The 55,029-nt window shown below is 62.1% G+C and carries 53 protein-coding genes, 4 tRNA genes and 1 riboswitch (2 of these 58 only partly in view); of the genes, 38 read left to right on the top strand and 19 right to left on the bottom strand.

The window, feature by feature from the left end; translation table 11 throughout:
* The 3 genes in view from relA to A9971_RS21355 are tightly spaced (at most 26 nt apart) and all read left to right on the top strand, a layout consistent with a single transcriptional unit that may run on beyond the window.
* A protein-coding gene (gene relA / locus A9971_RS21365) for a GTP diphosphokinase (protein ID WP_065365418.1) crosses the window boundary here: on the top strand, nucleotides 1-2,128 show its 3' portion. The gene continues 116 nt to the left of window position 1, outside the view; 2,128 of the gene's 2,244 nt are visible here — the last part of the coding sequence; its start codon lies beyond the left edge, outside the window; it ends in the stop codon at nucleotides 2,126-2,128.
* Nucleotides 2,129-2,152: 24 nt separating this feature from the next.
* On the top strand, nucleotides 2,153-2,986 hold the full coding sequence (mazG, locus tag A9971_RS21360; RefSeq protein WP_182999973.1) for a nucleoside triphosphate pyrophosphohydrolase: 834 nt from the start codon (nucleotides 2,153-2,155) through the stop codon (nucleotides 2,984-2,986).
* A 26-nt stretch (nucleotides 2,987-3,012) separates the two neighbouring features.
* Nucleotides 3,013-3,552, top strand: coding sequence for a DUF2058 domain-containing protein (locus tag A9971_RS21355; protein ID WP_011062707.1), 540 nt, complete (start codon nucleotides 3,013-3,015; stop codon nucleotides 3,550-3,552).
* 101 nt (nucleotides 3,553-3,653) lie between these two features.
* On the opposite strand, the gene A9971_RS21350 is transcribed toward A9971_RS21355, so the two are convergent.
* The 4 genes from A9971_RS21350 to purM form a co-directional block, all read right to left on the bottom strand.
* Nucleotides 3,654-3,842 (bottom strand): hypothetical protein, encoded by a 189-nt coding sequence (locus tag A9971_RS21350; RefSeq protein WP_011062706.1) that lies wholly within the window; start codon nucleotides 3,840-3,842, stop codon nucleotides 3,654-3,656.
* Between the two features lie 284 nt (nucleotides 3,843-4,126).
* Nucleotides 4,127-4,840 carry a DUF3108 domain-containing protein gene (locus A9971_RS21345; protein ID WP_011062705.1) on the bottom strand — a complete coding sequence of 238 codons (714 nt, stop codon included), beginning with the start codon at nucleotides 4,838-4,840 and terminating at the stop codon, nucleotides 4,127-4,129.
* Between the two features lie 8 nt (nucleotides 4,841-4,848).
* Nucleotides 4,849-5,499: a phosphoribosylglycinamide formyltransferase gene (purN, locus tag A9971_RS21340; protein ID WP_015636646.1), complete on the bottom strand. Its 651-nt coding sequence runs from the start codon at nucleotides 5,497-5,499 to the stop codon at nucleotides 4,849-4,851.
* Between the two features lie 11 nt (nucleotides 5,500-5,510).
* Nucleotides 5,511-6,569 carry a phosphoribosylformylglycinamidine cyclo-ligase gene (gene purM / locus A9971_RS21335; protein WP_011062703.1) on the bottom strand — a complete coding sequence of 353 codons (1,059 nt, stop codon included), beginning with the start codon at nucleotides 6,567-6,569 and terminating at the stop codon, nucleotides 5,511-5,513.
* 370 nt (nucleotides 6,570-6,939) lie between these two features.
* Here purM and A9971_RS21330 point away from each other — a divergent pair, with 370 nt between their 5' ends.
* The 6 genes from A9971_RS21330 to A9971_RS21305 all read left to right on the top strand — a co-directional run bounded on the left by A9971_RS21330 (nucleotide 6,940) and on the right by A9971_RS21305 (nucleotide 12,229).
* Nucleotides 6,940-7,980, top strand: coding sequence for a DUF2066 domain-containing protein (locus A9971_RS21330; RefSeq protein WP_077934627.1), 1,041 nt, complete (start codon nucleotides 6,940-6,942; stop codon nucleotides 7,978-7,980).
* Nucleotides 7,981-8,017: 37 nt separating this feature from the next.
* Entirely contained in the window at nucleotides 8,018-9,091 is a 1,074-nt protein-coding gene (locus A9971_RS21325; RefSeq protein ID WP_011062701.1) for an AI-2E family transporter, read from the top strand.
* A gap of 207 nt (nucleotides 9,092-9,298) precedes the next feature.
* Complete coding sequence (gene hda / locus A9971_RS21320; RefSeq protein WP_007898944.1) at nucleotides 9,299-10,003, top strand: DnaA regulatory inactivator Hda; 705 nt, start codon at nucleotides 9,299-9,301, stop codon at nucleotides 10,001-10,003.
* Between the two features lie 223 nt (nucleotides 10,004-10,226).
* Nucleotides 10,227-10,847, top strand: a complete 621-nt coding sequence (locus A9971_RS21315) for a C40 family peptidase (RefSeq protein WP_015636644.1) — start codon at nucleotides 10,227-10,229, stop codon at nucleotides 10,845-10,847.
* Nucleotides 10,848-11,011: 164 nt separating this feature from the next.
* Nucleotides 11,012-11,545: a C40 family peptidase gene (locus A9971_RS21310; RefSeq protein WP_011062699.1), complete on the top strand. Its 534-nt coding sequence runs from the start codon at nucleotides 11,012-11,014 to the stop codon at nucleotides 11,543-11,545.
* Between the two features lie 21 nt (nucleotides 11,546-11,566).
* Nucleotides 11,567-12,229 carry a class I SAM-dependent methyltransferase gene (locus A9971_RS21305; protein WP_182999972.1) on the top strand — a complete coding sequence of 221 codons (663 nt, stop codon included), beginning with the start codon at nucleotides 11,567-11,569 and terminating at the stop codon, nucleotides 12,227-12,229.
* A 2-nt stretch (nucleotides 12,230-12,231) separates the two neighbouring features.
* On the opposite strand, the gene A9971_RS21300 is transcribed toward A9971_RS21305, so the two are convergent.
* The gene (locus A9971_RS21300) at nucleotides 12,232-13,551 is read right to left on the bottom strand and encodes a sorbosone dehydrogenase family protein (RefSeq protein WP_123472873.1); all 1,320 of its coding nucleotides are present in this window, start codon (nucleotides 13,549-13,551) and stop codon (nucleotides 12,232-12,234) included.
* A 70-nt stretch (nucleotides 13,552-13,621) separates the two neighbouring features.
* Nucleotides 13,622-14,203, bottom strand: coding sequence for a hypothetical protein (locus A9971_RS21295; protein WP_182999971.1), 582 nt, complete (start codon nucleotides 14,201-14,203; stop codon nucleotides 13,622-13,624).
* A gap of 171 nt (nucleotides 14,204-14,374) precedes the next feature.
* A riboswitch (cobalamin riboswitch) is annotated at nucleotides 14,375-14,608 on the top strand.
* An 80-nt stretch (nucleotides 14,609-14,688) separates the two neighbouring features.
* On the opposite strand from A9971_RS21295, the gene cobO reads away from it, so the two are divergent.
* The 14 genes from cobO to A9971_RS21230 all read left to right on the top strand — a co-directional run bounded on the left by cobO (nucleotide 14,689) and on the right by A9971_RS21230 (nucleotide 26,009).
* Nucleotides 14,689-15,300: a cob(I)yrinic acid a,c-diamide adenosyltransferase gene (cobO, locus tag A9971_RS21290; protein ID WP_182999970.1), complete on the top strand. Its 612-nt coding sequence runs from the start codon at nucleotides 14,689-14,691 to the stop codon at nucleotides 15,298-15,300.
* Nucleotides 15,301-15,310: 10 nt separating this feature from the next.
* Entirely contained in the window at nucleotides 15,311-16,651 is a 1,341-nt protein-coding gene (locus A9971_RS21285; RefSeq protein ID WP_011062694.1) for a cobyrinate a,c-diamide synthase, read from the top strand.
* Nucleotides 16,644-17,294 (top strand): 5,6-dimethylbenzimidazole synthase, encoded by a 651-nt coding sequence (gene bluB, locus A9971_RS21280; RefSeq protein ID WP_011062693.1) that lies wholly within the window; start codon nucleotides 16,644-16,646, stop codon nucleotides 17,292-17,294. Before A9971_RS21285 ends, bluB begins: the two co-directional genes overlap by 8 nt.
* Nucleotides 17,291-18,199, top strand: a complete 909-nt coding sequence (gene cbiB, locus A9971_RS21275; protein ID WP_015636637.1) for an adenosylcobinamide-phosphate synthase CbiB — start codon at nucleotides 17,291-17,293, stop codon at nucleotides 18,197-18,199. Before bluB ends, cbiB begins: the two co-directional genes overlap by 4 nt.
* Nucleotides 18,192-19,184 carry a threonine-phosphate decarboxylase CobD gene (cobD, locus tag A9971_RS21270; RefSeq protein ID WP_011062691.1) on the top strand — a complete coding sequence of 331 codons (993 nt, stop codon included), beginning with the start codon at nucleotides 18,192-18,194 and terminating at the stop codon, nucleotides 19,182-19,184. Before cbiB ends, cobD begins: the two co-directional genes overlap by 8 nt.
* Complete coding sequence (locus tag A9971_RS21265; RefSeq protein WP_053153254.1) at nucleotides 19,181-20,632, top strand: cobyric acid synthase; 1,452 nt, start codon at nucleotides 19,181-19,183, stop codon at nucleotides 20,630-20,632. The genes cobD and A9971_RS21265 overlap by 4 nt, the downstream gene beginning before the upstream one ends.
* 42 nt (nucleotides 20,633-20,674) lie before the next feature.
* Nucleotides 20,675-21,196: a bifunctional adenosylcobinamide kinase/adenosylcobinamide-phosphate guanylyltransferase gene (cobU, locus tag A9971_RS21260; protein ID WP_182999969.1), complete on the top strand. Its 522-nt coding sequence runs from the start codon at nucleotides 20,675-20,677 to the stop codon at nucleotides 21,194-21,196.
* Entirely contained in the window at nucleotides 21,193-22,248 is a 1,056-nt protein-coding gene (gene cobT, locus A9971_RS21255) for a nicotinate-nucleotide--dimethylbenzimidazole phosphoribosyltransferase (protein WP_182999968.1), read from the top strand. Before cobU ends, cobT begins: the two co-directional genes overlap by 4 nt.
* Nucleotides 22,245-22,820, top strand: a complete 576-nt coding sequence (gene cobC, locus A9971_RS21250; RefSeq protein WP_015636633.1) for an alpha-ribazole phosphatase family protein — start codon at nucleotides 22,245-22,247, stop codon at nucleotides 22,818-22,820. The genes cobT and cobC overlap by 4 nt, the downstream gene beginning before the upstream one ends.
* Nucleotide 22,821: 1 nt before the next feature.
* A complete protein-coding gene (locus A9971_RS21245) occupies nucleotides 22,822-23,553 on the top strand; it encodes an adenosylcobinamide-GDP ribazoletransferase (RefSeq protein ID WP_145712433.1) in 732 nt (243 codons plus the stop codon).
* 70 nt (nucleotides 23,554-23,623) lie between these two features.
* Entirely contained in the window at nucleotides 23,624-24,028 is a 405-nt protein-coding gene (locus A9971_RS21240) for a MarR family winged helix-turn-helix transcriptional regulator (protein ID WP_015636631.1), read from the top strand.
* Between the two features lie 52 nt (nucleotides 24,029-24,080).
* The gene (locus A9971_RS21235; protein WP_047337533.1) at nucleotides 24,081-25,283 is read left to right on the top strand and encodes an MFS transporter; all 1,203 of its coding nucleotides are present in this window, start codon (nucleotides 24,081-24,083) and stop codon (nucleotides 25,281-25,283) included.
* A complete protein-coding gene (locus A9971_RS32915) occupies nucleotides 25,280-25,402 on the top strand; it encodes a hypothetical protein (protein WP_015636629.1) in 123 nt (40 codons plus the stop codon). Before A9971_RS21235 ends, A9971_RS32915 begins: the two co-directional genes overlap by 4 nt.
* A 55-nt stretch (nucleotides 25,403-25,457) precedes the next feature.
* Entirely contained in the window at nucleotides 25,458-26,009 is a 552-nt protein-coding gene (locus A9971_RS21230; RefSeq protein WP_015636628.1) for a glutathione peroxidase, read from the top strand.
* A gap of 79 nt (nucleotides 26,010-26,088) precedes the next feature.
* Here A9971_RS21230 and A9971_RS21225 read toward each other — a convergent pair whose 3' ends face one another.
* The 3 genes from A9971_RS21225 to A9971_RS21215 form a co-directional block, all read right to left on the bottom strand.
* The gene (locus A9971_RS21225) at nucleotides 26,089-27,369 is read right to left on the bottom strand and encodes an OmpP1/FadL family transporter (protein WP_011062682.1); all 1,281 of its coding nucleotides are present in this window, start codon (nucleotides 27,367-27,369) and stop codon (nucleotides 26,089-26,091) included.
* Between the two features lie 144 nt (nucleotides 27,370-27,513).
* Entirely contained in the window at nucleotides 27,514-27,996 is a 483-nt protein-coding gene (locus A9971_RS21220) for a hypothetical protein (protein ID WP_015636627.1), read from the bottom strand.
* Nucleotides 27,997-28,268: 272 nt separating this feature from the next.
* Nucleotides 28,269-28,493: a hypothetical protein gene (locus A9971_RS21215; protein WP_011062680.1), complete on the bottom strand. Its 225-nt coding sequence runs from the start codon at nucleotides 28,491-28,493 to the stop codon at nucleotides 28,269-28,271.
* An 876-nt stretch (nucleotides 28,494-29,369) separates the two neighbouring features.
* On the opposite strand from A9971_RS21215, the gene A9971_RS21210 reads away from it, so the two are divergent.
* Complete coding sequence (locus A9971_RS21210; RefSeq protein ID WP_011062679.1) at nucleotides 29,370-29,693, top strand: sel1 repeat family protein; 324 nt, start codon at nucleotides 29,370-29,372, stop codon at nucleotides 29,691-29,693.
* 175 nt (nucleotides 29,694-29,868) lie between these two features.
* Nucleotides 29,869-31,236 carry a DNA recombination protein RmuC gene (gene rmuC, locus A9971_RS21205; RefSeq protein ID WP_162865008.1) on the top strand — a complete coding sequence of 456 codons (1,368 nt, stop codon included), beginning with the start codon at nucleotides 29,869-29,871 and terminating at the stop codon, nucleotides 31,234-31,236.
* A gap of 15 nt (nucleotides 31,237-31,251) precedes the next feature.
* Here rmuC and A9971_RS21200 read toward each other — a convergent pair whose 3' ends face one another.
* Together A9971_RS21200 and A9971_RS21195 are read right to left on the bottom strand one after the other, a co-directional pair.
* A complete protein-coding gene (locus tag A9971_RS21200; RefSeq protein ID WP_011062677.1) occupies nucleotides 31,252-34,725 on the bottom strand; it encodes a PAS domain-containing hybrid sensor histidine kinase/response regulator in 3,474 nt (1,157 codons plus the stop codon).
* Nucleotides 34,726-34,858: 133 nt separating this feature from the next.
* A complete protein-coding gene (locus tag A9971_RS21195; protein ID WP_015636625.1) occupies nucleotides 34,859-35,404 on the bottom strand; it encodes a TetR/AcrR family transcriptional regulator in 546 nt (181 codons plus the stop codon).
* A 92-nt stretch (nucleotides 35,405-35,496) separates the two neighbouring features.
* Here A9971_RS21195 and A9971_RS21190 point away from each other — a divergent pair, with 92 nt between their 5' ends.
* The 3 genes from A9971_RS21190 to A9971_RS21180 all read left to right on the top strand — a co-directional run bounded on the left by A9971_RS21190 (nucleotide 35,497) and on the right by A9971_RS21180 (nucleotide 40,050).
* Nucleotides 35,497-36,702: an MFS transporter gene (locus tag A9971_RS21190; protein ID WP_182999967.1), complete on the top strand. Its 1,206-nt coding sequence runs from the start codon at nucleotides 35,497-35,499 to the stop codon at nucleotides 36,700-36,702.
* Between the two features lie 238 nt (nucleotides 36,703-36,940).
* Entirely contained in the window at nucleotides 36,941-38,092 is a 1,152-nt protein-coding gene (locus A9971_RS21185; protein ID WP_015636623.1) for a TDT family transporter, read from the top strand.
* Between the two features lie 83 nt (nucleotides 38,093-38,175).
* A complete protein-coding gene (locus A9971_RS21180) occupies nucleotides 38,176-40,050 on the top strand; it encodes an MFS transporter (protein WP_011062673.1) in 1,875 nt (624 codons plus the stop codon).
* A 58-nt stretch (nucleotides 40,051-40,108) separates the two neighbouring features.
* Here A9971_RS21180 and sugE read toward each other — a convergent pair whose 3' ends face one another.
* From sugE to rdgC, 3 genes are all read right to left on the bottom strand, one after another.
* The gene (gene sugE, locus A9971_RS21175) at nucleotides 40,109-40,426 is read right to left on the bottom strand and encodes a quaternary ammonium compound efflux SMR transporter SugE (protein ID WP_011062672.1); all 318 of its coding nucleotides are present in this window, start codon (nucleotides 40,424-40,426) and stop codon (nucleotides 40,109-40,111) included.
* 117 nt (nucleotides 40,427-40,543) lie between these two features.
* Entirely contained in the window at nucleotides 40,544-41,509 is a 966-nt protein-coding gene (locus tag A9971_RS21170; RefSeq protein WP_011062671.1) for a bile acid:sodium symporter family protein, read from the bottom strand.
* Between the two features lie 75 nt (nucleotides 41,510-41,584).
* Nucleotides 41,585-42,505: a recombination-associated protein RdgC gene (gene rdgC, locus A9971_RS21165; RefSeq protein WP_011062670.1), complete on the bottom strand. Its 921-nt coding sequence runs from the start codon at nucleotides 42,503-42,505 to the stop codon at nucleotides 41,585-41,587.
* 160 nt (nucleotides 42,506-42,665) lie between these two features.
* On the opposite strand from rdgC, the gene A9971_RS21160 reads away from it, so the two are divergent.
* The 4 genes from A9971_RS21160 to A9971_RS21145 all read left to right on the top strand — a co-directional run bounded on the left by A9971_RS21160 (nucleotide 42,666) and on the right by A9971_RS21145 (nucleotide 43,196).
* Nucleotides 42,666-42,741: transfer RNA gene (locus A9971_RS21160), tRNA-Val, on the top strand.
* Between the two features lie 19 nt (nucleotides 42,742-42,760).
* Nucleotides 42,761-42,837, top strand: a tRNA-Asp gene (locus tag A9971_RS21155).
* A gap of 187 nt (nucleotides 42,838-43,024) precedes the next feature.
* Nucleotides 43,025-43,100 (top strand) — tRNA-Val (locus A9971_RS21150).
* A gap of 19 nt (nucleotides 43,101-43,119) precedes the next feature.
* A tRNA-Asp gene (locus A9971_RS21145) sits at nucleotides 43,120-43,196 on the top strand.
* 140 nt (nucleotides 43,197-43,336) lie between these two features.
* Here A9971_RS21145 and A9971_RS21140 read toward each other — a convergent pair.
* Both A9971_RS21140 and A9971_RS21135 read right to left on the bottom strand, forming a co-directional pair.
* Nucleotides 43,337-44,506: a catalase family protein gene (locus tag A9971_RS21140; RefSeq protein WP_182999966.1), complete on the bottom strand. Its 1,170-nt coding sequence runs from the start codon at nucleotides 44,504-44,506 to the stop codon at nucleotides 43,337-43,339.
* Nucleotides 44,503-46,311, bottom strand: a complete 1,809-nt coding sequence (locus tag A9971_RS21135; RefSeq protein ID WP_182999965.1) for a di-heme-cytochrome C peroxidase — start codon at nucleotides 46,309-46,311, stop codon at nucleotides 44,503-44,505. The genes A9971_RS21140 and A9971_RS21135 overlap by 4 nt, the downstream gene beginning before the upstream one ends.
* 269 nt (nucleotides 46,312-46,580) lie before the next feature.
* On the opposite strand from A9971_RS21135, the gene A9971_RS21130 reads away from it, so the two are divergent.
* From A9971_RS21130 to A9971_RS21110, 5 genes are all read left to right on the top strand, one after another.
* A complete protein-coding gene (locus tag A9971_RS21130) occupies nucleotides 46,581-47,294 on the top strand; it encodes an FKBP-type peptidyl-prolyl cis-trans isomerase (protein WP_011062667.1) in 714 nt (237 codons plus the stop codon).
* A 292-nt stretch (nucleotides 47,295-47,586) separates the two neighbouring features.
* Nucleotides 47,587-48,042: a YkvA family protein gene (locus A9971_RS21125; RefSeq protein WP_011062666.1), complete on the top strand. Its 456-nt coding sequence runs from the start codon at nucleotides 47,587-47,589 to the stop codon at nucleotides 48,040-48,042.
* A gap of 114 nt (nucleotides 48,043-48,156) precedes the next feature.
* Entirely contained in the window at nucleotides 48,157-48,498 is a 342-nt protein-coding gene (locus tag A9971_RS21120; protein ID WP_182999964.1) for a helix-turn-helix transcriptional regulator, read from the top strand.
* Nucleotides 48,495-48,866, top strand: a complete 372-nt coding sequence (locus tag A9971_RS21115; protein ID WP_182999963.1) for a hypothetical protein — start codon at nucleotides 48,495-48,497, stop codon at nucleotides 48,864-48,866. The genes A9971_RS21120 and A9971_RS21115 overlap by 4 nt, the downstream gene beginning before the upstream one ends.
* On the top strand, nucleotides 48,867-49,283 hold the full coding sequence (locus tag A9971_RS21110; RefSeq protein ID WP_011062665.1) for a hypothetical protein: 417 nt from the start codon (nucleotides 48,867-48,869) through the stop codon (nucleotides 49,281-49,283).
* Here the strand turns inward: A9971_RS21110 and A9971_RS21105 are convergent.
* Both A9971_RS21105 and A9971_RS21100 read right to left on the bottom strand, forming a co-directional pair.
* Nucleotides 49,234-51,060: a bifunctional diguanylate cyclase/phosphodiesterase gene (locus A9971_RS21105; RefSeq protein ID WP_182999962.1), complete on the bottom strand. Its 1,827-nt coding sequence runs from the start codon at nucleotides 51,058-51,060 to the stop codon at nucleotides 49,234-49,236. The two genes, A9971_RS21110 and A9971_RS21105, sit on opposite strands and share 50 nt — an antisense overlap.
* Before the next feature lie 134 nt (nucleotides 51,061-51,194).
* Nucleotides 51,195-53,279 carry a carboxy terminal-processing peptidase gene (locus tag A9971_RS21100; RefSeq protein ID WP_173476968.1) on the bottom strand — a complete coding sequence of 695 codons (2,085 nt, stop codon included), beginning with the start codon at nucleotides 53,277-53,279 and terminating at the stop codon, nucleotides 51,195-51,197.
* 138 nt (nucleotides 53,280-53,417) lie between these two features.
* Between A9971_RS21100 and A9971_RS21095 the strand changes: the two genes are divergently transcribed.
* Nucleotides 53,418-54,380 (top strand): NAD(P)H-quinone oxidoreductase, encoded by a 963-nt coding sequence (locus A9971_RS21095; protein ID WP_011062662.1) that lies wholly within the window; start codon nucleotides 53,418-53,420, stop codon nucleotides 54,378-54,380.
* Nucleotides 54,381-54,495: 115 nt separating this feature from the next.
* Here the strand turns inward: A9971_RS21095 and A9971_RS21090 are convergent, their stop codons facing one another.
* Nucleotides 54,496-55,029, bottom strand: partial view of an HAD family phosphatase gene (locus tag A9971_RS21090; RefSeq protein ID WP_011062661.1) — the 3' portion only. It continues 120 nt past the right edge of the window; the window shows 534 of its 654 coding nt (coding positions 121-654); its start codon lies beyond the right edge, outside the window; the stop codon is at nucleotides 54,496-54,498.

Here is a 55,029-nt window from a genome sequence, read left to right as displayed (position 1 = left end):
AGCCTGCGAGTTCGCCCGCGAGGCGGAACTGCAGCACATAGCAACGAAGAATCTCAGCCCCGAGGACGTGTCGAGTTTCAGCACGGGCCTGGAGATCGCCGAGATCCTCGCCGATCTCAAGCTGGATCAGGACTCCCTGGTTGCCGCGGTGCTCTACCGGGGTGTCCGCGAGGGCCAGATCCAGTTGCCGGCGGTCAGCCAGCGGTTTGGTCCGGTGGTCACCAAGCTGATCGATGGCGTGCTGCGCATGGCGGCCATTACCGCCAGCCTCAGCCCCCGCCAGTCCCTGGTGTTGGGCACCCAGGCCCAGGTGGAAAACCTGCGCAAGATGCTGGTGGCCATGGTGGATGACGTGCGGGTTGCACTGATCAAGCTGGCCGAGCGTACCTGTGCGATTCGAGCGGTAAAAGGCGCCGACGAAGAGAAGCGCAACCGGGTTGCCCGGGAAGTCTTCGACATCTACGCACCCCTGGCTCACCGCCTGGGTATCGGGCATATCAAGTGGGAGCTGGAAGACCTGTCCTTCCGTTACCTGGAGCCCGAGCAGTACAAGCAGATCGCCAAGCTGCTGCATGAGCGGCGCCTGGATCGCGAGCGTTTCATCAGCGACGTGATGAACCAGCTGCAGAACGAACTGAAGGCCACCGGGGTCAACGCCGACATCAGTGGGCGGGCCAAGCACATCTATTCCATCTGGCGCAAAATGCAGCGCAAGGGCCTGGAGTTCAGCCAGATCTACGACGTGCGCGCGGTGCGGGTGCTGGTGCCGGAAATGCGTGATTGCTACACCGCGCTGGGCATCGTGCATACCCTGTGGCGGCACATCCCCAAAGAGTTCGACGACTACATCGCCAACCCCAAGGAGAACGGCTACCGCTCGTTGCACACGGCGGTGATCGGCCCTGAGGGCAAGGTGCTGGAAGTGCAGATCCGTACCCACGCCATGCACGAAGAGGCGGAGCTGGGGGTTTGCGCGCACTGGAAGTACAAGGGCACCGACGTCAAGTCCGGCTCCAACCATTACGAAGAGAAAATCTCCTGGTTGCGCCAGGTGCTCGAATGGCACGAGGAACTGGGGGATATCGGCGGTCTGGCCGAACAGCTGCGGGTGGATATCGAACCGGACCGGGTGTACATCTTCACCCCCGACGGTCACGCCATCGACCTGCCCAAGGGCGCCACGCCGCTGGATTTCGCCTACCGGGTGCACACCGAGATCGGCCACAACTGCCGGGGCGCGAAGATCAACGGGCGCATCGTGCCGCTCAACTACAGCCTGCAGACCGGCGAGCAGGTGGAGATCATCACCAGCAAGCACGGCACGCCGAGTCGCGACTGGCTGAACCCGAACCTGGGCTATGTCACCACGTCCCGGGCGCGGGCGAAGATCGTCCACTGGTTCAAGCTCCAGGCCCGCGATCAGAACGTCGCCGCCGGCAAGACCCTGCTGGAACGCGAACTGAGCCGACTCGGCCTGCCACAGGTGGATTTCGACAAGCTGGCCGAGAAGGCCAACATGAAGATCGCCGAGGACATGTTCGCCGCCCTGGGCGCGGGGGACCTGCGCCTGGCGCAACTGGTCAACCTGGCCCAGCAATTGGTGGAGCCGGAGCGGGGCAACGAGCAACTGGAGTTGATTCCGCGCAAGGCTGCCGGCTACAAGCCGGGCAAGCGTGGCGACATCCAGATCCAGGGCGTGGGCAACCTGATGACCCAGATGGCCGGCTGCTGCCAGCCATTGCCGGGGGATGCGATCGTCGGCTACATCACCCAGGGCCGCGGCGTGAGCATTCACCGCCAGGACTGCGCCTCGGTGCTGCAACTGGCAGGGCGCGAGCCGGAGCGGATCATCCAGGTCAGCTGGGGGCCGGTGCCGGTGCTGACCTATCCGGTGGATATCATCATCCGTGCCTACGACCGTTCCGGCCTGCTGCGTGATGTGTCCCAGGTGCTGCTCAACGAGCGGATCAACGTACTAGCGGTCAACACCCGCTCGAACAAGGAGGACAACACCGCGTTGATGTCCCTGACTATCGAGATCCCGGGGCTGGACGCGTTGGGTCGCCTGTTGGGGCGGATTTCCCAGTTGCCTAACATCATCGAGACCCGGCGCAACCGGACCCCCTGATGCCTGTATGAAATGGATGAACTGATGTACAGCCTTGAAGACCTGCTCCACCTCATGGCGCGCCTGCGTGACCCGCAGTACGGCTGCCCGTGGGACATCAAGCAGAACTACGCCAGCATCGTCCCCCATACCCTGGAAGAGGCCTATGAAGTGGTCGACGCCATCGAGCGCGGCGACTTCGACCACTTGCAGGGCGAACTGGGGGACCTGCTGTTCCAGGTGGTGTACTACAGCCAGCTGGCCCGGGAGGAGGGGCGTTTCGAGTTCGACGCGGTGGTGGACGGCATCACGCGCAAGCTGATCCGCCGGCATCCCCATGTATTTCCCACCGGGGACCTGTACGCGCCGCTGGACATCCCGCGGCTCGATGAAGACCAGGTCAAGGAGCGTTGGGAGCAGATCAAGGCCGAGGAGCGCGCGGAGAAGTCCGAGGCTCCCCAGCAGTTGTCCCTGCTCGATGATGTGCCGGTGGCCTTGCCGGCCTTGTCCCGCGCCGCCAAGTTGCAAAAGCGTGCGGCCCAGGTCGGTTTCGACTGGCCCGAAGCCCTGCCGGTGGTGGACAAGGTTCGTGAAGAACTGGATGAAGTGCTGGAAGCCATGGCCGACAACGATGCGGCGGCGATCACCGATGAAATCGGCGATTTGCTGTTTGTCGTGGTCAACCTGGCCCGGCACCTCAAGGTCGACCCGGAAACCGCCCTGCGCGGTGCCAACGCCAAGTTCGACCGACGCTTCCGATTTATCGAGCAGGCATTGCGCGACACTGCCCGTCCCATGGAAGATTGCACCCTCGAAGAGTTGGATGCCCTGTGGGGCGAAGCCAAACGTCAGGAAAAGAATTTGCCCAGCTGCGGCTGAGGCCGTTGCCTAAGTGAGTAAGCACCATGAGCCTTTCCCTTCGCGACCAGTTGCTCAAAGCAGGGCTGGTCAACCAAAAGCAGGCCAAGCAGGTCAGCAAAGACAAGCAGAAGCAGCAGCGCCTGGCCCACAAAGGCCAGATCGAACTCGATGACTCCCAGCAGCGTGCGGCCCAGGAAGCCATGGCCGAGAAGGTCAAGCGCGACCAGGAGCTCAACCGTCAGCAACAGGAAAAGGCCGAGCAGAAAGCCCGTGCGGCGCAGGTCAAGCAGCTGATCGAAGTGTCGCGGCTGCCCAAGCTGAACACCGAGGACTACTACAACTTCGTCGACGACAAGAAGGTCAAGCGCCTGTCGGTGAATACCCTCATGCGCAACAAGCTGAGCAGCGGCTCCCTGGCCATCGTCCACCATGGCGGCGGCTACGAGGTGATTCCGCGGGAAGCCGCGCTGAAGATCCAGGAGCGCGACCCGCGCCGAATCGTGCAGCTCAATACGCCCACCGAGGCGCCGGATGAAGATGATCCGTACGCGGCCTACCAGATCCCCGACGATCTGATGTGGTAAGCCTTGAATAACGACAAACCCCGCTCATGGCGGGGTTTGTCGTTTGTGGGGGAGGCCGTTGATCCGCGTGGAGATCCCGGCACTCCGGCACTGAGGTCGAGTCAGGAGCTCTGGGGCGCGCGGTTCTGCTCGAGTTTTTCCAATTCAGCCTTGTAGCTGTGGGCGTCGCTCTCGGAGTGGAACATGCCCACCAGCATGTCTTGTTGATGTACATCCCAGATCCGTACACCCGCGGCTACGCCTTCATGGGACATATGTGAATCGTCGCGTTCAGTTACTTTTACAGTCATCTGCTAGCTCCAATCTCTGTTGATCTGCAGCAAGGCGTGTGCAGGACTCTGTTATATATTTTGTTAGCTTGCTAAGTAAATTGCCTGGCGCTGCAACAAACCTTTGCAGAATCGAAGAAAATCCTGCAGCCCGCGTAAACCGTGACATTTCGCCGCAGGGCGTACCGCTTCATGACAAAAGTTTCATCTTCGAGGGCTTGTGCCGGGGCTTGCTGTGCGGGCGAGGAACCAAATCCCGGGCAAAAAAAAGCCCCGCTTTCGCGAGGCTTCGTGACTGCTGCGGCTCAGCTGCCTTTGACCGTCTTGCCGTCAACGGTGCCGTTGAGGAGCATGATGTTGTACTCCTTGCCGTCGGTTTCCACCTGTTGCAGACGCACCAGCAGGTAATCCCAGTCCTTGGCGAACCACATCACGGTGATGCGTTTGCTCTGTGTCGGGTCGCGAACGCGCTCGACCTTGATCGCATCGATCTGGCCAGCCTTGGTGTCAACCTTCTCCGAGCCCAGGACACGGAAGTCATAGGTGTCGACTTCACCGCCGTCGACCACTTGATAGCTCATGGTCTTCTTGCCGGCTGCCACATCGTGCTGCAGGGCCAGCTGGTAGGTGGATTTATCCACCATGCCGGTGTTCAGCGGCAGCTTGACCGCATCACCACGGTCGGTGCCGGTGACCATCTTGGCTTTCCAGTCGAAATCCAGGTCGGCTTTCTTGGCTTTGCCCAGACCGCCACGCTCGAAGCGATAGGACTGGGGCACCAGGGTGTCCTTGTCCAGGGTCAGGGTGCTTTCCTCGCTCAGGCTGGCAATCATCATCGATGCCTTGAAGCTGAGTTTCCACGCACCATTGGCGGTTTTTTCCAGGCTGCGTTCAGCAGTGCCGCTCATGGGCAGTTGCTTCCAGTCGGCGGTGTAGCTGGCGGAGAACGGATGAAGGTCTGCCGCCTGCACAGCCGGCAGGGCGAACAGAGCGCAAGCGAAGAGCAGGGCGCGACGCATAAAATCTCCTAGGTTCGAATCAAATAGCCGCTGGCGGCCAGTAATTGACCATCCAGTAAAGCACCCTGATCGCCGAGCGTCAGCCGACCTTCGGCAAACCAGCGTACGGCCATGGGGTAAATCCGGTGTTCCTGGACGTGCACTCGCTGCGCCAGGCTCTGCGGCGAGTCGTGCAACTCTACCGGGATCACAGCCTGTACGACCAGAGGGCCGCCATCGAGTTCCTCGGTGACGAAGTGCACGCTGCAGCCATGCTCCGTATCTCCGGCCTCCAGCGCACGCTGATGAGTGTGTAACCCTTTGTATTTCGGGAGCAGCGAGGGGTGGATATTCAGCAGCCGGCCCTGGTAGTGGCGGACGAACCCGGCGCTGAGAATACGCATGAATCCGGCCAGGACCACCAGTTTGGGTTGGAAGGTATCGATCAGCTCGATCAGCCCCTGATCGAAGGCCTCCCGGCCTTCGAAGGCGGTGTGATCGAGGAAGCGGGTAGCGATACCCGCTTCCTTGGCGCGCTGCAGGCCATAGGCGTCAGCGCGGTTGGAGATCACGGCGGCGATGCGCACCGGGCTGTCGCCGGTGTGCACGCTGTCGATCAAGGCTTGCAGGTTACTGCCGGTGCCGGACAACAGCACCACAACATCACAGGTCGGCGACATCCGCTCTTGCATCAGTGAGCCTTGAGGTTCTTCAGCTCGACCTGGGCCGCGCCTTCGGCTGCGGTGGCGATCTGGCCGATGACCCATGGCTGCTCGCCCGCCTCGCGCAGGACCTTCAGGGCGTTCTCGACCTGATCCTGGGCCACGCAGATGACCATGCCCACGCCGCAGTTCAGCACGCGGTGCATTTCGTGCTCGTCGACGTTGCCTTTTTCCTGCAGCCAGTCGAAGACCGCCGGGCGCTGCCAGCTCGCCACGTCGACCACGGCCTGGGCGCCTTTAGGCAGCACACGCGGGATGTTGTCCAGCAGGCCGCCACCGGTGATGTGGGCCATGGCCTTGACCGCGCCGGTGTCCTTGATCAGCTTCAGCAGTGGCTTGACGTAGATGCGGGTCGGCGCCATCAGCAGGTCGGTCAGTGGTTTGCCGTCCAGCTGGATGCTTTCGATGTCGGCGCCGGAGACTTCGATGATCTTGCGGATCAGCGAGTAGCCATTGGAGTGCGGGCCGGAGGAGGGCAGGGCCAGCAGGGCATCGCCGGCGGCAACTTTCGAGCCGTCGATGATCTCGGCCTTTTCCACCACGCCTACGCAGAAGCCGGCCAGGTCGTAGTCTTCGCCTTCGTACATGCCGGGCATTTCAGCGGTTTCGCCGCCCACCAGGGAGCAGCCGGACAGCTCGCAGCCAGCGCCGATGCCGGTTACCACTTGGGCTGCGGTATCGACGTTGAGCTTGCCGGTGGCGTAGTAGTCGAGGAAGAACAGCGGTTCGGCGCCGCAGACCACCAGGTCGTTGACGCACATGGCCACCAGGTCGATGCCGATGCTGTCGTGCTTGTTCAGGTTCAGGGCCAGGCGCAGCTTGGTGCCGACGCCGTCAGTGCCGGAGACCAGCACCGGTTGCTTGTAGCCGGCCGGGATTTCGCAGAGGGCGCCGAAACCGCCCAGGCCGCCCATGACTTCCGGGCGCGCAGTGCGCTTGGCGACGCTCTTGATGCGTTCGACCAATGCTTCACCGGCGTCGATGTCTACACCGGCGTCTTTGTAGCTCAGGGAGGGTTGCTTGCTCATGATCCAGGCCTTTAGGGGGGATTCAGGGGTATCGACCGAACCAGTGAGACTGCCGGAAACACAGGAAAAGCGTTTCAGGGTGCCCAGCTGATGCCGGTCTGCGAAGGCGCGCGATTTTATCAGGCTTGAGGGGCAGCGGCCATCCTCGGGCCGACGGGGAGAGGCATATCCTGTTAAAAAAACCGCGATTGGTCGTGTTGGTGCTCCTGCCCATGCCTGTATAAGGTATAGCGCTCAAGTGGCTATCGTTATGACAGCGCGAAAACTATCGGGCGCCGGGTGAATGTTTTGCCCAGGCTTGTGGTCACAGCCTTGCTCGCCGCGGTTCAAGTGCGCTGTTTCAATCGTTTTCTGTCGTCGGGAATCTTCCATGCGTCTGGGTAAATTTCTGTTTGTGGGCTGTTTGTCATTGGTCAGCCTGGCGAGTCATGCCGAAACCCTCAATGGCCTGTATCAAGTGCGTGAGCCTGTGAGCAGCCAGTCGCCCGAAGAGCGCGACCAGGCCACGCAACGGGCCCTGGAAACCCTGGTGCTGCGCCTCACTGGCGACGCCAAGGCCGCCCAGGGGCCAGGGCTGGCGGCGATCCGCAAGGACCCGCAGCAGATCATCAGTCAGTACGGCTACGACGCCGGCCCGCCGGAAAGCCTGCAGGTGGATTTCGATCCGGTCACCACCGATCGCGCCCTGCGTCAGGCCGGGCTATCGCTCTGGGGCAACAACCGGCCGTCGATCATCGGCTGGTGGCTGAGTGATTCCACCGAAGGCTCGAGCCTGGTGGGTGATGGCCAGGCCAGCGCGGCGCCCTTGCGGCGTGCGGCTCAACATCGTGGCTTGCCCCTGCGCCTGCCGCTGGGGGATCTGAACGAGCAGATCGTCGCCACGGCGCCGAATCTTGAAGGTTCCGATCCGGCGCCGCTGCGTGAAGCCTCCGAGCGTTACGGTGCTGATGCGTTGCTGGCGGTACATGCCCGGGAAGAAGGTGGCCAATGGCAAGCCAAGTGGCGGCTGTGGCTGGGCGATCAGAAGGAGCAGGGCACTGTCCAGGGCGCCGATACCGCGGCCCTGGCCGATGGGGTGTTGCTGGCGGTGAGCCAGCGTCTGGCGCCCCGTTTCGTCACTCGTCCTGGTGCTTCCAGCGAGCAGTTGCTGGAAGTGCAGGGCATGACTCTGGAGCATTACGCGGCCCTTGGGCACTTGCTGGAGCCTTTTGGTGCGCAGTTGCAGAGCGTTGACGGTGATCGGATCGTCTATCGCGTCAACGGCAGTGCGGAGCAGCTGCGGGCGCAACTGTCGCTGGCCAAGCTGCAAGAGATTCCGGCGGGTGAAGCGCCTGCGCCGCAAGCTCCTGTACAAGGCGCTGAAGGGGCCGCCCCGGTGGCGCCGCAGGCCCAACTGCGTTTTCGTTGGTAGCAGATTGTTTCCTTCTATATAGAAGCTGGAGAGGTATATGGCTGATACGCGTCGTTGGGTCTGGTTGGGTGTCGTGCTCCTGGCCTGCGGGTTCGTCTACCTGCTGCACCCGATCCTCAGTCCGTTCCTGGTGGCGCTGTTGCTGGCCTACCTGTTCGATCCGCTGGTGGACCGGCTGGAGCAATGGGGGTTGTCGCGGACCTGGGGCGTGGTGGCGGTATTCGCCCTGTTCACCCTGATCGTCATGACCCTGCTGCTGGTGCTGGTGCCCATGCTGGCCAAGCAGTTGGTGCGGCTCTATGAACTGGCGCCGCAGATGCTCGATTGGGTCCAGCACAGCGCCATGCCCTGGGTGCAGTCCAAGCTCGGTCTGGCGGACGGCTTCTGGAAGTTCGACAAGGTCAAGGCGGCCATCAGCGAGCACATGGGCCAGACCACCGATATCGTCGGCGTGGTGCTGAGCCAGGCAACGGCTTCGGGCCTGGCGCTGATTGGCTGGCTGGCCAATCTGGTGCTGATCCCGGTGGTCAGCTTCTATCTGCTGCGGGACTGGGACTTGATGATGGCCAAGATCCGCAGCCTGTTGCCACGCAGCCGCGAAGAGCAGGTGGTGTCTCTGGCCGGGGAGTGCCATGAAGTGCTGGGGGCTTTTGTTCGCGGGCAATTGCTGGTGATGCTGGCTCTCGGGGTGATCTACGCCGCGGGCCTGATGCTGGTGGGGCTGGAGCTGGGGCTGTTGATCGGTCTGATTGCCGGTCTGGCGGCAATCGTGCCGTATATGGGCTTTGTCATCGGCATTGGCGCGGCGCTGATTGCCGGGCTGTTCCAGTTCGGTGGCGACCTCTATCCGATGATCGGCATTGTCGCGGTATTCATGGTGGGGCAAGCCCTTGAGGGCATGGTGCTGACGCCGTTGCTGGTGGGCGATCGCATCGGCCTGCACCCGGTGGCGGTGATCTTTGCCATTCTTGCCGGCGGCGAACTGTTCGGTTTTACCGGGGTGCTGCTGGCGCTGCCGGTGGCAGCGGTGATCATGGTGCTGGTGCGCCATGTGCATGATCTGTACAAGGATTCGGATCTCTACAGCGGTGCTGAAGACCCCGAGTTGTAAAGGGGCGCGCGGGCCTTCGTGACGGTTGGCGGCGCTTGGCCGGCCGTCACGGTAGCTGTCAAGGAGCGCCCTTCGATTGCGTTTGGCTGTCGCAAACCTTTGATTTTGCTTGTGGTCTGCTGCATTGTGCGCTCGGCGTCACGGGTATAAACTTTGCAAACTTTACACAGAGGCCACTAACGGTTCCTTTGGAACTGTTCAGTCAGCATGAAACCGATTCAGCTGCCCCTAGGTGTGCGTCTGCGTGATGACGCCACCTTCATCAACTACTACCCAGGCGCCAATGCCGCAGCACTCGGCTACGTCGAGCGCCTCTGCGAAGCCGACGCCGGCTGGACCGAAAGCCTGATCTACCTCTGGGGCAAGGATGGCGTGGGCCGCACGCACTTGCTGCAGGCCGCGTGCCTGCGTTTCGAGCAGTTGGGGGAGCCGGCGGTGTATCTGCCGCTGGCGGAGCTTCTGGATCGCGGTATCGAGATTCTCGACAACCTGGAACAGTATGAGCTGGTCTGCCTGGATGACCTGCAGGCTGTGGCTGGCAAGGCGGATTGGGAAGAAGCGCTGTTTCATCTGTTCAACCGCTTGCGCGACAGTGGTCGGCGCCTGTTGATCGCGGCCTCGACCTCGCCTCGCGAGTTGCCGGTGAAGCTGGCGGATTTGAAGTCTCGCCTGACCCTGGCACTGATCTTTCAGATGCGCCCGCTCTCCGACGAAGACAAATTGCGTGCCTTGCAGCTAAGGGCATCCCGCCGGGGGCTGCATCTGACCGACGAGGTCGGGCATTTCATCCTGACCCGCGGTACCCGCAGCATGAGTGCCCTGTTCGAGCTTCTCGAGCGCCTCGACCAGGCTTCGTTGCAGGCCCAGCGCAAGCTGACCATCCCTTTTCTGAAAGAGACTCTGGGCTGGTAAAGACAAGGCTTCCAGGGCTTTCGGGGGCGACCTTCGGCATATTCCAGGCGCCAGAAAACGCACCTTTGGAAGGGTTTCCAGAGGTGGGCGGACTTAAAATGGGCTTAAAGCCTTAGATGTACGGAAGAAACTCATAAGTCACATTCTGATCGATTGAATTTGCAAATGAGGGCGATAGAAGGCATAGTCGCGTCTTCTTTTATTTCAAGCCACGGTCGTGCCCATGCTAAATCGCTTCGCACCCCTCGTGCCTCTCGCACTCGTCACCCTGTTGTTTGGTTGCGCCTCCCACACTCCGGTGTCCCAGCAGCAACCTGTCCAGCAGGCTCAAGTCTCCGTCAAAAACCAGTCTTCCGCTGTTTATCAGGAAGAGCTGGCAACTGAAAAGGAACTGGCAGAGTTCTCTGACAGCAAGCCTTACCAGTTGCCAGTTCTGGCTGACAGCATCCTCGAGCGCGGCATGTCCCTGATCGGTACCCGTTACCGTTTCGGCGGTACCTCGGAAGCCGGCTTCGATTGCAGCGGTTTCATCGGTTATCTGTTTCGTGAAGAGGCGGGCATGAACCTGCCGCGTTCCACTCGCGAAATGATCAACGTGAAAGCGCCTCTGGTAGCGCGCAACAATCTCAAACCGGGTGATCTGCTGTTCTTCAGCACCAACGGCCGTGGGCGCGTCAGCCACGCAGGTATCTACCTGGGCGATGACCAGTTCATCCACTCCAGCAGCCGTCGCAGTGGCGGTGTGCGGGTCGACAGCCTGGGCGATAGCTACTGGAGCAAGACCTTCATCGAAGCCAAGCGCGCACTTGCCATGGCTCCAACCGTGGTCACTGCACGCAAATAAGCGGACTATTTGTAGGGCGAAGTTAAAGTCTTACTTGAAGTTTGGCGTGTAGGCGCTAGAATCCTGATCTATTGTTGAAACTAACCGCGTAAGCCTTGCTTACGCGGTTTTGTTTTCAGTGCCACGGCAGAGAAAGCCGCATCCCGATCAGGATTGTCCAGCTTATGTCGACCTCAGCCCGTTTTGCTCTTATTGCCCTCGCAGCGCTGCTCAGCGCCTGTGCCAGCCGTACCCCGCCGCCTGCGCCTGTGGTGCGTGCTCCGGTGTTCAACTCCTCCCAAACCTTCTCTCCGGTTGCCGAAGACGTGCTGTTCCGCGCCCTTGGGCTGGTGGGCACGCCTTATCGCTGGGGCGGCAACACCCCGGATTCCGGTTTCGACTGCAGTGGCCTGATCGGTTACGTCTACCGCGATGCGGCGGGTATTTCCCTGCCGCGTTCAACCCGGGAAATGATCGGCATGCAGGCGCCGGACGTGGGCAAGAACGCGCTGCAGACCGGCGATCTGATCTTCTTCGCCACCAATGGCGGCTCCCAGGTCAGCCATGCGGGCATCTACGTGGGGGAAGGGCGCTTCGTGCATGCGCCGGCTACCGGCGGCACGGTGAAGCTCGACAGCCTGTCCAAGGCCTATTGGCAGAAGGCCTACCTGAGCGCGAAGCGCGTCCTGCAGCCAGAACACCTGGCGCGCAATCCCTAATCTTCTCTGGTCGAGGTGCCTGTGACCGCTCGGACGCTGAACCTCGACGATGCCCTCTACCATTACCTGCTGGACGTTTCCCTGCGTGAAACGCCCCTGCTGCGTCGTCTGCGGGATGAAACCCAGGCAATGCCCACCGCCCGTTGGCAGGTGGCGCCCGAGCAGGGCCAGTTCCTCGCGTTGCTGGTGAAGTTGACCGGCGCCCGTCGCGTGCTGGAGGTCGGCACCTTCACCGGCTACAGCGCCCTGTGCATAGCCCAGGCGCTGCCTGAAGACGGTTCTCTGATCTGCTGCGACATTCCCGGCGACTACAACGCTACGGCCCTGCGCTACTGGCAGGAGGCGGGGGTGGGCCAGCGCATCGAACTGCGCCTGGCCCCGGCCCTGGATACCCTGGCCAGCCTGGAGCGAGCGGGGCAGCTTGGCTGTTTCGACCTGATCTTCATCGATGCCGACAAGGCCAACTACCCGGCCTACCTGGAGGTCGCGCTGGGCCTGCTGCGCGTTGGCGGGCTGCTGGTGTTCGATAACACCCTGTGGAGCGGGCGCGTGCTGGAGACCGATTCCCTGAGCGAGGATACCCGAGCCATCCAGGCGCTCAATCGCGCCTTGAAGGATGACTCGCGTATCGATCTGTCGCTGCTGCCGCTGGGAGATGGTCTGACGCTGTGCCGCAAGCGTTGAGCCTAGGGGGCTTTGGCGGCGGAGACTCGCCAGATCTTGTTGCCGACATCGTCGGCCACCAATAACCCGCCTTGCTGGTCGATCACCACTCCGACCGGGCGTCCCATGGCCTTCTCGTCGGCATTGAGAAAGCCGCTAAGCACATCGATCGGCGCTCCATTGGGCTTGCCGGCGCTGAATGGCACGAAAATCACCTTGTAGCCGCTATGGGGTTTGCGGTTCCAGGAACCGTGCTGGCCGATGAAGGCGCCTTCGGTGAAGGGGGCGGGGAGCTTGCTGCCGTCGGCGAAGGTCAGCCCCAGCGACGCGGTGTGCGGGCCTACCGCGTAGTCCGGGGCGATGGCCTTGGCCACCAGGTCGAGATTCTGCGGCTCGACCCGTACATCCACATGTTGCCCGTAGTAGCTGAAGGGCCAGCCATAGAACGCGCCATCCTTGACCGAGGTGATGTAGTCCGGCACCAGGTCGCTGCCGATTTCGTCCCGCTCGTTGACTGCGGTCCAGAGTGCGCCGCTGGCCGGCTCCCAGGCCAGGCCATTGGGGTTGCGCAGGCCGGTGGCGAACAGGCGGTGCTGGCCGCTTTCACGGTCCACCTCCCAGATCGCCGCTCGGCCTTGCTCCTTGTCCAGGCCGTTTTCGCCGACGTTGCTGTTGGAGCCCACGGTGACGTAGAGCTTGCTGCCGTCCTTGCTGGCGCTAACGTTCTTGGTCCAGTGATGGTTGAGGGTGCCGCCGGGCAGGTCGACCACCTTGGTGGCGGCTGCGCTGATCTGGGTGTCGCCGCTCTGATAGGGAAAGCGCAGTAGCTTGTCGGTATCGGCCACATACAGGTCATTGCCCACCAGGGTCATGCCAAAGGGCGAATTGAGGTTCTCCAGAAACACTGTGCGGGTCTCCGCCACACCATCGTGATCCTGGTCCCTTAGCAGGGTGATGCGGTTGGCGCTGGGCACGGCCGCCCCGGCACGGCCCATGATCTTGCCGGCGATCCAGCCGCGAATGCCCTGGCTGTCATCCGGTTTGGGCGGGGCGTTGGTTTCCGCCACCAGCACATCGCCATTGGGCAGGACGTAGAGCCAGCGTGGATGGTCGAGGTTCTCGGCGAAAGCCTTGACCTGGGTGCCGGCCGCGGCCTGGGGTTTTGCACCTTGCGGCCAGCCGATGGCGGGGGCGATGTTGACCGTGGGGATCAGCGTCGGGTTAGGTTCTGGCAGCTTGGGGTTGGGGCCGGTGCCGTCGGATACCTGCAGGCTGGAAGTTTCGCCGCAGGCGGCGAGGCCGGCGGCGATGGCGATCAGTAGGCTGTGCTGAAGCTTGAGCATGCGAATTTCCCTATGAGTGCACGGACGTCGTAGTCATAGAGAAGCATAGCCAGTCGATGGTTCCGCCCGATCAGCGGGCCTCCTTGAAGAGCACGGCGACGCCCGGGTGGTAGTGGCCGGCCTCGTTGTGCAGCTTGCGATAGGCATAGGGGAAGTACCAGGCCACGGCGCAGCAGTGCTCCTTCTGCAGTTCGTCGAGCATGTCCTGGAGCTCTTCCGGCGTAGCGCTGTGCTGGGATTTTTGTGGGGCAACGAACAGGCAACCCAGTCTCAGGTCGCTGGCGTAGCTGATCTTTCTTGCATCCTGGGCAACGTCCAGCAGTGTCTGGGTCAGGTTCAGGCTGTTGACCCTTGGCCAGCGCTGGGTGGCGTGTATGTAGGCGCGCTCTTCCTTGGTGGCCAGGTACAGGTCGGTGCGGGCGTTGCGCGCACCTTCTTCCTGCTGTTTCCTGCTGGGGCTGTGTTCCAGGCTGACCATCTCGGCCATCCAGGCCGCCGCGCTGAGCAGCCCGAGATTGGCCTGCTCGTCGAACCAGTAGGGCGTTTCGTTATCGCCGCGAACCGCGTTGTAGCGATCGATGCAATCGAACCAGCGTTCCAGCATCGGGCGCAGGAATTCCAGCTTCGGATTGCTGATGATCATGCCTTGCATCGAACTTACCCCTTATTGTTGTGTGGTTGGCGCCGGGGGCGCTGAAAAGTGGCTATTTGATATCATTGCTCTGAGTGTGGCACAAGATTGGCGTCAGTTTATTGATGCAGTGCAGTTTTGTGCCGGGGGCGACGGCCGGCTTTAATTGACGCTCCACCCCCAACCCTCTAACCTTCGCGACTTGTTTCAGGTGCTCTGTGGCCGGTGGCCGACAGAGTGAAACAGGGAAGCCGGTCAGGGTCTGTTCCAATGATGGAGCCGACGACGATTCCGGCGCTGCCCCCGCAACGGTAGATGAGTCAAGACTGCGCCTGACGCCACTGTGTCAATGACACGGGAAGGCGCGCAGTCCGGCAGCCATGCCGCTCATGAGCCCGGAGACCGGCCTGATCCATCCAACGGCATCACGGTGGGCGATGCCAGGCTAGCGCCGTCTGTTCCTTTTCCCTGCCCCCCGTTCCCCAGCCCCAACGGAGAGCTGCCCCATGAGTGAATCCCCCGATCGTGACGAGCGCCATCTGGCGCGCATGTTGCGCAAAAAAGCCGTGATCGATGAACGCATTGCCAACTCGCCCAACGAATGCGGCCTGCTGCTGGTATTGACCGGCAACGGCAAGGGCAAGAGCAGCTCGGCCTTCGGCATGCTCGCGCGGTCCATGGGCCACGGTATTCAGTGTGGCGTGGTGCAGTTCATCAAGGGGCGTAACAGCACCGGCGAAGAACTGTTCTTCAGGCGTTTCCCCGAGCAGGTGCGCTTTCACGTGATGGGCGAAGGCTTTACCTGGGAAACCCAGGATCGCCAGCGCGATATCGCTGCGGCTGAAGCCGCCTGGGCGGTTTCCAGGGAGTTGCTGAGCAACGCGGATATTGGCCTGGTGGTGCTCGACGAGCTGAACATTGCCCTCAAGCACGGCTACCTGGACCTGGATCAGGTGCTCAGTGACCTGCAGGCCCGTCCGCCCATGCAGCATGTGGTAGTGACCGGTCGCGGCGCCAAGCCGGAGATGATCGAGCTGGCCGATACTGTGACCGAGATGGGCATGGTCAAGCACGCCTTCCAGGCCGGGATCAAGGCGCAGAAAGGTGTCGAGCTGTGAGCGTGAATTCATGACTGATGTTCGTCATTGCCCGGCAGTGCTGATCGCCGCACCGGCTTCCGGCCAGGGCAAGACCACGGTGACCGCGGCCCTGGCCCGCTTGCACCGCAACCGGGGGCGCAAGGTCCGGGTCTTCAAGTGCGGCCCGGATTTCCTCGACCCGATGATTCTTGAGCGCGCCAGTGGTGCCGCGGTGTACCAGTTGGACATGTGGATGGTGGGCGAGCAGGAAAGCCGCCGTCTGCTCTGGGAGGCGGCGGGAGAGGCCGACCTGATTCTGATCGAGGGGGTCATGGGCCTGTTCGATGGCACCCCTTCCAGCGCCGATCTGGCGCGGCATTTCGGCGTGCCGGTGCTGGGGGTGATCGATGGCACCGCCATGGCCCAGACCTTCGGCGCCCTGGCTCTGGGCCTGGCGCGCTACCAGCCGGACCTGCCGTTTGCCGGGGTGTTGGCCAACCGGGTTGGTACCCTGCGCCATGCGCAGTTGCTGGAAGGCAGCCTGACGGAAGGCTTGCGCTGGTATGGCGCCTTGTCCCGGGAAACCGATATCGAGCTGCCCAGCCGCCATCTGGGGCTGGTGCAGGCCAGCGAGCTGAATGATCTGGACCTGCGCCTGGATGCCGCCGCCGAGGCCCTGGCCAGCAGTTGCCAGGTGGAACTGCCGCCAGCGGTGAGTTTTGCTGCACCCACGCCGGTGGCTTGCGCGCCACTGCTCAAGGGCGTGCGGATTGCCGTGGCGCGGGACGAGGCGTTTGCCTTCACCTATGGCGCCAGCCTCGATCTGTTGCGAGCCATGGGGGCGCAGTTGAGCTTCTTCTCGCCGATCCACGATACCCAGCTGCCCGACGCGGACAGCCTGTACCTGCCCGGCGGCTATCCCGAATTGCACCATCAGGCCCTGGCCCGCAACAGCAGCATGCTGCAGGCCATTCGTGCCCATCACGCGGCCGGCAAGCCGCTGCTCGCCGAGTGCGGCGGCATGCTCTACCTGCTGGACTCCCTGACCGATGTCGAAGGCCAGCGTGCCGAGCTCCTGGGCCTGCTGCCCGGAGATGCGGTAATGCAGAAGCGCCTGGCGGCACTGGCCTTGCAAGCGGTGGATTTGCCCGAAGGCAGTCTGCGCGGCCACACCTATCACCATTCCCTGACCAGCACCGAGCTGCTGCCCATCGCTCGTGGGCTCAGCCCCAACGGCGGGCGCGGCGCGGAAGCGGTGTATCGCCAGGGGCGGATGACGGCCTCTTACGTGCACTTCTATTTCCCGTCCAATCCGGCGGCGGTGGCGGCGTTGTTTGCGCCGGGCGCGCCTGTTGAGCCGGTTTTAGCCGAGGGCGTGGCGGGTGAGTGAGCAGGGGTTCTCTGAGGCGCAGCGCGAGGGGGTCTATCGGGCCATCGCTGAGCGCCGCGACATGCGTCATTTCGCGGGTGGCAGTGTCGAGCCGGCAGTGCTGCGGCGCTTGCTGGAAGCAGCGCATCAGGCGCCCAGTGTCGGGTTGATGCAGCCCTGGCGTTTTATTCGCATCAGCGACCGCCTGTTGCGCAAGCACATCCAGCAGTTGGTGGAGGCGGAGCGGGTGCGCACCGCCCAAGCCCTGGGTGAGCGTTCCGACGAGTTCATGAAGCTCAAGGTCGAAGGCATCAGCGATTGTGCCGAGGTGCTGGTGGCCGCCTTGATGGATGACCGCGAACGACACATCTTCGGCCGTCGGACCCTGCCGGAGATGGACCTGGCGTCCCTGTCCTGCGCCATCCAGAACCTGTGGCTGGCGGCCCGCAGCGAAGGCCTGGGAATGGGGTGGGTGTCTTTGTTCGATCCTCAGGCCCTGGCCGATCTGCTGGGGCTGCCGGCAGGTGCCAAGCCCGTGGCCGTGCTGTGCCTGGGCCCGGTCACCGAATTCTACCCGGCGCCGATGCTGGCACTGGAAGGCTGGGCGCAACCGCGGCCGCTGAGTGAGTTGTTGTATGAGAATTACTGGGGAGTGAGTCAATGAGTGTGGCCTTGCTGAGTGTCGCCGGGGTCGCGCTGGATGCGCTGCTGGGCGAACCCAGGCGCTGGCATCCGCTGGTGGCGTTCGGCCGTGTGGCCGATCGTATCGAGCAACGTTTCAACTCCGCCGGCCGTGGCTGGCGCAGCCATGGCGTCACCGCCTGGGTGCTGGCGGTGGTGCCCCTGACCCTGGTGGCCACAGCGCTGTCCTGGTTGCCCTACGTCGGCTGGCTGGTGGAAATCCTGGCGTTGTACTGCGCCTTGGGCCTGCGCAGCCTCGGCGAGCATGTGGAGCCGGTGGCCCAGGCGTTGCGCAGTGACGATCTGGAAGAAGCGCGCCGCCGGGTGGGGTTTCTGGTGAGTCGCCAGACCAGCGAGCTGGACGCCACCGAAGTGGCCCGCGCGGCCACCGAATCGGTGCTGGAAAACGGCAGCGACGCGGTGTTCGCCGCGCTGTTCTGGTTTGCCGTGGCCGGCGCGCCCGGGGTGGTGCTCTACCGTCTGAGCAATACCCTGGATGCGATGTGGGGCTACCGCAACGAGCGCTTCGAACGTTTTGGCTGGGCTGCGGCGAAGATTGACGACCTGCTCAATTACATTCCCGCGCGCCTGGTGGCCCTGACTTACGCCTTGCTGGGCAAGACCCGGCTGGCACTCAAGTGCTGGCACCGCCAGGGCCCGACCTGGGACAGCCCGAATGCTGGCCCGGTGATGGCGGCCGGGGCGGGCGCCCTGGGAGTGGAACTGGGTGGCGCAGCGATTTATCACGGTGAGCTGCATCAGCGCCCGCAACTGGGTGAAGGCGAGCCGGCCAGTGCCGGTTCCATTGATCGTGGCTGGCAGCTGGTGCAGCGGGGTGTCTGGCTGTGGCTGCTGATTCTTTGCCTGGGGGCTGAATTCTATGCTTGAGCACGGCGGACGACTGCGCAAGGCGGCCGAGCAATACGGGATTGCCGAAGATGCCTGGCTGGACTTGTCCAGCGGGTTGGCGCCCTGGCCGTTTCCCCTGCCGCCCATTGCGCTGCGTGCCTGGGCGCGCCTGCCGGAAACCGATGACGGACTGGAACAGGCGGCCCGCGAATACTATGGCGCCAGTGAAGTGCTGCCGGTGGCCGGCTCCCAGGCAGCAATCCAGTTGCTTCCGCGCTTGCGTCGAGCGGGCAAGGTCGGTGTGCTGTCGCCCTGTTATGCCGAGCATGCCGAAGCCTGGCGCCGCAGCGGCTACCGGGTACGCGAAGTGCTGGAGCAGGAAGTGGATTTCTTCCTCGACAGCCTCGATGTGCTGGTGGTGGTCAACCCGAACAACCCTACCGGACTGAGCCTGACCCCGGAGCGCCTGCTGGACTGGCACGCGCGCCTGGCTCAGCGTGGTGGCTGGCTGGTGGTGGATGAAGCCTTCATGGACAACACCCCGCACCTGAGCCTGGCCCGCCACGCCCATCAGGTGGGGCTGATTGTGTTGCGTTCGTTCGGCAAGTTCTTTGGCCTGGCCGGAGTACGCCTGGGTTTTGTCCTGGCCGAGCGCCGGCTGCTCAAACTGCTGGCGGAGCAGGTCGGACCCTGGGCAGTCAGCGGGCCGACCCGGGTGGTGGGGCAGGCCTGCCTGCGCGATACCCAGGGGCACGCCCGGCAAAGGTTGCGCAGCGAAGCGGCGAGCGAGCGTCTGGTTGAAGTCCTCGAGCGCCATGGTCTCAAGCCCCAGGGCGGTTGCGCGCTGTTTCAGTGGCTGATCAGTGCCGAGGCCGAATCGCTTTATCACTTCATGGCGCGCCGCGGCATTCTCCTGCGGCTGTTCACTCATAACAGCAGCCTGCGCTTCGGCCTGCCCGCCGAGGAGGCCGATTGGGATCGCCTGGAACAGGCGCTGCAGGCCTATCGCAAGGAATATCCATGAGCACTCTGATGGTTCAAGGCACCACCTCGGATGCCGGCAAGAGCACCCTGGTGACGGCCCTGTGCCGTTGGCTGCGGCGCCAGGGTGTCAGCGTGGTGCCGTTCAAGCCCCAGAACATGGCCCTCAACAGTGCGGTGACTGCCGATGGCGGCGAGATCGGCAGGGCCCAGGCCGTCCAGGCCCAGGCGGCCAATCTGGCGCCCCACACCGACATGAACCCGGTGCTGCTCAAGCCCAACAGCGATACCGGCTCTCAGGTAATCATTCACGGCCGCGCCGTGACCAGCATGAACGCCGTGGCCTATCACGACTACAAGGCCATCGCCATGCAGGCCGTACTGGCTTCCCATGAGCGCCTGAAAAGCGCTTATCAGGTGGTGATGGTGGAAGGCGCCGGCTCGCCGGCGGAGATCAACCTGCGGGCCGGCGATATTGCCAACATGGGCTTTGCCGAGGCGGTGGACTGCCCGGTGCTGCTGATCGCCGACATCAACCGCGGTGGGGTCTTCGCCCATTTGGTGGGCACCCTGGAACTGCTGTCTCCCAGTGAGCAGGCTCGGGTAAAGGGCTTCATCATCAACCGCTTTCGTGGCGACCTGGCGTTGCTGCAACCGGGCCTGGACTGGCTGGAGGCCCGCACCGGCAAGCCGGTGATCGGCGTGCTGCCCTATGTCCTGGACCTGCACCTGGAAGCCGAGGACGGTATCGACCAACGCCAGGTGGGCAAGGTCGAACAGTTGCTCAAGGTGGTGGTGCCGGTGCTGCCGCGCATCAGCAATCACACGGATTTCGATCCGTTGCGCCTGCATCCTCAGGTCGACTTGCAATTCATCGGCCCCGGCCAGGCGATTCCTGCTGCCGATCTGATCATCCTCCCCGGCTCGAAAAGCGTACGGGGCGATCTGGCCTACCTGCGCAGCAACGGCTGGGATCGGGCGATTGCCCGCCACCTGCGCTACGGCGGCAAAGTGCTGGGCATCTGCGGTGGCCTGCAAATGCTTGGCGAGCAGGTGCATGACCCGCTCGGGCTCGAAGGCGCTGCGGGCTCCAGCCCCGGCCTGGGCCTGCTGGCATTTGAAACCGTGCTCGAAGAAGAGAAACAGCTGCGTAACGTCAGCGGTCGCCTGAGCCTGGAGAATGCCGCGGTCAGTGGTTATGAAATTCACGCCGGGGTCACTCGCGGGCCGGCCCTGGAGCTGGCCGCCGTGCAACTGGACGACGGTCGCAGCGATGGCGCCTGCAGCGCCGACGGGCAGATCCTCGGCACCTACCTGCACGGTCTGTTCGAAACCCCTGCGGCCTGCAGTGCGCTGTTGCGCTGGGCCGGGCTCGAAGCGGTGCAGGAGGTGGATTACCACGCCTTGCGTGAACGCGATATCGAGCGTCTGGCAGACCTGGTGGAGCATCACCTGGACACCGCTGCACTGCGTCGGCTCTGTGGCCTTTGAGCGCTCAACCCAGGCCGTCTTCCCTATCAGAGGTGCCCAAGCATGTTGCAACTGATCCTCGGCGGTGCCCGGTCCGGCAAGAGCCGCCTCGCTGAAAAGCTCGCCGGTGACAGCGCCCTGGCGGTGACCTACATCGCCACCAGCCAGCCCCTCGATGGCGAAATGAATCAACGCATTGCCCATCATCGCGAGCGGCGTCCGGCCCATTGGGGCTTGATCGAGGAGCCGCTGGAGCTGGCCCGGGTGCTGCAGGAATCTGCCGGCGAAGGGCGCTGCCTGCTGGTGGACTGCCTGACCCTGTGGTTGACCAACCTGCTGATGCTCGAGGACCCCGAGCGCCTGGCCGCCGAACGCGAGGCCTTGTTGCATTGCGTGGCGAGCTTGCCGGGGGAGATCATTTTTGTCAGCAACGAAACCGGAATGGGTGTCGTGCCGCTGGGCGAATTGACTCGCCGCTATGTGGATGAAGCCGGTTGGCTGCATCAAGCCCTGGCCGAGCGTTGTCAGCGAGTGGTGCTGACGGTCGCCGGCCTGCCCCTGACTTTGAAAGGAACTGCGTTATGAGTAACTCTTGGTGGCTGGAACCCTGCAAGGCAATCGACACCCAGATGGTCGAGCAGGCCCTGGCGCGTCAGCAGCAACTGACCAAGCCGGCCGGCTCTCTCGGGCGCCTGGAGCCACTGGCGGTACGCCTGGCGGGCCTGCAAGGACGGCTCAAGCCCGGCATCGAGCGGCTATGGATCGCCATCTTCGCCGGTGACCATGGGGTGGTGGCCGAGGGCGTTTCCGCCTACCCGCAGGAAGTCACCGGGCAGATGTTGTTGAGCTTCGTCAGCGGCGGAGCGGCCATCAGCGTGCTGGCCCGGCAACTGCAGGCGCAACTGGAGGTGGTGGATCTGGGAACAGTGACGCCAGGCTTGAACCTGCCGGGGGTGCGCCACCTGAACCTGGGGGCTGGCACGCAGAATTTTGTCCAGGGGCCGGCCATGACCCGTGCACAAGGCGAGCAGGCCCTGCAAGCCGGCCGCGACAGCGCGCTGCGGGCTCATGCCGACGGCGCCCAGCTGTTTATCGGCGGTGAAATGGGCATCGGCAATACCACCGCAGCCAGTGCCATTGCCTGTGCCCTGCTGGGGATTCCAGTGGCACAACTGGCCGGGCCGGGCACCGGCCTGAATGCCGAGGGGGTCAATCACAAGGCGCAGGTTATCGAGCGTGCCCTGGCGCTGCACGATGCCTCTCGCGGCGATGCCTTGCAGACCCTGTTCAACCTGGGGGGCTTTGAAGTGGCGGCGCTGGTGGGGGCTTACTTGGCGTGTGCCCAGGAGGGTATTGCGGTGCTGGTGGACGGTTTCATCTGCAGCGTCGCCGCGTTGGTGGCGGTACGTCTGAATCCGGCCTGCGCGCCCTGGTTGCTGTTCGCCCACCAGGGCGCCGAGCCCGGGCACCGGCATGTGCTGCAGACCCTGCAAGCCGAACCCTTGCTGGACCTGGGCCTGCGCTTGGGTGAAGGCAGCGGCGCCGCCCTGGCAGTGCCGTTGCTGCGGCTGGCCTGTGACCTGCACGGGCAGATGGCGACTTTCGCCGAAGCAGCGGTGGCGGATCGTCCGGCATGACCTTGTACCTGGACCTGTTGCGCCACGGTGAAACCGAACTGGGTGGTGGCCTGCGCGGCAGCCTGGACGATGCGTTGACTGCAACGGGCTGGCAACAGATGCGCGAAGCCGTCCAGGGGCGGGGCCCCTGGGACCGGGTACTGAGTTCGCCATTGCAGCGCTGTGCGCGTTTCGCCCAAGAGCTGGCGGAGCGGTTGCAGTTGCCGCTGAGCCTCGAGCCTGATCTTCAGGAACTGCACTTTGGTGCCTGGGAAGGGCAGAGCGCGGCGGCGCTGATGGAAACCGACGCCGATGATCTGGGGCGTTTCTGGGCCGATCCCTATGCATTCACCCCGCCTGGGGGCGAGCCGGTAGAGCTGTTCTCCCTGCGGGTGCTGGGGGCGATAGAGCGCTTGTACCAGGCCTGCGCCGGGCAGCGTGTGCTGCTGGTCAGCCATGGCGGGGTCATGCGCCTGCTGCTGGCCCGGGCTCGAGGGCTGCCGCGCCAGCAGTTGTTGAACGTTGAAGTGGGTCATGGCGCGCTGTTTCGTCTGCAGGTCGCCAGCGAAGGCCGGATGAGCGAGGAGGGCTGAGATGTTGCCGTTCTGGATTGCCTTGCAGTTTCTCAGCAGCCTGCCGGTCCGCCTGCCGGGCATGCCTCGGCCTGAAGAGCTGGGCCGCTCGCTGTTGTTCTATCCGTTGGTGGGGCTGCTGTTCGGCGTGCTGTTGTGGGTGCTGAATGCCATGCTGGGCGGTGTTCCCCTGTTGCTGCATGCGGCCTTGCTGTTGACCGCCTGGGTCCTGCTCAGCGGTGGTCTGCACCTGGATGGCCTGGCGGACAGTGCCGATGCCTGGCTGGGAGGCTTTGGCGATCGAGAGCGGACCCTGAGCATCATGAAGGACCCCCGTAGTGGTCCGATCGCCGTGGTGACCCTGGTGCTGGTGCTGCTGCTCAAGTTCACCGCCCTGGTGGCGCTGATCGAACAGCAGCAGGGCTTTGCCTTGTTGCTGGCGCCGCTGATCGGCCGCGGGGCATTGCTGGGCCTGTTTCTCTGCACGCCTTATGTGCGTGCCGGTGGGCTGGGGCAGGCGCTGGCTGACCACCTGCCACGTGTGGCCGGGCGGCAAGTGCTGGGCTTGAGCGTGCTGGCCTGTTTGCTGCTGGGGGGCTACAGCGGGTTATGGGCAGTGCTGCTGGCCACTGTGCTGTTCTTCTGGCTGCGGCAAGTGATGATGCGGCGCCTGGGTGGTACCACTGGAGACACTGCCGGGGCTGTGCTTGAACTGTTGGAAACTGCCGTATTGCTCGGGGTGGCGCTGCTTTGAGTGGAGCACGGGATTGACGATTTTCATGAAAAATCTTGCCTTGGAATAATCACGGGTATATACACGCATCATGCTTCCCTCTCAGTGTTTGTGCACCAACCTGCGTCGCGCCGCCCGTGGCGTCAGCAGGTACTACGACGGCGCCCTTGATGGCTTCGGGATCAACGTTGCCCAGTATTCTCTGCTGAACAACCTGTTGCGCCTTGATCAGCCAAGCATTTCCAGCCTGGCGGAAGCCATGGGGCTGGATCGCAGCACGCTCGGGCGCAATGTGCGGGTCCTGGAAGCAGCAGGGCTGGTGCGCCTGCAGGAAGGCGACGATCAGCGAAACCGGCTGGTGCTGTTGACCGAGGCCGGGCATGAGCGGCTGGTGGCGGCCTTGCCTGCGTGGGAAGCGGCTCAGCAGCGGTTGATCGATCGCCTGGGTGTGGAAAAGCGTGAAACCTTGTTGGCCTTGCTGAACGAACTGTCTTGAGCGCCTTTCGTTCGACTATAAGCGGGTATATACCCGTAACTGGAGAATAAAAATGTCATCGATGTGGCGTACCAGCGGCTGGGTGCTTCTCGGCAGCGCATTGATCCTGGCCTTGTCGCTGGGGATCAGGCATGGCTTCGGCCTGTTCCTGCCGCCCATGAGCGCGCAGTTTGGCTGGGGGCGCGAAGTCTTCGCCTTCGCCATTGCCCTGCAGAACCTGATCTGGGGGCTGGCCCAGCCTTTTACCGGAGCCTTGGCCGATCGTTTTGGTGCGGCGAAAGTGGTGCTGGTGGGTGGCGTGCTGTACGCGGTCGGGCTGGTGTTCATGGGGCTGTCGGATTCGGCCCTGACCCTGTCCCTGAGTGCCGGGCTGCTGATCGGCATAGGCCTGTCGGGTACGTCCTTCTCGGTAATTCTCGGTGTTGTCGGCCGCGCCTTGCCGCCGGAAAAACGCAGCATGGGCATGGGGATTGCCAGTGCGGCAGGTTCCTTCGGCCAATTTGCCATGCTCCCCGGAACCCTGGGGCTGATCGGCTGGCTGGGCTGGTCTACGGCGCTGCTGGTGCTGGGCTTGCTGGTGGCCTTGATCGTGCCATTGGTGAGCATGCTCAAGGACAAACCGCTGCCGGCGCTGGGGCATGAGCAGAGCCTCATGGAGGCCTTGCGTGAAGCCTGTTCCCATTCAGGGTTCTGGCTGTTGGCATTCGGCTTTTTCGTCTGTGGCTTCCAGGTGGTGTTCATCGGCGTGCACCTGCCGGCGTATCTGGTGGACCAGCACTTGCCGGCGACCGTGGGCACGACGGTGCTGGCCCTGATTGGCCTGTTCAATATCTTTGGTACCTATACCGCCGGCTGGCTGGGTGGGCGGATGTCCAAGCCGCGCCTGCTGACGGGCCTGTATCTGCTACGGGCGGTGGTGATCGGGCTGTTCCTGTGGTTGCCGGTGACTCAGACCAGCGCCTATCTGTTCGGCATGGCCATGGGCTTTCTCTGGCTGTCCACCGTGCCTTTGACCAACGGCACCGTGGCCACCTTGTTTGGCGTGCGCAACCTGTCCATGCTCGGCGGCATTGTGTTCCTGTTCCACCAATTGGGGTCTTTCCTTGGTGGTTGGCTGGGGGGCGTGGTGTATGACCGTACCGGGAGCTACGACTTGATCTGGCAGGTGGCGATTCTCCTTAGTCTGTTGGCTGCGGCACTGAACTGGCCGGTGCGCGAGCGGCCGGTGGCGCGTTTGCAGGCCAGCGCGGCATGAACCGCTGGCTGCTGCGCGGTGCCGGCCTGGGCCTCGGCATTCTATTGTTGCTGCTGGCCTGGTGGGGCTGGCACCGGGGCGGCCTGGCGCTGATGCAGCTGGGCATGGGCGCTTGCTAGGGGAGCGAGGGGGCGAGTAACGTCGTAGCCCGACACTTTGACAAGGATTCTGGACATGGCTATGCGCTGGTTTGCGGTTCCAGCTTTACTCGCGACCTTGGCCGGCTCGGCATGGGCGGCGGACTGTCCGCCCCTGTTGCAGGGTTCCTTGCCCAAATTGCACGCCAAGGAATCCATCGACTTGTGCCAGCGCTTTGCCGGCAAGCCGCTGGTGGTGGTCAATACGGCGAGCTTCTGCGGGTTTGCTCCGCAATTCAAAGGCCTTGAGGCGCTGTACCAGCGTTACAAGGATCAAGGGCTGGAAGTGGTGGGCGTGCCCTCCAATGACTTCAAGCAAGAGTCCAAGGATGGCGCGGAGACTGCCAAGGTCTGCTACGTCAATTACGGCGTGACCTTCACCATGACCGAGCCACAGAAGGTTCGGGGGGCGGATGCGGTGCACCTGTTCAAGGTGCTGGCGCAGCAGAGTAGCGCGCCGAAGTGGAATTTCTATAAATACGTGGTGGATCGCCAGGGCAATGTGATTGCCAACTTTTCCAGCCTGACCAAGCCGGACAATCCGGAATTCATCGAAGCGGTGGAGAAGGCATTGGCGTCGAAATCCTGACAAAGCCTATTCATTAGCCAATAAAAAACCCGCATCTGCGGGTTTTTTATTGGTTTGAAACTGCGCGGCCTAGAGCTCGTTAGAACTTGTAGGTGGCGCCCAGGCCGTAGCCCCATGCGCTGTTCTGGTAAGTAGCGCTGTAGGCATTGCCTTTGCCGGTTCTGTTGACGTTGACGTCCTCTTCCTTCAGGTAGGAAACCGCCAGGTCCAGAGTCAGGTCTTCAGTCGGGCTGTAGCCGGCACCGAAGCTGATGGCCTTACGGTCACCGGTAGGGATACGTACAGAACGGTCGGTGTTGTTGGTTGGCGCCTGGTCAACCGAGAGGCCGCTGCGCAGAACCCACTCTTTGTTGACCTTGTAGGAAACACCAACAGCCGAGGCCCAGGTGTCGTGCCAGTTCTGTGGCTCGGTGATGGTGCCGATCGGGCCCCTGGAACCGCCAAGCAGGGCAGGAACACCTTCGTTGTTGACGGTGATGTCTTTCAGGCGGCTCCAGCGAGTCCAGGTGCTACCTGCGTAGACGGTCCACTGGTCATCCAGTTTCTGGGTGACAGAGAAGTCGACGACTTCCGGAGTGGTGATGTCCAGCGAGGCATCGTAACGGCCGCCATTGAACGGACCGAAGCCCGGGCCGGCGATGTTGGTGTGGCCTTCCAGCTTGTACTTGACCTTCGAGTGGTAGGTCAGGCCCAGGCGAGTAGTGTCGGTAGGCTGGACGATGATGCCGACGTTGTAGCCGATGGCGGTATCGTCACCCTTGATCTTCACGCTGCCATCATTGCGGCCGAAGAGCGCAGGGTTTGGAAACGGAGTCGCGGAAGTCAGTTCACCGCTCAGGCGGTTGATGGTCGGGCCGAAGCCGATCGACACCATGTCATTGAAGGCATAGCTGACGGTCGGTTGCAGGGTGACGACCTTGACTACGCTCTTGTCGCCGTAATAGCGGCTGGCAGAAGTGGACTCATAGTTGGTAACCAGGCCGAAGGGTGCATAGGCGCCCAGACCCAATGCCCAGCCGTTGCCCAGTTGTTTGACGAAGAACCCCATAGGAACGCTGGTGAACGGAACCATGTCGCCGTCGCTGGTGCCGCCGGGTGGGCCGCCCTTGACGTTTTTCAGGTTGGTCTTGGCATCGATTGCCGCTACGCCGACAGTTACCTGGTCACGTTGCAGCAGGGACATGCCGGCAGGGTTACCGTAGACGGTGCTGGCATCTTCGGCAGAAGAGGAGCGACCCGCGAAGCCGGTACCCATGCCGCTGATGCTTTGTTCGTTAAGAGCAAAACCGCTGGCGAAAAGTTGGGTAGAGGCAAGTGCAACCGCGAGACTTATGGTGGATTTGAGCATTACTTTTTTCATTATTAGAACTCCTGGTGATCACCGAGGCGAAAATTACCAACATTTCGATCTCGGCGCTATAGGCTGCAACAGTTGATTTAGAGCGTTTTTGTAGGACAATCCGACCAAAATCGGCTTCTTTCTCCGATTTTGCAAAAGTCGTTGTCAGCAGGCGACCTGGTTTAACGGTGCAATGCAGGTCTGCCAGGCGCAGGCGAAATCTCTTAAACGTCCTTGTGGTTGAAAGGTCTTCCTCCAGATGCGGGCCATGCCGAGCAGGTCGTCGGCAGCGGGGAGCGGCGTGTGTTGTTCTTCCACCAGCAACCAGGCAATGGCGGTGGCGTAACGCAGGTTGACGGTCAGTTCCAGGTGCGGCCCGCTGAGGAACGCATGCTGGCTGGCGAGCCCGCGAACCAGGCTGGCCCGTTCCGGATCCAGTGCCAGGTACTGGTCCCAGAGGGCTTGATGGCGCAATTCGGTGATGCGGTAGAGGCCGTGGCCACGACGATCGTGCAGGGCTGAGCCCAGCGCCGATTGGCTGGCGGCAATGCCCAGCAGCAGGACTTCAGCGGTTTTGCTATGGCTGCCCAGGTACATCAGCGTCGGGCGGATCACATAGCGGCACAACTCGCTGGCGGCGATACCCATAAAGCCCTCGAAGCGTGAAATGGCCGGCGAAACCTGAAGGGCGCTTGGCAGCAAAAAAGGATCAGGTTTGCCGGAAGCGGTTCAGGCCGCTTGAGTTGAAGTGTAGTGTCATATCTGTGCTGTAAAGGACTGTTTTTAAAATATTTCCGTCCTCTTGTTATAAGCCTTATATCGATTGGTACTTTTCTCTGTAGGGTAAATGGGCGAATTGCAGGCAATAAAAAGCCCCGCGATCAGGCGAGGCTTTTCAGGGTTTTCAGCAGTTCGGCGTATCAGGCAACCAGGGCCTGGCGCGCACGTTCGATCACTGCCTGCAGCGGTTCGGCGCTGGAATACTGGTCGGGATACAGGCGTTCGCTGTGACGGGCGATCCCATGTTCGTTGACCAGGGTGAAGCTGAAGCAACCTTTGCGAGCGGCCATGATCAGGCAGTTCAACGGTGCAAAGGCGTGGGTTAGGGTGCGAATAGCATCCTGAGTCTGGATTTGAGTAGACATAATTATTAGGTGTTCCTACAAATGACACGGTTAAGAACCGTGCAACGTTAAAACGTTCCAGTAAACGTCGACCAGCATTGGTCAAACGAAGAACCTGACTGGAACAAAGCAGCCAGTTGCAGCGCGTTGATTGGTTGCGCTAGGGCTGGCAGGTAGGTACTTAGGAGGGCAGGCAACACAGCAAGGGCAAAGGTTCGGGGCCCAGGGTGGAGATCCTGATCAATTTGCAGGTTGGTTCGGTCAGAGTAAATGGCTCGAGCACTGCCGTTGAATTCGTATCAAGGGCGATAGGGTGAGCTTTACCTGGAAACCATCGAGGTGGTCGGTCCTTGGTGTTCGACGTTGTGCTCGGTTGGAGACGCTGTCGATGGGACTTGTTCGACCAGAATTGACTTTCAGCTTGGTACTAACGGCGAGGATTCTATTGGGTTGAACGACATAATGCAAGTGTGCTAGGAAAAAACTTTCAGAAGAGGCCAGAGGCTCAAGCATCAGCTGTGTAACCGTTGCTGTTGTGGCGTGTACGAAAACAGTGCGTTACCGGCGTTAATCTGCGCAAGGTTGTGCACACTTGTTGCGCAGCGTGTCACCCCGTTGTCACCTTCCCCAACGCCCGCCCCTTAGCCTGTCTCGAGAATTTAAGTCAATGATAAACATCGCTTTTTTTTACTGGTGAAAAAATCGTCAGTTTGACTGCAAGGCCCGTCTCATGGGGCTTTGGGAGGGTTGTGGAGGGGTTGTCCACTGAGTTATCCACAGCTTCTGTGGATTGTCCCAAGCGCTTGCTCTAGGACGGGCGTGCTGGCTCTTTTAGGCTTTACCCGGGCGAAAAAAGGAGTAGAGTGGCGCGCCTTTCGATCTGCCCCACAGTGCTTTATGAAGTTTCGCTCCGTATCACCTTCTGTTACCGCGACCCCTGCCAGTGTTACCGAACCCAAGCGGTTTTCCCTGCGCGTTGCTCTCTGGCTGTTGGACAGCCCACGCCTTGGTCACAACCCCAACGTCAAGCATTTTGCTGGACGCCTGCTCAAGCAGCCGGCCCGGGAAGGCGTGGTCGCGGCGCAGAGTCGCCTGGGCCAGTTGATGTGCCGCGAATGCGGCAACGCCCGTGATCGTCGCATCGGCCATGACCTGTTGCGCCAGGCTGCCCGTGCCGGCGACCGCCGTGCGCAATTGGAGCTGGGCCGGATCGAAGACTGAGCTGTCCAACACTCGGACGCTTGGTTAACCTTCATTTCTTCTTTCTACGGCAGGAATCGCTATGGCTATGGACTTGACCAGCTTGCTGCTTGGCCTGGCGGGAGCGGCGCTGCCGCTACTGGTTCTGGCCTGGCAACTGCAACGCCGGGCCAGTTCCAGCCAGACTGAGCTGAGCCTGCTGGAGGAGCGCCTGGCCACGGCCCAATTGGCCCAGGAGGGGTTGGCAGCACAGTTGGATGCCAGCCGCGATGAAGTCAGCGACCTGAGCCAGGCCAATGCTCTGAAGCAGGCGGACCTGGCAGCCCTGCGCCGCGAGGTCGAATTGCTGCAGATCGAGCGCGATAACGCCCGTGATGCCGCCCACGCCTGGAACCTGGAACGGGCCGCCAAAGAAAACGAATTGCGCCGGCTGGATGCCCTGGCGGCGTCCTTGAATGCCGAGCTTCGTGAGCAGCAGGACAGCCACCAGCAGCGCCTGACCGATCTGCAAGGCTCGCGGGATGAGTTGCGCGCCCAGTTCGCCGAGCTGGCGGGGAAGATCTTCGATGAGCGCGAACAGCGTTTCGCCGAGACCAGCCAGCAGCGCCTTGGGCAGTTGCTGGACCCGCTCAAGGAGCGCATCCAGTCCTTCGAGAAGCGGGTCGAGGAAAGCTATCAGGCCGAGGCCCGGGAGCGCTTCTCCCTGGCCAAGGAGCTGGAGCGCCTGCAACAGCTGAACCTGCGCCTGAGCGATGAGGCCACCAACCTGACCCGTGCCCTCAAGGGCCAGAAGACTCAGGGCAACTGGGGCGAGCTGATTCTGGAGCGAGTGCTGGAGCACGCCGGCCTGGAAAAGGGCCGCGAGTATCAGACTCAGGTCAGCCTCAAGGGCCCGGATGGCGAGCGCTTCCAGCCTGACGTGCTGATCATGTTGCCGGGTGACAAGCAGGTAGTAGTGGATTCCAAGGTCAGCCTCACGGCTTACCAGCAATACGTCGGTAGCGACGATCCGCAGGTCGCCCAGGCGGCTCTGAAACAGCACGTGCTGTCCTTGCGCAATCACGTCAAAGGTCTGGCCGGCAAGGATTACAAGCGCCTTGAAGGCTTGCACAGCCTCGATTTCGTGCTGCTGTTCGTGCCCATCGAGGCAGCGTTTTCCGCGGCTCTGCAGGCCGAGCCGAATCTGTTCCAGGAAGCCTTTGACCGGCATATCGTGATCGTCAGCCCAACCACGTTGCTGGCCACCTTGCGGGTGATCGACAGCCTGTGGAAGCAGGAACGCCAGAGCCAGAATGCCCGGGAGATCGCTGAGCGCGCGGGCTGGCTGTACGACAAGTTCGTGCTGTTTATCCAGGACCTGGATGAAGTGGGCAATCGCCTGCAACAACTGGACAAGGCCTACGCCGCTGCGCGTAACAAGCTGACTGAAGGGCGTGGCAACCTGGTCAGCCGTAGCGAGCAGCTCAAGCTGCTCGGCGCCCGGGCCAGCAAGAGCTTGCCGGCGGACTTGCTGGAGCGGGCCATGACCGACGCCGAAGGACGCGAGCTGGAATTGCCGGAGTAATCCGCCAAAGGCCCGTCAGCCCAGGGGCAGGTGCCGGCTCAGCAGGGCGCGCAAGGCCGCCGGTTTCACCGGCTTGGCCAGATAGTCCAGGCCCGCTGCATGGACCTGGGCGACCATTTCAGGGCGCCCATCGGCACTGATCACGACCCCCGGTACCGGCTCGCCCAGTTGCGTGCGCAGCCAGGCCATGACCTCGGTTCCGGTCTCGCCGTTATCCAGGTGGTAGTCCACCAGGGCCAGTTGCGGGCGGATGCCTTCTTTGAGCAGCGCCGCGCATTCCTCGCGGTTGCGGGCGGTCCAGACCTGGCAGCCCCAGCGGGTGAGCAGGCTGTTCATGCCGATCAGAATGCTGTCTTCATTATCGACGCAGAGCACTTGCCCGCCATTGAGGGACTGGCCGTTGAGCTCGGCCGCCTTGCCTGGAGCCACCACGCTGCTGCGGGCCAGGGGCACGCTGACGCTGAATACGCTGCCTTTGCCGGGCCAGGAACGTACCTGCAGCGGATGGCCGAGCACCCGGCACAGGCCATCGGCAATCGCCAGGCCCAGGCCCAGGCCTTTCTCGGCGCGGGTCTGGTGGCTGTCCAGGCGCTTGAATTCCTCGAAGATCACCTGCTGTTTGTCCTGGGGAATACCCGGCCCCCGGTCCCAGACTTCCAGGCTCAACGTTTCACCACGGCGGCGCACTCCCAGCAAAACGGGGCCCTTGGCGTAACGGAAGGCATTGGTCAGAAAGTTCTGCAGCACCCGACGTAGCAGCTTGCTGTCGCTGTCGATGCGCAGATGGCTGCCGCGCACCCGGAACTGCAAGCCCTGTTCCTGGGCCAGCGCCTTGAATTCGGCTCCCAGGGTGTCGAACAGTTCGTTGAGGGCAAAGGGCTTGCGATCAGGGGTGATCTTGCCGTTTTCCAGGCGCGAGATGTCCAGCAGGTCGCTGATCAGGTCCTCGGCGGAGCGCAACGAACTGTCCAGATGCTGCACCAGTTGCTGGGCTTCGGCGGACAGGCCGTCGTCCTGGTGGGACAGGGCCGCGGAGAACAGGCGCGCGGCGTTCAGCGGTTGCATCAGATCGTGGCTGACCGCGGCCAGAAAACGCGTCTTCGACTGGTTGGCCGCTTCCGCCGTGCCCTTGGCCTCAGTCAGTGCTGCGTTGAGTTGCGACAGTTCGTGGGTACGCTCAGCCACTCTTTGTTCCAGCCCTTCGTTGGCCTCGGTGAGGGCCTGCTCGGCTTCGCGGAACGGGGTGATGTCGGTGAAGCTCATGACAAAGCCGCCGCCGGGCATGGGGTTGCCGATCAGTTCGATGACCCGGCCATTGGGGAACAGCCGCTCGGAAGTATGAGCTCGACCCTGGCGCATCCAGTGCAGGCGCCGGGCCACATGGACTTCCGCCTCGCCAGGTCCGCACAGGCCGCGCTCGGCATTGTGACGAATGATGTCGGCAATTGGCCGGCCCACGCTGATCAGCCCATCGGGGTAGTTGAACAGCTCCAGATAGCGGCGGTTCCAGGCCACCAGCTTCAGCGACTGATCGACCACGCTGATGCCCTGGGTAATGTTTTCAATCGCCCCTTGCAGCAGGGCCCGGTTGAACTGCAGCACCTCGGAGGCTTCGTCGGCGATGCGCACCACGTCTTCGAGCTGCATCTCCCGGCCTTCAATGGCGGCCTTGACCACCGCGCGGGTGGAAGAGGCGCCGAGCACACCGGCCAGCAGGCGCTCGGTATGGGCGATCCACTCGCCGTCGGCATTCTGGTTCGGGTTGAAGCCTTTGCCCTGACGATAGGCGAAGCGGATGAAGCTCTGGCGCGCACGTTCCTCACCGACAAAACGCGCGGCCAGTTTCAGCAGATCGTCGATCTGTACCGCCAGCATCGAGCGGGAGCTGAGGCGGCCGCTGATTTCCTGGCCGATGAAGCGTCCGGCCTGCCAGTGCTCGGAGACTCGGGTGCGCGAGAGCACCGAAACCCAGGCGAACAGGGTGAAGTTACCCGCCAGGGACAGCACTACGCCTTGGGTCAGCGGGGTGATCGGCAGGTTCAGTGGATTGCCGTGCAGCCAGGCCAGGCCGGGGAAACTGCTCAGGGACCAGCCCAGGCTGTGTGCGGCGATGGGCAGGATCAGGGTGTAGAACCAGATGAAGGTGCCGGCAGCCAGGCCCGCGAATACACCGCGGCGGTTGGCCTGTTTCCAGTACAGCGCGCCGAGCATGGCCGGTGCCAGTTGGGTCACGGCGGCGAAGGCGATCTGGCCGATGGTGGCCAGGCTGGCGGTGGAGCCCAGCAGGCGATAGCTGACGTAGGCCAGCAACAGGATGACCACGATGCTCACCCGGCGCACCGAGAGCATCCAGTGGCGGAAGACTTCGAACGGCCGCTCGGCATTCTTGTGGCGCAACAGCCAGGGCAGCAGCATGTCGTTGGAGACCATGGTGGACAGCGCCACGCTGGCGACGATCACCATGCCGGTGGCCGCCGAGGCACCGCCGATGAATGCCAGCAGAGCCAGGGCGGGGTGGGCCTGGGCCAGGGGCAGGCTGATGACGAAGGAGTCCGGCAATACGCTGCTGGGCAGGAGCATCTGCCCGGCGAGGGCGATGGGCACCACGAACAGCGCGGCGAGGGCCAGGTACGCCGGGAACACCCATTTGGCCAGGCGCAGATCCTGGGGTTCGATGTTTTCCACCACGGTGACGTGGAACTGCCGCGGCAGGCAGATGATCGCCATCATCGCCACCCCGGTCTGCACCACCATCGACGGCCAGTTGATGGTTTCCTTCCAGTACTGCTCCAGGCGCGGAGCCAGCATGGCCTGGTTGAACAGGTCGTCGAAGCCGTCATAGAGGCCGAAGGTGACGAAGGCGCCGACGGCGAGAAAGGCAAACAGCTTGACCAGGGATTCGAAGGCAATCGCCAGTACCATGCCGCGGTGGTGCTCGGTGGCATCGAGGTTGCGGGTCCCGAAGACGATGGTGAACAGGGCCAGGATCAGCGACACGATCAGCGCCGTGTCCTGGGCGCGGGTGCCCATGGCGTCTGCACCGGCACCGATCAGCAGGTTGACCCCAAGCACGATGCCCTTGAGCTGCAGGGCGATGTAGGGCAGTACCCCCACCAGGCAGATCAGTGCCACCACCACCGCCAGCGACTGGGATTTGCCATAGCGGGCAGCAATGAAGTCGGCGATCGAGGTGATGTTCTCCTGCTTGCTGATCATCACCATCTTCTGCAGCACCCAGGGGGCAAACACCAGCAGCAGGATGGGGCCGAGGTAGATCGGCAGGAAGGCCCAGAGCTGCTCGGCCGCCTGGCCCACCGCGCCAAAGAAGGTCCAGCTGGTGCAGTAGACCGCCAGCGACAGGCTGTATACCCAGGCCCGCACCCGCGGCGGAAGTGGCGCGCTGCGGCGGTCACCGTAGAAGGCGATGGCGAACATGATGGCCATATAGGCCAGGGCAACGGCGGCGATCAGCCCGCTGGACAACGACATGGAAACTCCGGAACAAAGACACCGGGCACCTCAGCCCGGCCAGACAGTCTGGCACGATGTTGGATTGGCGTCAGTGTCGACCAAGGTATCAGCGCGGCCTGATGTCGCAGGGCTGAGCCGAGGCGGGGAAGGGCTACGGCTGCAGAGCGATCTCGATCAGTTCATGGAGTTCCTGAACCGGCAGTGGCGTGGCGGAGAACAGGATGCGAAACACTGTCGGTGCTACCAGCAGGTTCAGCAGGCGGTCGATGTCCGGCAGGTGTTCCGTGTGGCCCTGATAGCGCTCGAGGATGCACTGCAACTGCCCGCTGAGGATGGTCACGCAATAGCCCGGGGTCGCGCTGCATTGCACATCGCGCATCATGTTGCGCCCGGGCTCCGAGCTCATTTCGTCCAGATACTGTTCGGCCCAGGCCCGCAGGTCGCCGCGCAGGCTGCCGGTATTGGCCGGTTCGCTGTCCGGGCGCATTCGTTCCAGGGCGACATCGGCCAGCAGGGCCGACAGGTCGCCCCAGCGCCGGTAGATGGTCGACGGAGTGACGCCTGCTCGGGCGGCGATCTGCGGCACGGTGAGGGACGAGCGATCCTGCTCTTCAAGGAGCTCGCGGACCGCGGTGTGAATGGATTCCTGGACCCGGGCGCTACGGCCGCCTGGGCGCAAACCTTCTTTGATAGCCATGGGGCGGCACCTTAACACAAAGAATTTGCTTTAAGCATTGGCGGGTAGCACACTGCACAAAAGCAAAATATTAGCTTTAGTGGAGCGAGCTTATGTCTGGTGCTATCGACACTTGCGTGTCCAACCGTCGCAGTCTGGTGTTTCTGGCTATTACCCTGTTGAGTTTTCTGGCTGCCTCCAGCGTACCGACCCCGCTGTACCACCTGTATCAGGAAAACCTGCACTTTTCCCCGGCGGTGCTGACCCTGATATTCGGGGTCTACGCGATGAGCCTGCTGGCGGCTCTGCTGACCGTAGGGTCGCTGTCGGATCACCTGGGGCGGCGACCGGTGATTTTTGTCGCCTTACTGCTCAATATCCTGGCGATGTTGCTGTTCATCAATGAAAGCGGAGTGCAGTGGCTGATTGCCGCGCGGGTGATGCAAGGCTTTGCCACCGGCATGGCCACCAGTGTGCTGGGGGCGGCCCTGCTGGATACCGATCGCCAGCAGGGGCCGTTGGTCAATAGCGTTGCGCCGCTATTGGGCATGGCCTGTGGAGCCATGGGGGCCAGCCTGTTGGTGGAGTTTGCGCCCTGGCCGCTGCAATTGAGCTACTGGCTGCTGCTCGGGGTGTTCGTGCTCCAGGCCGGGTATGTCTGGCGCTTGCCGGAAAGTGTCAGCCCGCAACCCGGTGCCTGGGCGTCGCTGAAACCCACGCTGCATGTGCCGATGCAAGCGCGGCGCGCGTTATGGCTGGCCTTGCCGGTGGACGTGGCGGTGTGGGCGGTGGGCGGCTTTTATCTGTCGCTGGCGCCTTCGCTGGTCCGTGCGGCGACCGGCTCTACCTCGAACCTGATCGGCGGTGGCCTGGTGGCGGTGCTGACACTCAGCGGCGCGCTGATGATCTATTCCCTGCGTCAGCATCCTGCAGACAGGGTGCTGCGCCTGGGCGCCGGGATGCTGGCGGCGGGAGTGATGCTGATCCTTGCTGCGGTGCATAGCGCCAGCCTGCTGTTGTTCTTCTTTGGCACCTTGGTGCTGGGCAGCGGCTTTGGCGCCGGTTTTCTCGGTGCGCTGCGCAGTGTGGTACCACTGGCCCTGCCTCATGAGCGTGCGGGCCTGATGTCAGCGTTTTATGTGCTGAGCTACCTGGCCTTTTGCCTGCCGGCGTTGTTGGCTGGCAACCTGACCCGCAGCTTCGGCCTGATCGCTACTACTGACGGCTATGGTGCGGTACTGGTTCTCTTGTCCCTCGGGGCGCTGCTGGCCCTGATGCGCCAGCGCCCGGTGGCGGCGTGTGGGGCGTCGGGGCTTTGAGCCCCAGGCGTCAAGGGCTGCGGGATTGTGCCTGGGAAGCCGCAGGGGAGAGGTGCTGTACGCCAATCAGATACGGGCGTGTCGCCGGGCGCGGTCCGATTGTGGTGATCGCTCCTGGGGCCGTGGCATAGATGTTTATCTGAAAAATAGATAACAGATAGAGAAATTACCCGTTATATAGATATTCGATTAGGTTCTACCATGTTTCCTACCTCATCGGAGGACAGGAGACACAACCATGACATGCCCCAATAGCGTTAAAAGCGGCCACCGGCCATTGAGCCATCTGCCGCATCCCCTCGAAGCCATTCGCCAATTCACCCCCAACTGGTTCGCCGCCACTATGGGCACCGGGGTTCTGGCCTTGGCGCTGGCCCAGTGGCCGGCCGAGGTTCCCGGCTTGCACCAGGTGGCAGAGGGTTTCTGGTGGCTGACCATCGCCCTGTTCCTGTTGTTTACCGCGATGTATACCGCGCGCTGGGTACTGTTCTTCGACGAGGCGCGGCGGATTTTCGGGCACTCCACGGTCTCGATGTTCTTCGGCACCATCCCCATGGGCCTGGCGACCATCATCAATGGCTTGCTGGTGTTCGGCATGCCTCGCTGGGGCGATGGTGTGGTGGAGGTGGCGCAACTGCTGTGGTGGCTGGATGTGGCCATGTCCCTGGCCTGCGGGATCCTGATTCCCTACATGATGTTCACCCGCCAGGAACACAGCATCGACCAGATGACCGCGGTCTGGCTGCTGCCGGTGGTGGCGGCCGAAGTGGCGGCGGCCAGTGGCGGCCTGCTTGCGCCTCATCTGCTGGATGCCCACGGACAGTTGGTAATGCTCAGCACCAGCTACGTGCTGTGGGCCTTTTCGCTGCCGGTGGCGTTCAGCATCCTGACCATCTTGCTGTTGCGCATGGCGCTGCACAAACTGCCCCATGAAAGCATGGCAGCGTCGAGCTGGCTGGCCCTGGGGCCAATCGGCACCGGTGCCCTGGGCATGCTAGTGCTGGGCGCCGATGCACCGGCGATCTTCGCCGCCAATGGCTTGCCCGGCGTCGGTGAGATTGCCGCCGGCCTGGGCCTGGTGGCGGGGCTCACACTGTGGGGGTTCGGTCTGTGGTGGATGTTGATGGCGGTGCTCATCACCCGCCGTTACCTGCGCGAAGGCATACCCTTCAATCTTGGCTGGTGGGGCTTTACCTTTCCTCTGGGCGTGTATTCGCTGGCCACCCTTAAACTGGGCAGCACCTTGCACCTGGGGTTTTTCAGTGTGTTTGGCGCGGTACTGGTGGCGGCGCTGGCGGTAATGTGGCTGATCGTGGCCAAGCGCACGGTTCAGGGGGCTTATAAAGGAGAGCTGTTTGTCTCGCCGTGCATTGCGGGGTTACGGAAATAATCGGCAAAGATAGGTAAGGTTGTGGCCTGGATCGATATTCGACATTCCAATAACAGTATCCACGCCACTCAGGGACATGGAAGATGAGTCACCCTTCGCAGTTCACCTTGCTTCGCAAGCGGCGGTTCCTGCCGTTTTTCATCACGCAATCCCTCGGTGCCTTCAACGACAACATCTTCAAGCAGTCGCTGATCCTGGCCATTCTCTACAAGCTGAGCATCGAGGGTGACCGGTCGATCTGGGTCAACCTCTGTGCCTTGCTGTTCATCCTGCCGTTCTTCCTGTTTTCCGCCCTGGCCGGGCAGTTTGGCGAGAAGTTCGCCAAGGACTCGCTGATCCGCCTGATCAAACTGGGGGAGATCGCGATCATGGTGGTGGGGGCGGTGGGCTTCGCCTTCGATCACCTGTCGCTGATGTTGGTGGCACTGTTCGCCATGGGCACCCACTCGGCGCTGTTTGGCCCGGTGAAATATTCGATCCTGCCCCAGGCCTTGCGTGAAGAGGAATTGGTGGGAGGCAACGGCCTGGTGGAAATGGGCACGTTCCTGGCGATCCTGGCCGGCACTATCGGCGCTGGGGTCATGATGTCCTCGGAGCATTACGCACCGATAGTCTCCAGCGCCATGATCGGTGTGGCGGTACTGGGCTACCTGGCCAGCCGCGCCATTCCCCGGGCTGCCGCGGCGACCCCGGAGATGCGCCTGAACTGGAATATCTTCAGCCAGTCCTGGGCCACCTTGCGCCTGGGGCTGGGGCAGACCCCGGCGGTGTCGCGCTCGATTGTCGGCAACTCCTGGTTCTGGTTCGTCGGCGCCATCTACCTGACCCAGATTCCGGCCTATGCCAAGGAATGGATGCACGGCGACGAGACCGTGGTAACCCTGATCCTGACGGTGTTCTCGGTGGGGATTGCCGTAGGCTCGATGCTGTGCGAAAAGCTGTCGGGGCGCAAAGTTGAGATCGGCCTGGTACCGTTCGGCTCCTTTGGCCTGACGGTGTTCGGCCTGCTGCTGTGGTGGCATTCCGGTGGTATCCCGGAAAGCGCCACGGGTCATGGCTGGATTGAAGTGCTGGGTTTTGCCCATGCCTGGTGGGTGCTGTTCGATGTCCTTGGCCTGGGGATCTTCGGCGGCTTCTATATAGTGCCGCTGTATGCCCTGATCCAGTCCCGTACCCCGGAAAACGAGCGGGCCCGGGTGATAGCCGCCAACAACATTCTCAATGCGCTGTTCATGGTGGTGTCGGCGATTGTCTCTATCGTGATGCTGAGCATGGTCCAGCTGACCATTCCCCACCTGTTCCTGGTGGTGTCGCTGCTCAACATTGCGGTCAACGTCTACATCTTCAAGGTGGTGCCCGAGTTCAGCATGCGTTTCATGATCTGGCTGCTCAGCCATTCCATGTACCGCGTCGAGCATCGCAACCTGGAGTTGATCCCTGATGAAGGCGCTGCCCTGCTGGTGTGCAACCACGTGTCTTTCGTCGATGCCTTGCTGATTGGCGGTGCGGTGCGTCGGCCGATTCGCTTCGTCATGTACTACAAGATCTACAACCTGCCGGTGTTGAACTTCATCTTCCGTACCGCCGGAACCATTCCCATCGCCGGTCGGCATGAAGACCTGCAGATCTATGAAAAAGCCTTCCAGCGCATTGCCCAGTACCTGCGCGATGGCGAACTGGTGTGCATTTTCCCCGAGGGCAAGCTGACTGCCGATGGCCAGATCAACGAGTTCAAGGGAGGGCTGACACGGATTCTCGAGGAAACCCCGGTGCCGGTGATTCCCATGGCTCTGCAAGGCTTGTGGGGCAGCTTCTTCAGTCGCGATCCGAGCAAGGGTTTCTTCCACCGCTTCTGGTCGCGAGTGACCCTGGTGGCCGGGCCATCGGTGGCGGTGGACGCAGCCGAACCGGCGCAGTTGCAGGCCATGGTGGCGCAGTTGCGGGGCCCACGGCGCTAGCTGCCGGATACGAAAACGCCCGCACATTTGCGGGCGTTTTCATTTCTGCCTGGGCTTTTCAGCTGGCGCTGACTTTCAGGCCCACCAGGCCGGCGATGATCAGCGCCACGCTGACCAGGCGCACCAGAGCCATGGATTCGCCAAACAGGATGATGCCGGCGATCACCGTGCCGACGGCGCCGACTCCGGTCCAGATGGCATAGGCCGTGCCCAGGGGCAGTTCCTTCATCGCCAGGCCCAGCAGGCCGAGGCTGATGGCCATGGCAATGATGGTCAGGGCGGTGGGCAGCGGGCGGCTGAAGCCATCGGTGTATTTCAGGCCGACGGCCCAGCCCACTTCAAACAAACCGGCAAAAAACAGAATGATCCAGGACATGCCTACCTCATCGGTTGATGGGGTCGTCCCCGGAATTGATCGCTCGAATGAGTCGCGAGGTCGTCCTCGCGATGCGCAGTATACTGCCCACTCTCACGTGGGCGAGTATTTTTTTCCTCAGTCATGGCCTCGCTGTATTTCCAGCTTTTGTTCGGCTGGATCTTCCATTCGCCGGAAATAGGTCGAGAGCAGGGCCCCGGAAATGTTGTGCCAGACGCTGAACAAGGCGCTGGGTACCGCCGCCAGTGGCGAGAAATGAGCGCTGGCCAGGGCCGCGCCCAGGCCGGAGTTCTGCATGCCGACTTCCAGGGCCAGGGATTTTCGCTGCGCCAGTGGCAGCTTGAACAGACGCCCCGTGAAGTAGCCCAGCAGGTAGCCGAAGCTGTTGTGCAGCATCACCACGGCCATGATCAGCAGGCCCGACTCGGCGATTTTCGCCTGGCTGGCGGCCACCACCGCGGTGACGATGATGACGATGCTCACCACGGAAACCAGCGGCAGTACTTCCACCGCGTGCTGCACCCGCTGGCCCAGCAGGCGCTGGGCCAGCACTCCCAGCACGATCGGTAGCAGCACCACTTGCAGGATCGACCAGAACAGCTCCATGAACGAGACCGGTAGCCAGGCCGAGGCCAGCAACCAGATCAGCGCCGGGGTCAGCAGTGGGGCCAGTAGAGTGGTAACCGCTGCAATGGCCACCGACAGCGCCAGGTCGCCGCGGGCCAGCCAGGTCATCACGTTGGAAGAGGTGCCGCTTGGGCAGCAGCCGACCAGGATCACCCCGACGGCGATTTCCGGCGGCAGGTGAAATGCCTGGCAGAGCACCCAGGCTACCCCGGGCATGATCACGAAATGGGCCACCACTCCCAGGGCCACGCGCCATGGGTGGCGGGCCACTTCGGCGAAATCTTCGAGTTTCAGGGTCAGGCCCATGCCGAACATCACCAGGCCCAGCAGCGGCACGATGGCGCCCTTGAGACCGACGAACCAGCCAGGCTGGAAGAATGCCAGGATGGCGAAGATCAGTACCCAGTAAGCGAAGGTGTTGCCGACAAAGCGGCTCAGTGCAGCCAGTGCGCGCATGACCTGTTCCTTATTATGTGAAAACGCCACCGAAGGCGGTGGCGTCTAGTGCATGCCGGTTATCCGGGCAAGGCGTCAGATGCCCTGCGGAATCTCCTCGCCGCCCAGGGCTTCGAACAGCGCCGGCAGGAAGTCGCCGAAGGTCAGCATCATCAGGGTGAAGCTGGCATCCTGCTGGCCGAGGGCTTCATCACCGCCGTCCTGTTCCGCCTGATCCTGCAGCAGGTCTTCGAACTTCAGGCGCTTGACCACCATTTTGTCGTCGAGCATGAAGGACAGTTTGTCCTGCCAGGCCAGGGACAGTTGGGTGACCACCTTGCCGGTGCTCAGGTGCAGCTGGATTTCCTCGCCGGTCAGGTCCTGGCGCTTGCAACGCACGATGCCGCCGTCCTCGTGGGTGTCGCGTAGTTCGCACTCGTCGAGTACGAAGAAGTCGTCGGCGGCTTTCTGGGTCTTGACCCAGTCGGTCATGATCGCGGTGGGGGCGATCTTCACGGTCAGCGGGCGAACCGGCAGGGTGCCGAGGACTTCGCGCAGGGTGGAGAGCAGGTCTTCGGCGCGCTTCGGGCTGGCCGAGTTGACCAGGATCAGGCCCTGTTTCGGGGCAATGGCGGCGAAGGTCGAGGAGCGACGGATAAACGCACGGGGCAGGAAGGCCTGGATGATTTCATCCTTGATCTGGTCGCGTTCCTTCTTATAGACCTTGCGCATCTGTTCGGCTTCGATCTCTTCGACCTTTTCCTTCACCGCATCGCGCACCACGCTGCCAGGCAGGATGCGTTCCTCCTTGCGCGCGGCTACCAGCATGAAGTCCTGGCTGACGTGAACCAGCGGGGCGTCTTCACCTTTGCCGAAAGGGGCGACGAAACCGTAAGTGGTCAACTCCTGGCTTGCACAGGGGCGCGCCAGTTTGGTCGCCAGTGCAGTTTCCAGCGCCTCAGCATCAAAAGGCAGATCTTGGGTCAGGCGATAGATCAGCAGGTTTTTGAACCACATGGGGTGAATCTCTCCTTTATACAAAGGAGGGCATTATTCTCTTCGCTGCTGCTCAGGCCAACCCTTCGCTAAGCCTTTGGAAGGCCTGAAAAAATTATTATAAAAAGTGCTTGCCAGAGTGGGGGCTGCTCCGTAGAATGCGCGCCACACCGAACGTGAAGGGTGATTAGCTCAGCTGGGAGAGCGTCTGCCTTACAAGCAGAATGTCGGCGGTTCGATCCCGTCATCACCCACCATTCGCATTCAGTGTTACGCGCAGCGGTAGTTCAGTCGGTTAGAATACCGGCCTGTCACGCCGGGGGTCGCGGGTTCGAGTCCCGTCCGCTGCGCCATATTCGGTAACCTGGAACACTGAACGCCAGGTCACCACAGAAAGCCCGCTAACGCGGGCTTTTTGCTGTAAAGAGTTACGTGGGTTGTGTTGCTGTACATGGAAATTTGGTTTTTTTAATAAAATTATTAATTAAATCAACACTTTAAGAATTTCTGTGGCATAATGCGCCCCGCAACGAAGGTAAAGGGTGATTAGCTCAGCTGGGAGAGCGTCTGCCTTACAAGCAGAATGTCGGCGGTTCGATCCCGTCATCACCCACCACTTACTTTCAACGCTACGCGCAGCGGTAGTTCAGTCGGTTAGAATACCGGCCTGTCACGCCGGGGGTCGCGGGTTCGAGTCCCGTCCGCTGCGCCATATTCGGTAACCTGGAACACTGAACGCCAGGTCGCCACACAAAGCCCGCTCAATGCGGGCTTTTTGCTGTCTGGGATTTGTATCGGTTCGAATCCTGCGCATGAAAAAAGCGGCCCTCGGGCCGCTTTTTGCGTTTTTGCCTACTGCTCGGCGTTACGGCTATGCCGGTAGTCGCTGACGGCTTCATACACCGCCTTGCGTAGACGGTTGATGCCGCCGATGGGGCGATGGGCTTCCAGACCGAACCAGGGGTTGAAGGACTGGTTGTCGCAAGCCAGGTTCTGCGCCGGGGTATCGAATTCCTGGGCGGGAAGGGTCACCCGCGCCACCGTTTCAAAGGGGGCGTCACTTTCTTTCCATTCAATGCTGGTGTCTTCGATCGGCATGAAACGGTTCGGGTCCTGGCGCTGGACTTGCAGTACGAAACAGGCGCCAACCCGGTCGGTGGAGAGTTGCTGGGTCAGGGCGCTGCGCAGGAAGTTGGGCAGATCCTGGTTCTGTGCTGGCAGGCTGTAGGCCGGGCAACTCTCGGGGTCCGGCATGACCCGGAATTTGGCGTTGGCATTGCCGAACTTGTAGGGCGAGACCGAGTAGTAGGTGGTCTGGGTCGGGCTGGCCGGGGCCGGTGACAGGGTCGCCAGGGCGATGAACAGATGCCGTACCTGCCAGGTGCGCGGATCCCACCCGGGGAAGAATGCGCCGACTTTCTTGCCGTCCGCCTGGGCGGCGATGTTCTGCTGATATTCGGCTACGTCGCTGACGAAGAAATTCGGATGATTGAACATCACGAAGTCCTGTTCACGGCGTTGTGATTCCGACGCCATCAGTTGTTGCCCGGGAACATCCAGTAGCTTGATCGCCATGCCGCGGGCGTCGCGAATACTGTCGAACTGCGGGTAGGCGTTGCCGTTGGACAGGCGTACGACGGCCTGCCAGGTCTGGCCAGGGGTGGCAAATACTCCCTGGCGCAGTGGCGGGCTCAAATCGTTGAGGACCTGGACCTGTGCCTTCACGCAACCGTGGGCCTTGGCATGGGCATCGCGCAGGTAGCGGGTGCCTTCGCGGTGCTGGTCAACGATGCGTACCGCGGTCTGGATGATGTCCTGGGTGCGGGCTGCCTCATCGGCAGGAACCTGCTCCTGCACCGCTACCGGGCCTCGGTGGTGCCAGGCGAACCAGGCACTGGACAGTGCCCAGCCCAGCAGGCCGATGACCAATAGCAATAACAGGGTCCTGCCCAGCAAGGCGCCGAGGCGCAGCCACAGTCGGGCCAGCAGGGACGGTCGTTTTCTGGCGAGATCGAGTTTCATGGCAATTGCGACTCCAATGGTCCGCCCAGCACTTTCAGGTATTCCAGCAAGGCCCAGCGTTCTTCTGGCTGCAGCAGTGGGCCGATAACGCCATTGCCACGCTGGCCGGCGCGGAATTCGTGGCCGCTGTTGTGGTTGCCGCTGATGCGGGTATCGAATTCAAAACCGTTCTTGAAGGCTTCCGGGCGATAGCCCAGGTGCTTGGGATCGTACTCGAAGGTGCCGCGGTAGAAGGTTGTCGAGCGCTCCGATTGCGGAGACAGCAGTTGATAGAGGTTGGGTACCGAGCCGTTGTGCAGGTACGGCGGTGTGGCCCAGACCCCGGCCAGCGGGCGGGCCTTGTAGGCGCGCAACTCGCGTACGCCGATCGGCAGCCCGTAGCCGTCCAGCCGCGGGCGCTCCTCGGGGGTGACCTTGGCGTCGCGATAGGCGCGCTCTTCGACAAAGGCCGTGATGTAGGCCAGGCCCTTGGCAGCCGAGAGTTGACGCAGGTCCAGCGGTTCGCTGGGTGTCGGGTGCAGCTCGACGTTGGACCTGGCCAGTTCGGCGGTATCCCACTGCAAGGAGCTCAGGTCATAGCGCAGGTCGGCGATATTGCTCGCCGAATTCGGGTCGGTGCCAATCACCGCTACCGGAAGCATTTTCAACTGCTGCACGGGGCGGCCGTTGTTGTCGCTGACCGAGGGTACATGGCAGCCGGCACAGTTGCTGGCGAACAGCTCGCGGCCCTTGGCGGCCAGCGGCTTGTCGATCGTACCCAGCAAGGCTTCCGGCCAGGCCGGTGGCTTGAGGCGCTGCAAGGTTTCCTCGATCAGGTTGAGATCGCGGACACGTACGCTGGAAGGGTAACGGGCCTCGCCGGAGAGGGGGTGGCCGTTGGCGTCGAACAGGTTCAGGGTGGCGCCAACCCCCAGGGCTTCGCCGATATTGCGCGCCATGGGTTGCTGCGCCGAGCCGTTCCACTGGACCCAGTCGAAGGTCCAGATATCCCAGAGTTGCGGGTAGTCCACCGGGGCATTGGCAATCCGATAGTTCTCAGGGGAAATGGCGTCGCCGAAGCTGGCATTGGCGATGCGGCCAAAGGCGTCGGTACGGCCCGGACCCTCTTCGGTTGGATAGAGGCCGCGATGGGTATCGTTCCAGGCCACCCGCAGGAAGTTATCCAGTGAGACCTTGAAGTCCTTGCGCAGCTGTTCGTGCCTGGCTTCGTAGTCGGCACCCAGCACCTTGCGGGCGAAGCGCTCGAATTTCCAGGGGTTGTAGTAGGTGCTGGTGAGGCTGGCCACGAGGGCCTGGCCGAAGCTGCCACCACGCAGGGTCGGTACGCTGGACGGCAGTACGTGCTGCGCCGAGCCGCCATCAATGCGCAGGGCTTGATGGTTGAAACGCAGCTCGCCGGTGTGGCAGGCAGCACAGGTGATGTCCAGGTATTGTTCCGCGCTGCCCGGATTCTGATGGCGGGCGAAGCCCACGGGCAGGTTGCCGGGATTCTGCGCTGTGGCTTTCTGTCCCGGCTCCACCAGGAAGCCGAAGCGGGCCAGGTACTCGGGAGCGGCAAAGGACTGCTCGGAGAACGGTAGCTCCAGAGCGCTGAACCATTCATAGCGCAGGCCTTTGACCTGGGTGCCCTGGGGAGTGAAATAGTAGGTCTGGCGATCCTTGGCATCCCATTGGTCCAGGTAGTGCACCTGTTCAACGGGTACATAGTCGGGGAGTTTCGGATTGGCCACGTAGTATAGGACCACTGCCAGGACAATGCCGATCAGCACGGCAATCAACAGCAACACACGATAGATGAGGCGCAAGATGTACTTCCTTGTCGAATTTCGTTTCCTTATGCCTGAGCTCATCTGACGCGGCAAGTAGCCATTACTTGAGCTATGGTTATTCGCGCCCGTTCAAGCGCCTCGGTAAGCGGCCTGGGCAGGGTGTACCCCAGAGCATGAAAACGCGTTTAAAGACGTGAACTTATCGGCCATTTACTACTCTTACGCCGGTAGCCATTGGTCGTGGTCGCCTGATAAGCTCGCGGCTTTATTCGATTGCCCTTTAGGCGCATGAACAAGGAAATAGCATGAAACAGCATCGGTTGGCGGCGGCGGTGGCCCTGGTTAGCCTGGTACTTGCGGGTTGTGATTCGCAGACCAGCGTAGAGCTGAAAACCCCGGCGCAAAAAGCTTCCTACGGTATCGGCCTGAACATGGGCAAGAGTCTGGCTCAGGAAGGCATGGATGACCTGGATTCCAAAGCGGTCGCCCAGGGCATCGAAGATGCCGTCGGCAAGAAAGAACAGAAGCTGAAGGATGAAGAGTTGGTCGAAGCCTTCGCCGCGCTGCAAAAGCGTGCCGAAGAGCGCATGGCCAAGATGAGCGAAGAGTCGGCGGCTGCCGGCAAGAAATTCCTCGAAGAGAACGGCAAGAAAACCGGTGTGACCACCACCGCTTCCGGTCTGCAGTACGAAGTATTGAAAAAGGCTGACGGTCCTCAGCCCAAGCCGACTGATGTCGTGACTGTTCACTACACCGGCACCCTGACCAACGGCACTGTGTTCGACAGCTCGGTAGAGCGTGGCAGCCCGATCGATCTGCCGGTCAGCGGCGTGATCCCGGGTTGGGTCGAAGGCCTGCAACTGATGCACGTGGGCGAGAAGTACAAGCTGTACATCCCGAGCGACCTGGCCTACGGCGCCCAGAGCCCGAGCCCGGCGATTCCAGCCAACTCGGTGCTGGTCTTCGAACTGGAGCTGCTGGGTATCAAGGATCCAGCCAAGCAGGACGCCGCCAAGTAACCTGCGTCAGCGCCTGAAGCAACGCCCCGTTCTTACGGGGCGTTGTCGTTTCTGCAGGTTGCTGCTGGCAACTTATCCGAACCGACGGCAGTGCGGGTGGTCTGAACAGGGTATGAGCGGTAGGTAGTCGCTGGAGGCTGCCAAGTCAATGAAATTATGGGTTTTTTTATGTGAGTAAAAAACGCCCGATCTGAGCTCAGCCCTTATGAAACGGGGCTTTCAGCCGTGAAAAATAGCTCTGTTCACAAGGTTATCCACAATTTGTGTGGATAACATTTCAGTGGGAGTGATGATGAAAGCACCCTGGAATTTTGCTCGTTTCCTGCCGCTGGCGGGGCGCTTGCTGAGCCGCGGCCGTTTGCCCACGCTGCTGTTCGCCGTGGCGAGCAAAGGCGCCAGCCAGGGCGGACGCCTGGGCAAGGTCAAACAGGACCTGCGCTTGTTGCAGGCACTGTGCCTGGCGTACTGGCGTGGCGAGTACCGGGCCATCAGCCCCAAGGCGCTGCTGTCGGTGGTGGCAGGCTTGATGTATTTCCTCAGCCCTGTGGATGCCATTCCCGACTTTATTCCGGTGTTCGGCATGCTTGACGATATCGCCGTTCTGGCTTGGCTGATGAAAACCCTGGATGACGAACTCAACGCCTTCCGAACCTGGCGCAATCGGCAAATGCCGGAAAAACTCGCGGTTGTCGAGCGCTTGCCGGACACTGCGGAGCAATTGCTGCTGGAAGGACCGCAGAAAAACTAAGGGTATTCACCGCCTCCCACAACAATCATGCTCCCCGCGACCATTGCCGCTGTTAGGATTACACTTCAAGGGAAAAGTCCGACTCGCTAAGTGTCGTTGTCCTACGGGGTAGTAATGGATATTCAGATTATTGAACGCGATGGCGAGCCCGAATATGCGGTTCTGCCGTGGACTCAGTATCAAGCTTTATTGTCAGCCGCAGGTCTTACCGAACAACCACCGCACGCTGCCGCAACTTCTCAGGCAGCGCCACCAGCCCAGAATCTTCCGGGCCTGGATCAATTACGCAGTCTGCGCGAAGGGAAGGGCATCGCCATCGAGGCGCTGGCCCGCAAAGTTGGTATCAGTCCGTCTTACCTGGCCCTGATTGAAAGTGGCGAGCGTCAACCCGACGCTGCGATTCGCCGCAGCCTGGCCTGGGAGTTGACGGTGCCGGGGTGGAGGGAGCAATCGTGAGTGTAAGGATCAGTCGTCAGCACTGGGATGGGCTGTTGGGTGAGCTGGATCAGGCCCGTCGTCAGCGGCATCTTTTAACCTATCGAGCCTTGTTGGAGCGCTTGCAACTGCCCAGCCCGGCCATGCAGACCCTGACAGCGGCGCTGGAGCATCTGGCAGCGCTGGATGCACGGGCCGAACAGCCTTTGCGCAGTTCCCTGGTGATCAGCCAGGGGGCCAGCCGCTTGCCGCGTACCGGCTTCTTCGAGTGCGTGGAGCGTCTGGGGCGTTTTTCCGGCCCTTCCGACGGTGTTGCCGCGGCTTCATGGCATGCCTCGGAAGTGGTGCGGGTCTTCGAGTACGAGTATCCCGAATCAGCGGAGGTTTGAATGTTCCTGGCACTCAAGGCGCGACTCGGCTATTGGCTGGCGCGCCGTTTGTTTCATTGGCCGTGGTTTGTCCGCCAACCCCGTGTCTGGCGTTGGATGGAAGGTCAGTTCGCGCGCATGGCCAATCTTGGCAATGTCGGTGCGCTGAGCTTTTATGGGCACATCCTGACTTTTCGTGGGCAGGGGCTTGGCGCCCGTCAAGAAGGTCAACGCCTGCTGCGTCTGGCTGCACTGGCGGGGGATGGCAAGGCAGCCTATCAGTTGGGCGTGATCAGCCTGGCCGGCTCGCCCAGCAAGGCTCCCGACGCTGTCGAAGCGGCGCGCTGGTGGACGCTTTCGGCTCAGGCCGGGCATCCTCTTGCGGCGCTCAAACTGACGCAGCTCGATCAGCCGACTGATCCCGCAGCGGCTCACTGAGGTTTTGCGCTCCCAGGCTGGCTGCCGCTTCCAGGCTGTCGATCACATGGATGCTGTAGCCCTGGATATTCTTGGCGTGATGCTTGGCCTGGGAGGCCAGCTCCGCCAGTTGGCTGGAGTCCAGTTGGCCACAGGCCTGTGGATACAGGTGCACTACGCCGATGGACAGTGACAGCAAGGGAAATTCCTGACGGATACCTTGCCGATTGGGGGCGACAAAGCAGCCAGCCTCCAGGTGTTCGCTGCGGTAGAAGCGCCGGCACTGGCTGTGGAAGTCATCCAGCAACTGGTTGAGCCGTCGGCGCCAGTCTTCCGGCCCCAGCACCAGCAGAAAGTCATCCCCACCGATATGTCCGACGAAGTCGCGGCTCGGGTCTACCCGGTCGTTCAGGCATTGGGCCAGGCACAGCAGCACCTCATCGCCGCGGCCATAGCCATAGATATCGTTGAAGGGTTTGAAACTGTCGATGTCGACGTAGCAGATCACCGATTCCCGAGCTTGCTGCAGCAGGCGGCTCAGGCACTGCTGGATCGGCACATTGCCGGGCAGCAGAGTCAGCGGGTTGGCGTAGCGGGCTTGCTGGATCTTCAGCTCCGTAATCAGCTTGAGCACATCGATGACCCGCCCCAGCCCCAGATAATGGCCATTCAAGGTGATGATGAAATCTTCCTCGATGCGTTGGCGGGCGCGGCTGGTGATCAGGCGGCTGACCTGCTGCAGGGACTGGCTGAGTTCGACCGCGAGAAAGTCATCGTTCATCAGGCGGCTGATGGGCTTGCGGGCGAACAGGTCGGTGGCAAAGGGCTTGAGCAGGGCGTCGGAGAGCGAGTGCCGATGGACGATGCCGCAAGGCTGCCCCTGTTCGTCCAGCACCGCGAGGGAGTTGAGGTTGGCTTGCCGGCGAAAGGCTTCCAGGACGTTGGCGGTGGGCGTATTGCGGGCCACGGCCGGTTGCTCGTTGAGCAGCGCACTGAGGTCGCTGCCATCATCGTTGAGGGCCGCGCTGGTGTGATCATGCTTGGGCATCATTGCCCGAGCGTCCCTCGGCGGCTGTTCCTGGGGGCGACACAACAGGTAGCCCTGGACCAGGTCGACGCCCATCTCGGTCAGCACTGCCAGTTCTTCGGTCAGTTCGATCCCTTCGGCGATCACCTGGGCGCGGGAGGCTTTTGCGATTTGCAGAATCGAGCCGACGAACTCGCGCTTGAGGGCATCCTGGTGAATGCCGTCGATAAAGTGCCGGTCGATTTTCACGTAGTCCGGGCGCAGCTCCGACCACAGGCGCAGGCTCGAATAACCGGCGCCCAGGTCGTCCAGGGCGATGGAAAAACCCATGTCGCGGTAATGGTGCAGGGCGTTCTGCAGCAACTGGAAATCGTCGATCGGGGTCTGTTCGGTAAGCTCGATCACCACCTGGCTGGGGGGGATGCCGAAGTCCTCAAGCAGCTGCAAGGTACGCCCTGGTTGGTGGGCGGCCTCCAGCAGGGATTCCGGCGAGACGTTGAGGAACAGCTTGCCGGGCAGTTGCTGTTCGCTGAAGCGTTTGCAGGCGCTTTGCCGACAGGCAATCTCCAGCTCGCTCAGGCGCCCGGCCTGGCGCGCGACGGCGAACAGCGCGACAGGGGAGTGCAGAGGGCTGTTTGAGGGGCCGCGACTCAGGGCCTCATAACCCAGGATGCGCCGTTCGGACAGGGAAATGATCGGTTGGAACAGACTGTGCAAACCGCTTTGAGCCAGGATTGAACTCAATGCACTGAGCTGTTCGGTCGTGGTCATGGCGATCTCTGTCGATAAAAAAAGGACCGGGCGCGGCTCTGGCTAGAGAGCGGCGCCCGGTCCTTTATTTCACGACAGAATGATGACTGTTTAATGACGATCCGAGGAGCGATCGAATTAAATTGCCATCATCCTCAGTGCTTGGCCACCGAGGTGTTGAGCTTCAGATAGTCCAGCAGGATGCGCCCGGTTTCACTCAGGTAGGCGTCGTCTTCCGGCTTGGTCTTGTCCGGCTCGGCAGCAGCCAGTGCATCTTCGTCTTCTTTCTTCAGCTCTTTGAGCGGCTCCTCGCCCTTGGCTTTGCGACGGGCGTTTTCCAGGGCCAGTTGCTTGGCTTCGATATCGGCATGTTGCGCCCGACGATCGGCTTCATTGAGGCTGACGGTTTTTTCCGCCATCAGTTTCTGTGCCAGGGCCAGCTTGTCGCGGATGAACACGAACTCCGGATCTTTCGCCGAGCGGCTTTCGTGTTCGGCCTTGAGCTGAGCCAGGAACGGTTTGAACGGGTCTACCGCAGGCTTGATGGCCGGGCGGATGGTGTCCCATGGCATGGCTTCAGGCAGGGCGCTTTCGCCGATTTCCTTGGTGTCGATGATCGACGGATAGCCGATATCCGGCAGCACGCCCTGGTGCTGGGTGCTCTGCCCGGAAACCCGGTAGAACTTGGCCAGGGTCAGCTTCAGCTCGCCGTGGTTCAGCGGCTGGATGGTCTGCACGGTGCCTTTGCCGAAGGTCTGGCCGCCGATGATCAAGGCGCGGTGGTAGTCCTGCATGGCGCCGGCGAAGATCTCCGAAGCCGAAGCCGAGAGACGGTTGACCAGCAGTGCCATCGGGCCTTTGTAGAAGGCACCGGGGTTTTCATCTTCCAGTACATCCACCCGGCCGTCGGCGTTGCGCACCAGCACGGTAGGACCCTTGTCGATGAACAGGCTGGTCAGCTCGGTGGCTTCCTGGAGGGAGCCGCCGCCGTTGTTGCGCAGGTCGATGACCACACCGTCGACCTTGTCTTTCTGCAACTCGGTCAGCAGTTTCTTCACGTCGCGGGTAGTGCTCTTGTAATCCGGATCACCAGCGCGGAAGGCCTTGAAGTCCAGGTAGAAGGCCGGGATCTCGATCACCCCGAGCTTGTAGTCCTTGCCGTCCTGCTTGAGGTTGAGGACCGACTTCTTCACCGCCTGGTCTTCGAGCTTCACCGCTTCGCGGGTGATCGGCACGATCTTGCTGGTCTGGTCGTTTGGCGCATTGCTGGCCGGGATCACCTCCAGGCGTACCAGGGTGCCTTTCGGACCACGGATCAGCTTGACCACTTCGTCCAGGCGCCAGCCCACCACGTCGACCATTTCCTTGTCGCCCTGGGCCACACCGATGATCTTGTCCGCAGGGGCTACCTGCTTGGTCTTGTCGGCAGGACCTGCCGGCACCAGGCGCACGACCTTGACCTGATCATTGTCGCTCTGCAACACGGCGCCGATGCCTTCCAGCGACAGGCTCATGTTGATGTCGAAGTTTTCCGCGTTATCCGGCGACAGATAGTTGGTGTGCGGGTCGTAGGACATGGCGAAGGTGTTGATGTAGGCCTGGAAGATATCTTCGGCACGGGTCTGGTCCAGGCGCGCCAGCTGGTTCTTGTAGCGCTTGGTCAGGGTTTCCTGGATCTGCTTGGGATCCTTGCCGGCGATCTTCATCCGCAGCACTTCGTCCTTGACGCGCTTGCGCCACAGGTCGTCGAGTTCGGCGGTGGTCTTGAGCCAAGGAGCATCCTTGCGATCGATCAGCAAGGTTTCCTTGGTGGTGAAGTCGATCTTGTCGACGCCCTTGTTAAGCTCGGCCAGAGCGAAGTCCAGGCGGGATTTGACCCGGTCCAGATAGCGCTTGTAGATGGTGAAACCGGCGTTCAGGTCGCCGCTCTTGAGGAAGTCGTCAAACTGGGTTTTCCATTTGTCGAACTCCGCGATGTCGCTGGCCATGAAGTAGCTGCGCGACGGATCCAGCAGCTTCAGGTAGCTGTCGTAGATGATCACCGAGCGCGCATCATCCAGCGGCGGTTTGCTGTAGTGATGACGTTTGAGCAGTTCAACGACATTGAGGCTGGCAATTACCTCATCGCGATCGGGCTGAAGATTGTCCCAGCTATTGGCTGCGAACGTATTGGTCGACATCGGCAGCAGGCCGAAACCAATGAAAAGAGCGAGGGCGGTGCTGGGGAACAAATGCTTCATGCTGATTCGACGCGGGGGCAATTGATAACGCATATTAGGCCGTCTTTGAAGTCGCCGGTTCCATAAGGACCGGTCGCATAATGCAAAAAGCCCGGTGCTACCGCTCCGGGCTCAGTCCAGACTCACTATGGAGGCACTGTGAAAGCATTGCAAGGCGTTGAAGGTCATGTGGAGTGGGTGGAAGAGCCAAGTCCGGCCTGTGATGTGGGGCAAGTTCGCATTCGGGTGGCGGCTGCTGGCCTCAATCGGGCCGACCTGTTGCAGCGTGCGGGGCTCTATCCCCCACCTCCCGGAGCCAGCAAGGCCCTTGGCCTGGAATGCTCCGGGGTAGTCAGTGAAGTGGGCCCGGGTTCGTCCTGGCAAGTGGGTGATCGGGTCTGTGCCCTGCTGGCGGGCGGAGGCATGGCTGAAGAAGTGGTGGTAGATGCCCGCCATGTACTGCCAGTACCCGAAGGGTTGTCCCTGGCCGAGGCCGCGGCGCTGCCCGAGGTCTACAGCACAGCCTGGCTGAATCTGTTCCAGCTGGCAGCGCTCAAGCCGGGCGAGAAGGTCCTGCTGCACGCTGGCGCCAGTGGCGTCGGCTCGGCGGCTATCCAGCTGTGCAAGGCGTTCGGCAACCCGTGCTGGGTGAGTGTTGGTTCAGCCGATCGCCTGGCCTACTGCGAGAGCCTCGGTGCCCAGGGCGGTGTGGTGCGTACCGATGGCATTGAGGCGCTGCGGGACTTTGGGCCTTTTGATGTGATTCTCGACCCGGTGGGCGCCAATTATGTGGCCAACAACCTCAAGCTGCTGGCCCTGGATGGACGTTGGGTGCTGATCGGCTTGATGGGCGGGCGCGAAGCGCAGTTGGACCTGGCCCAGGTGCTGGCCAAGCGGATCCAGTTTCTGGGGTCGACCCTGCGCAGCCGCAATGACCAGTTCAAGGCCGACCTGTTGAGCGACCTTGGACAGAATGTCTGGCCGTTGTTCAGCGAAGGGCGTCTGAGCCCGCAATTGGCCAGGACCTTTGCGATCCAGGATGCAGAAGCCGCTTTTGCGGAGCTGGCGACCAATCAGGTCTCGGGCAAGCTGGTGCTGGTGATCGACCCCAGCCTGACCTGAGCCCTGCAGGAGCCGGCTTGCCGGCGAAGGGGGCGAAGGGGGCGTCAGGCCTGGCGGTCTGTTCGCTGGCAAGCCAGCTCCTACACAAGCCAGCTCCGGGGATCTCCGGGGCGGGTCACTTCCAGTGGTGGATCGGCCAGCCGGCTTTCTGCGCATGTTCACGCAGCACCGGATCCGGGTTCACCACCTGCGGGTGGTCCACGCGCAGCAGCAACGGCAGGTCATTGCGCGAGTCGGAGTAGAAGGTCGCGCCTTCCAGGTTTTCTTCCTCGGCATCCAGCCATTGCAGCAGGCGGGTGATCTTGCCCTCGCGGTAGGTCAGGGTGCCAACGGTGCGGCCGCTGTAGACCCCATGCTGCACCTCCAGCTCGATTCCCAGGACTTCGTCGATACCCAGGCGCGCGGCAATCGGCTTCACCAGGTGAGTGCCCGAGGCCGAGATCACCAGGATCCGGTCGCCGGCCTGGCGGTGGGCGGCAATGGCCTTGCAGGCGTCGCTGAAGATGATCGGCTCGATCACCTCTTCGACCCAGGGCTCGACCAGGTGCGCGACCTCTTCCGGGGTGCGTCCGCTCATGGGTTCCAGGCTGAAGTCCATGAACTCCTCCATGGCCAGCTTGCCATGGCTGTAGGCGTCCATCAGCTCATG

It is taken from the genome of Pseudomonas sp. UME65 (assembly GCF_014170225.1).
Taxonomy (GTDB): Bacteria; Pseudomonadota; Gammaproteobacteria; order Pseudomonadales; family Pseudomonadaceae; genus Aquipseudomonas; species Aquipseudomonas protegens.
This window is presented reverse-complemented; position numbering and strand designations above follow the sequence as displayed.

Excerpts from the sequence above, each read along its gene's own strand:
- mazG (WP_182999973.1), top strand. The coding sequence starts at position 2,153 with ATGTACAGCCTTGAAGACCTGCTCCACCTCATGGCGCGCCTGCGTGAC.
- A9971_RS21355 (WP_011062707.1), top strand. The coding sequence starts at position 3,013 with ATGAGCCTTTCCCTTCGCGACCAGTTGCTCAAAGCAGGGCTGGTCAAC.
- A9971_RS21350 (WP_011062706.1), bottom strand. The coding sequence starts at position 3,842 with ATGACTGTAAAAGTAACTGAACGCGACGATTCACATATGTCCCATGAA.
- A9971_RS21345 (WP_011062705.1), bottom strand. The coding sequence starts at position 4,840 with ATGCGTCGCGCCCTGCTCTTCGCTTGCGCTCTGTTCGCCCTGCCGGCT.
- purN (WP_015636646.1), bottom strand. The coding sequence starts at position 5,499 with ATGTCGCCGACCTGTGATGTTGTGGTGCTGTTGTCCGGCACCGGCAGT.
- purM (WP_011062703.1), bottom strand. The coding sequence starts at position 6,569 with ATGAGCAAGCAACCCTCCCTGAGCTACAAAGACGCCGGTGTAGACATC.
- A9971_RS21330 (WP_077934627.1), top strand. The coding sequence starts at position 6,940 with ATGCGTCTGGGTAAATTTCTGTTTGTGGGCTGTTTGTCATTGGTCAGC.
- A9971_RS21325 (WP_011062701.1), top strand. The coding sequence starts at position 8,018 with ATGGCTGATACGCGTCGTTGGGTCTGGTTGGGTGTCGTGCTCCTGGCC.
- hda (WP_007898944.1), top strand. The coding sequence starts at position 9,299 with ATGAAACCGATTCAGCTGCCCCTAGGTGTGCGTCTGCGTGATGACGCC.
- A9971_RS21315 (WP_015636644.1), top strand. The coding sequence starts at position 10,227 with ATGCTAAATCGCTTCGCACCCCTCGTGCCTCTCGCACTCGTCACCCTG.
- A9971_RS21310 (WP_011062699.1), top strand. The coding sequence starts at position 11,012 with ATGTCGACCTCAGCCCGTTTTGCTCTTATTGCCCTCGCAGCGCTGCTC.
- A9971_RS21300 (WP_123472873.1), bottom strand. The coding sequence starts at position 13,551 with ATGCTCAAGCTTCAGCACAGCCTACTGATCGCCATCGCCGCCGGCCTC.
- A9971_RS21295 (WP_182999971.1), bottom strand. The coding sequence starts at position 14,203 with ATGCAAGGCATGATCATCAGCAATCCGAAGCTGGAATTCCTGCGCCCG.
- cobO (WP_182999970.1), top strand. The coding sequence starts at position 14,689 with ATGAGTGAATCCCCCGATCGTGACGAGCGCCATCTGGCGCGCATGTTG.
- A9971_RS21285 (WP_011062694.1), top strand. The coding sequence starts at position 15,311 with ATGACTGATGTTCGTCATTGCCCGGCAGTGCTGATCGCCGCACCGGCT.
- cbiB (WP_015636637.1), top strand. The coding sequence starts at position 17,291 with ATGAGTGTGGCCTTGCTGAGTGTCGCCGGGGTCGCGCTGGATGCGCTG.
- cobD (WP_011062691.1), top strand. The coding sequence starts at position 18,192 with ATGCTTGAGCACGGCGGACGACTGCGCAAGGCGGCCGAGCAATACGGG.
- A9971_RS21265 (WP_053153254.1), top strand. The coding sequence starts at position 19,181 with ATGAGCACTCTGATGGTTCAAGGCACCACCTCGGATGCCGGCAAGAGC.
- cobU (WP_182999969.1), top strand. The coding sequence starts at position 20,675 with ATGTTGCAACTGATCCTCGGCGGTGCCCGGTCCGGCAAGAGCCGCCTC.
- cobT (WP_182999968.1), top strand. The coding sequence starts at position 21,193 with ATGAGTAACTCTTGGTGGCTGGAACCCTGCAAGGCAATCGACACCCAG.
- cobC (WP_015636633.1), top strand. The coding sequence starts at position 22,245 with ATGACCTTGTACCTGGACCTGTTGCGCCACGGTGAAACCGAACTGGGT.
- A9971_RS21245 (WP_145712433.1), top strand. The coding sequence starts at position 22,822 with ATGTTGCCGTTCTGGATTGCCTTGCAGTTTCTCAGCAGCCTGCCGGTC.
- A9971_RS21240 (WP_015636631.1), top strand. The coding sequence starts at position 23,624 with ATGCTTCCCTCTCAGTGTTTGTGCACCAACCTGCGTCGCGCCGCCCGT.
- A9971_RS21235 (WP_047337533.1), top strand. The coding sequence starts at position 24,081 with ATGTCATCGATGTGGCGTACCAGCGGCTGGGTGCTTCTCGGCAGCGCA.
- A9971_RS32915 (WP_015636629.1), top strand. The coding sequence starts at position 25,280 with ATGAACCGCTGGCTGCTGCGCGGTGCCGGCCTGGGCCTCGGCATTCTA.
- A9971_RS21230 (WP_015636628.1), top strand. The coding sequence starts at position 25,458 with ATGGCTATGCGCTGGTTTGCGGTTCCAGCTTTACTCGCGACCTTGGCC.
- A9971_RS21225 (WP_011062682.1), bottom strand. The coding sequence starts at position 27,369 with ATGAAAAAAGTAATGCTCAAATCCACCATAAGTCTCGCGGTTGCACTT.
- A9971_RS21220 (WP_015636627.1), bottom strand. The coding sequence starts at position 27,996 with ATGGGTATCGCCGCCAGCGAGTTGTGCCGCTATGTGATCCGCCCGACG.
- A9971_RS21215 (WP_011062680.1), bottom strand. The coding sequence starts at position 28,493 with ATGTCTACTCAAATCCAGACTCAGGATGCTATTCGCACCCTAACCCAC.
- A9971_RS21210 (WP_011062679.1), top strand. The coding sequence starts at position 29,370 with ATGAAGTTTCGCTCCGTATCACCTTCTGTTACCGCGACCCCTGCCAGT.
- A9971_RS21200 (WP_011062677.1), bottom strand. The coding sequence starts at position 34,725 with ATGTCGTTGTCCAGCGGGCTGATCGCCGCCGTTGCCCTGGCCTATATG.
- A9971_RS21195 (WP_015636625.1), bottom strand. The coding sequence starts at position 35,404 with ATGGCTATCAAAGAAGGTTTGCGCCCAGGCGGCCGTAGCGCCCGGGTC.
- A9971_RS21190 (WP_182999967.1), top strand. The coding sequence starts at position 35,497 with ATGTCTGGTGCTATCGACACTTGCGTGTCCAACCGTCGCAGTCTGGTG.
- A9971_RS21185 (WP_015636623.1), top strand. The coding sequence starts at position 36,941 with ATGACATGCCCCAATAGCGTTAAAAGCGGCCACCGGCCATTGAGCCAT.
- A9971_RS21180 (WP_011062673.1), top strand. The coding sequence starts at position 38,176 with ATGAGTCACCCTTCGCAGTTCACCTTGCTTCGCAAGCGGCGGTTCCTG.
- sugE (WP_011062672.1), bottom strand. The coding sequence starts at position 40,426 with ATGTCCTGGATCATTCTGTTTTTTGCCGGTTTGTTTGAAGTGGGCTGG.
- A9971_RS21170 (WP_011062671.1), bottom strand. The coding sequence starts at position 41,509 with ATGCGCGCACTGGCTGCACTGAGCCGCTTTGTCGGCAACACCTTCGCT.
- rdgC (WP_011062670.1), bottom strand. The coding sequence starts at position 42,505 with ATGTGGTTCAAAAACCTGCTGATCTATCGCCTGACCCAAGATCTGCCT.
- A9971_RS21140 (WP_182999966.1), bottom strand. The coding sequence starts at position 44,506 with ATGAAACTCGATCTCGCCAGAAAACGACCGTCCCTGCTGGCCCGACTG.
- A9971_RS21130 (WP_011062667.1), top strand. The coding sequence starts at position 46,581 with ATGAAACAGCATCGGTTGGCGGCGGCGGTGGCCCTGGTTAGCCTGGTA.
- A9971_RS21125 (WP_011062666.1), top strand. The coding sequence starts at position 47,587 with ATGAAAGCACCCTGGAATTTTGCTCGTTTCCTGCCGCTGGCGGGGCGC.
- A9971_RS21120 (WP_182999964.1), top strand. The coding sequence starts at position 48,157 with ATGGATATTCAGATTATTGAACGCGATGGCGAGCCCGAATATGCGGTT.
- A9971_RS21110 (WP_011062665.1), top strand. The coding sequence starts at position 48,867 with ATGTTCCTGGCACTCAAGGCGCGACTCGGCTATTGGCTGGCGCGCCGT.
- A9971_RS21105 (WP_182999962.1), bottom strand. The coding sequence starts at position 51,060 with ATGACCACGACCGAACAGCTCAGTGCATTGAGTTCAATCCTGGCTCAA.
- A9971_RS21100 (WP_173476968.1), bottom strand. The coding sequence starts at position 53,279 with ATGAAGCATTTGTTCCCCAGCACCGCCCTCGCTCTTTTCATTGGTTTC.